A 56534-nucleotide genomic window follows, 5' to 3' on the forward strand; every position below is an offset into this window, starting at 1 on the left:
AATAGCCTTTGATGGCCAACTTTACGATAAGCTATCCTTCGATGCCACTAGCGAAAAATCCACCTTCCTACTAAAAGATGTTGTTATTGGCATAGGCTTTCATTGGGAACGTAAAGAAGACCAGCGCTTCGAAGGGAGCCTCGACTTCATTGTCGAAGATGAAAAGGTAACCGCCATAAACCGCATATCGATAGAGAGGTATCTCGTTAGCGTAATTTCGTCTGAGATGAGCGCAACGAGTTCGCTTGAACTGCTCAAGGCACATGCCGTGATCTCCCGAAGCTGGATGCTCTCACAAATTCAGAAGCGCACAACTCTCGAGAATTCATCAAAGGCCTATATCAGCGATATTCGAACTAACGAAGAATGGGTAAAATGGTGGGATAGAGAAGATCACACAAACTTCGATGTATGCGCCGACGACCATTGCCAGCGCTACCAAGGTATAACACGTGCCAGTCAATCGCTCGAAATGGTAGAGGAAGCAATTACCCAAACCTTTGGAGAAATGCTAATGAACGGCGACAGCATTTGCGACGCTCGCTTTTCTAAATGTTGCGGAGGTGCCGTTGAGGAGTTCCAAAACTGCTGGGAGCCAGAGAAACATCCATACCTCCTAAAACTCTACGACAATGCAGAAGGAGAATTACCCGATTTAACCATTGAAGCGAATGCTGACAAATGGATACGTAGCGCTCCAGCCGCATTTTGCAACACTAACGACGCTCAGGTGCTTTCGCAGGTGCTCAACAACTACGATCAGGAAACGACCAACTTCTATAGATGGAAGGTTGACTTTGAAGCGCAAGAAATGAGCGAACTCGTTAAACGTCGCATAGGAATTGACTTCGGAACTATACAAGAGTTTATTCCTGTAGAACGTGGTACGTCTGGTCGTCTCATCCGTTTAAAAGTTGTTGGTTCAAAGCAAACGCTTACCCTTGGCAAAGAACTGCTTATACGAAAGGCCTTTTCGGAATCGCACCTCTACAGCTCTGCTTTTGTTATCGACAAAACTGAAAAGGGCTTTACATTTACAGGAGCAGGCTGGGGACATGGTGTAGGACTGTGCCAAATTGGAGCAGCCGTTATGGCACATAAAGGGTATAAGTATAAGCCTATTCTTAACCACTACTTTCCAACCGCAGCAATCGAAAAGAAATACTAAACTAAAAGGTTCGCACTATTTAGCAACCACCTAAAGAGATGAAAGAACTAGAAAAGAAGAAAAATCACTGGTCGTGGATTCCCACTCTGTACTTTGCACAGGGGCTTCCCTACGTTGCAGTTATGACCATCGCTGTGATTATGTACAAGAGACTGGGACTTTCCAATACCGATATTGCCCTTTACACGTCATGGCTATATCTACCATGGGTAATAAAACCGCTATGGAGCCCGTTTGTAGATATTGTTAAGACAAAACGCTGGTGGATAATTACCATGCAGGGGCTTGTCGCTGCAGCATTTGCAAGTATTGCGTTCTTTATTCCAACAAGCAACTACGTCCAAATTACGCTTGCCTTTTTCTGGCTAATGGCCTTTTCATCGGCAACACACGATATTGCTGCTGACGGATTCTACATGTTGGCCCTAAAAACTGGCGAACAATCCTTTTTCGTAGGAATTAGAAACACATTCTACCGGCTTGCCAATATTACAGGACAAGGTCTTCTTGTTATGTTTGCAGGTGCGCTAGAAGATGGCATTATCCACCCTTCTACAAAAGGAAACATTCCGGTTGCTTGGAGTATGACATTCTACCTTCTTGCTGCACTATTTATTGGATTCACCATCTACCACTTTATTGTTCTTCCAAAACCGAAGGATGATTCTAAGGAAAATGAAACGGTAAACGCCAAAAATCTTATAAAAGAGTTCTGGCTTACATTCGTGTCCTACTTCAAAAAGAAGAATATAGGCCTTGCCCTATTTTTCCTCCTCTCGTACAGACTAGGGGAATCACAGCTTGCAAAAATAGCATCACCGTTCCTTCTTGACAAAACCTCATCAGGAGGACTAGGTCTATCAACATCAACCGTTGGACTTGCATATGGGACTATAGGAGTTGCAGCCCTTCTCCTAGGGGGTATTCTTGGGGGGCTTCTCGTAAGCAAAAATGGATTTAAGAAGTGGATAATACCAATGGCTCTTGCCATAAATATTCCTGATTTACTCTATGTCTACATGGCTCACACTCAACTTCAATCAATTCCGATGATAGTTGGAGCAGTAGCTCTTGAGCAGTTAGGATATGGTTTTGGATTTACCGCCTACATGCTTTTTCTGATTTACGTTGCAGACGGGCCTCACAAAACGGCACACTACGCCATTGGAACTGGATTTATGGCATTAGGAATGATGCTCCCAGGAATGGCTGCTGGTATAATTGAAGAATGGCTTGGCTATACCAACTTCTTCTGGTGGGTATGCGCTTGGACGCTACCTGGCATTTACGCTTCGTATCTCGTATACCGAAAGATAGAGCCTGAATTCGGCAAGAAATAGAAGTTTGAAGCCTTGCTAAAACAAAATTAACACAAGAGATTGCGCCAAAAACTGGAGCAAAACACTCTTGATTTAAAGATTACACAAATGAAAAGAATTTGCCTAACTACAATGGCTTTACTACTTAGCCTCCCTATATGGGCTATAGTAAAGCCAGGAGTGGAAGTTCTTCGAGATAGGGACTTCTCCGTACTTAAAGGAAAAAGGGTTGGACTTATAACCAACCCTACGGGGATTGATCGATCTTACAAAAGTACCATCGACATCCTTAAGGAGGCTAAAGATGTAAAGTTGGTAGCCCTCTTTTCTCCCGAACATGGCGTTCGCGGCGACATTCATGCTGGTGACAAGGTTGACACATATATAGACCCAAAAACTGGCGTTACCGTTTACTCTATTTACGGAAAAACCCAACGCCCAACAAAGGAAATGCTCGACAACGTAGATGCAATAGTCTACGACATCCAAGACATCGGTAGTAGGTCGTACACCTTTATTAGTACAATGGGGATCGTAATGGAAGAGGCTGCTAAATACGGCAAGGAATTTATCGTGCTTGACCGCCCAAACCCTGTGGGCGGCGAAAAGGTTGAAGGCAGCCTTGTTGAAGATGGCTTCTACTCGTTTGTAAGCCAATTTCGCATTCCTTACGTTTACGGTCTAACACCTGGCGAAGTGGCCCTTATGCTTAACGGAGAGGGCATGATTAAGGGGAAATGCAAGCTTACGGTAATCCCTATGAAAGGATGGAAGCGCTCTATGACATATGCAGAAACCGGACTCGATTGGGTTGCTCCTTCGCCTCACATACCAAACGCCAATGCGGCTTTGTACTATGCAACAACGGGCATACTTGGCGAATTGGGCGTTGTATCAATTGGAGTTGGCTATACCATCCCATTCCAGATGGTTGCCAGCGACTCTATATCTGCGAATCAGCTGTCCGATAGCCTTAATGCTCTAAAACTGGAAGGCGTTCATTTCCGTCCTATATACTGCAAGCCGTTCTACAGCGTTGGCAAAGGGCAAAACTACCAAGGAGTTCAAATACATATTACCAATCCAAAGACCGTCGTCCTTTCGGACATCCAATTTTGGATTATGCAGGAAATGTACAAGCTAAACCCAAGCCTCGACTTCTTTAAGCGCTGCGAGAAAAGCCGCATTACCATGTGGAATAAGGTTTGTGGTACCGACTATATCTTCAAGGAGTTTGGGAACGGCTACAACTTTGCCAAGATCCGAGAATACTGGCATAAAGACGACAAGGCCTTTAAGGAAATGTCGAATAAATACTACTTATACAAATAGAGATGGATACACCACTAACCCCATCACCTAAAAGGCTGCTGTCGCTAGATGTACTTCGCGGCATTACCATCTCAGGGATGCTACTGGTAAACAATCCCGGTTCGTGGGGCCATATATACACCCCGCTGGAGCACGCTGCTTGGCACGGACTAACGCCAACCGACTTGGTATTCCCATTTTTCATGTTCATAATGGGCGTATCCATGTACATATCGCTAAGCAAGTTCAACTTCACCTTTTCGGGTAGCTACTTTAGGAAGCTGGCGAAGCGCAGCCTCCTCATCTTCTTGGTGGGTACTGCTATTGCATGGTTTTCGTTAATGTGCTTCGGCACTTTCGACGTTAGCTCCGACCAACCTTTTTGGGAGCGCTTTACATCCTCGGTGTTCCCCTTCGATAGGATTCGAATTCTTGGAGTAATGCAGCGACTCGCGCTTAGCTCATTCTTTGCTTCGCTTTTGGTTGTGCTTATACCATCGAAGCATTGGCTAAAGGCTGCGGCAGCTATTCTTGTTGGCTACTACCTTATTCTTCTATTTGGTGATGGTTTCGAGCTAACTCCAAACAACATCATCATCCGGGTAGACACGGCTCTTTTTGGAGAGGAGCACATCTACCATGGCGAGAGTATCCCGTTTGATCCGGAAGGGCTGCTAAGCACCATACCCTGCCTTGCCCATGTAATCCTTGGGGTTTACTGCGGTAAGCTGATAAAGACAACGCCCAACCTAACCGAAAAGATCAGCAAGATATTTATATTCGGCACCATACTCCTCTTTGCCGGACTGCTGCTGAGCTACGGAATTCCGATCAACAAAAAGATTTGGTCTCCAACCTTTGTGCTGACCACCTGCGGCCTGGCTTCGCTGCTGCTGGCATTGCTCGCTTGGATTATAGATGCCAAGGATAAGAAAAGATGGAGCGTTTTCTTCGAATCGTTTGGCATCAACCCCCTATTCTTATACGTTCTAGGAGGGGTGCTATCCATCCTTCTTGGCAGCATTCGCTTCTTTCAGGGCACCGAAGCGGTAAGCATAAAAGGGTTTATCTACAACGGGATGACTGCTGCGGTTGGCAACGAGACATTTGCCTCGCTCATCTTTGCGCTGTTCTTCATCAGCATTTGCTGGGTTATTGGACACCAGCTCTACAAACGTAAAATTTACATCAAACTATGATACTTATTGCAGACAGCGGGTCAACCAAAACAGAATGGGTGGCCGTTGAAAATGGTACAACGGTAGCCGCTACCATTACGTTGGGCATTAATCCCGTTTACCAAACTGTAGAAGAAATACAAAATGACGTTGCGGAAAACGTTGCCCCTACATTTAAGGAATTTGCGATTAGCGCGCTCTACTTTTACGGAGCAGGATGCCTCCCCGAAAAAATAGAGGGGGTACGCCAAGCCCTTGCCCACTCGTTCCCCAGCGCAACCATCAGCGTTCAGAGCGATTTGGTTGGTGCTGCACTTGCGCTATGTGGCAATAGGCCCGGCATTGCCTGCATCCTAGGAACCGGATCGAATACCTGCTTTTGGGATGGCGAAAAGATAGCTAAGAACGTTTCGCCGCTGGGCTTTATCCTCGGAGACGAGGGTAGCGGCGCCGTTATGGGCAAAACTTTTGTTGCCGACGTGCTCAAAAACCAAGTATCGGCGCGTCTAGCCAAAAAGTTCATGGAGCAGATGAGCCTTACCCCTGCCGAAATCATTAATAGGGTGTACCGACAGCCGTTCCCAAACCGGTTTCTGGCAGCTTTCACCCGTTTTATGAACGAGAATCGGCACGAGAAGGAGATTAGCGACCTCATCACCCGCAACTTCACCCTCTTCTTCGAGCGCAACATTATGCAGTACGACTACAGCACCTACCCCGTGAACATCATCGGTTCCGTAGGGTTTCACTTCTGTGAGATGCTGGAGGCGGCCGCAGCCCCACTTGGCGTTAAGCTCGGCAAGGTTGAACAGAGCCCAATAAAAGGGCTAATAGAGTATCACTCCCGCTAAAGATTACACGACTATGGCTTTTAAAAAGATCACAGAGCAACCGTCACTATACAACGACCTAGAGAAGAAGAGCGTCTCGGAGCTGCTCTTCGACATCAACAGCGAGGACCAAAAGGTAGCCCTTGCCGTACGCGAAACCATTCCCCAGATTGAGAAGCTCGTGGAGGGCATCGTCGAGCGCATGAAAAAGGGAGGACGCATCTTCTACCTTGGTGCAGGGACTAGCGGCCGCTTAGGGGTGCTCGACGCATCGGAAATTCCGCCCACCTACGGGATGCCCCAGGGCAAGGTAATCGGGCTGATTGCCGGAGGCGACAAGGCTCTTCGCAACCCCATTGAAGCGGCCGAGGATAACCCCGAAAAATCGTGGGAGGAGCTTACAGCCTACAACGTAAACGAGCTCGATGTGGTTATCGGCATAGCCGCATCGGGAACCACCCCCTACGTAATTGGAGCTCTGGAGAAGGCCCGATCGCTGGGCATCCTCACCGCATCGATATCCTGCAACCCCGATGCTCCCGTTAGCAAGGCCGCCGAAATAGCCATCGAGCCAATTGTTGGCCCCGAATTCGTAACCGGATCGACCCGAATGAAATCGGGGACAGCCCAGAAGCTGGTGCTCAACATGATTACCACCTCTACCATGATTAAGCTAGGTAGGGTAAAAGGCAACCGGATGGTAAACATGCAGCTCACCAATAAGAAGCTGGTAGACCGCGGCACTCGAATGATCGTGGATGAAACCGGGCTTAACTACGAGGCAGCCAAGGCGCTGCTTTTGGAGCATGGATCGGTAAAAAAGGCGATTGATGCCCACAGGCAATCCCCCAAACGCTAGCCTACGACCAGAATCGTCATAGCCCCAACCGTAGGAAGAAAAGTGCAGCTGCGCTTTTTCTCCTACTGCCCGTGGGAACAAAAGTGCAGCTGCACTTTTTCTCCTACTGCCCGTGGGAACGAAAATGCAGCTGTACTTTTTCTCCTACTGACCGTGGGAACGGAAGTGCAGCTGCACTTTTATTGCTACCAACAGTAGGAGAAAAAGCTACTACCCAAATATTCGACCATATCTTCGTATCTCAGCTCGTTTAATCGCTACTTTTGCGAGCTAAAGTAAGAATAGCAATCGGCATAATCGTTGATGCTCTTTTCGAGCCAATACCGCTCAAAAAGCATCAGCAAAATTCGAGAACTGAACCAAATCTTCGTTCAAATGAATAAAAAAAGCATAGCCTTGCTTGCTGCCCTGCTGTCCGTAGCAACCGCTAACGCTCAGCAAACCCAGCTTGTGAAGGAACCCATCAAGGGCGATTTCCCCCTAGGTCTTTCGGGAAAGCACATCGCCATGTGGCACAGCCACGGCTTCTACTACGAATCGAAGCTCGATCGGTGGGAGTGGCAGCGCGCCCGCTGCTTCAGCAACGTAGAGGACATCGGCAACATGCCCTACGTGGTAAAGTACCTCGACCCCATGCTTAAGAATGCAGGAGCCGTGGTGCTCATTCCCCGCGAGCGTGACTTCCAGAAGCAGAAGTTTATTGTTGACAACGACCTATCCACCAAAGGAGGGATCGTACAAAAAAAGGGAAGTTGGGAAACAACTAAGGGGGGATACAAGCACAAAACAATTCTACGCCCCAACGAAAACCCGTTTAAAGGAGGAACCCATCTAGAAATTAAATCATCGGCAAAGGAAACCGCAACCCTTACGTACAAGGCTCCAGTAGCATCGAGCAAAAAGGGTGACTACGCCGTTTACGTTTCGTGGGGAAACACCCCCAACAACGTAAGCGACGTTACCTATAAGGTTTACCACACGGGTGGAGTGTCGGAGTTCGTAGTCAACCAAAAGATGTACGGCGCCACCTGGCAGTACCTCGGCACCTTTAGCTTTGACAGCGCCCACGCTTCGGTGGTAGTATCGAACAAGAGCCACGAAAAGGGGGTGGTAACCTCCGACGCCGTACGCTTTGGCGGTGGAATGGGAATGGTTGCCCGACGCCCTTCCGCTTTTGTAACCAATAACGCCAAATCCAGCTCGAATGGGGAAACCCAAGGGCATAAGCTCAGCCCCGAAGACTACGATTGGAAAACTAGCGGCGTCCCCAGCTACCTAGAAGCCTCGCGCTACTACCTACAGGCCGCAGGCATCCCCGACAGCGTGTACAGCCGCACCAAGTACCAGAACGACTACAACGACGATTACCAGAGCCGCCCCCACTGGGCAAACTTCCTAAAAAAGAATAACGTTCCGATCGACCTTACGCTCGCATTCCATACCGATGCCGGCACCACACCCAACGACTCAATTGTGGGTACCCTAGCCATATACAGCACCAAGAATGGCAACTTTACCGATGGTAGAGGCCGCCAGCTAAGCGGGATTATGAGCAACCTCATACAAACGCAGATCTGCCACGATATTCAAATGCTGCACAACTCCAAATGGACTAAGCGAGCCCTTCGAGATGCATCCTATAGCGAGGCTTCGGTTGCTGATGCCCCCACCCTACTCTTAGAGCTGCTATCGCACCAAAACTTGGCCGATATGACCTACGGACTCGACCCCCGATTCCGCTTCACCGTTGCTAGAGCCATATACAAGGGCATTGTTCGCTACCTAAACGGAGCCGAAACGCCCATTCAGCCCCTTGCCCCCAACACCCTAGCCATAGAAAAGAAGGGAGGAAAGACGATCCGCCTATCGTGGAAGAATACCGAGGATCCGCTGGAGCCCACAGCAAATGCAGCAAGGTATCGCATCTACATGCGTACCGACGACAACGGATTCTCGCCAAAATTCAAAGAGGTAACCGGCGAATCAGCCGAGATAGAGCTTCCCGAATGGGGTAGGCGCTACTCCTTTAAGGTTACAGGCGTAAACGATGGCGGCGAGAGCTTCCCCACCGAGCAGCTGTCAGCTTGCCTCTTCAACAATAGCAAAAAGCCGGCCCTTATTGTCAATGGATTTACCCGCATATCTGCTCCAAAATCTTTCGATTTAGGAGAAAAAGCAGGCTTCGAATGGTGGGAGGACGAAGGTGTTGCCGATGGTATGGAGCCAGCATTCCTCGGATATCAGCAGAACTTTAACCGCAACGAACCTTGGCTCGATGACGACAATACCGGATGGGGCTCGACTGGCGTTGAATGGTGGGGAAACACCGTGCATGGGAACACCCATGATTTCACCCACGTTCAAGGTAAAGCTTACCAAAAATGGGGCGTATCGTACGTTTCGGCAAGTCGCAAAGCCTTCGAAAAGTATCCCAAACTAGACGCATACCGATTTGTTGATGTACTCTTTGGAGAACAGCGCACCGTTAAAAACTTTAGGGAAGAACGCGATACCTTTGCCGTATTTACTCCAGGCATGATATCGGCATTGAGGAATGCTCTTGACAAAGATATCCCGATAGTTCTCTCAGGAGCCTACATCGGAACCGATATGGTGGAGCAAAAGGATTCGGTAGCCATAAAGTTTGCAGCCGAAAAGTTAGGCTTCCGATGGATGACCAATCACGCCAGCACCACGGGTTCTGTCTATTCAACCGACAACGCAAAACCATACATCAGAGGTATATGGAACTTCAACTGCGCCACCTTAAGCCCCGAAGTTCTTAACGGCAGCAGCGTTCGTATAGAGTCTCCCGATGCAATTGAGCCCACACAGAAAGCGATCCGAATAATGCGCTACCACGACACACAAACCAGTGCAGGAACACTTCTGAAATCGAATGGCAATAAGGTTGTAGTACTAGGTTTCCCTCTCGAAGCAATACCATCTACAAACCAAAAAAACGCTCTAATGAAGCAGCTATTTACCTTCTTTGGAGTAGAGTTTAAGAAATAGGACAAAGCAAGATGTAACAAATAAAAAAGGTGGCAATAGCCACCTTTTTTATTGTATGCAAATAAGCTCTGCTACATTTCCACTTTAAAAACTTCGGTCTCTGCATGGTTAATCGCATTCAACATCATCTTCTTTATGGATGCCAATTGCGCCTCTTTAATCGATAAAAGGAGCTTTTCGGCCACCTCAAAGTTTCCCTGCTCTCTTGCAACTTCTGCCTTAATCATGCGCGAGTACACATCGCTTTCGTCTAGCAGCTCCAATAGCGCATCCATATTCGCCGACCATACTACTTTTTCATCCTCTCTCTCAAACAGAGGCTTTCCTTGCCTAACCCTATCGTTAAAAGCCCATAGAAGCTCCATTCTCAAGATTTCCTCCTCGTCTGTAGTTATCGTTTGAGCGCTATCGGTTAGCATTGTCACGTACTCTTCAATGCTAAGGCTTCTCACCAATGGCAGTTCACCCTCCACAGGATTTTCCGCTACAGAAGCATCCTCTATCCAGTAAAACTCGTTGCACTTGCCACAGCGTGACACCTCCAATGCCTCATTTAGCTCTGGAGACAAGGTCTTACCGTCGGAGTACATCTCGAAAACTTTAAGCCTTTTGGCAGGCTTAACCATTCGATGCAAAGCCCCACAGTTAGGGCACTTTATCACTTGAAAATTCTGCATTTCCTTAATGTTTATATTTTACTTCCACGAATGAATAAACGCGATCATCAGCAGACCGTATATTTCGAGCCTTCCGAGCAGCATTAGAAGCGTTAGCCACCACATCGAAAAATCGGGAAGGCTTCCATAGTTACCCATCGTGCCAACAATTCCAAAACCAGGTCCTACATTGCCCATACACGCCGCCGAAGCCGAAAACGAGCTTATCATATCAAGCCCAAACATGCCAAGAACTACGGTGGATAAGAATATGATGATAACGTAAAAAACAATAAACAACAACGACGAGCTCACCACTTCATCTGCAATTATGGTTTTTCCTATACGGACAGGAATTACCGCATTGGGATGCTGGAGCCGCTTTATTTGGGTGGTAATTGTGTTCCCAAAAAGCACAACTCTATCCACCTTAATACCTCCTGAAGTCGAACCAGCACAGCCAGCCTGCATCATAAAAAGAATAAGCAGCATTATAGCAAACGGAGGCCAAAGCGAAGTATCAGCGTTATAAAAACCAGTAGATGAAGCCAACGATGCTACCTGAAAAAAGCCATGCTTAAAAGCGTTAGCCCACCCTGTATTGGTAAAGATCTGAAGCCCCAAAGAAAGCATTAGAGCCCCAATTAAGATTGATAATAAATAAAACTTTGCCACTCCAGACTTGAATACAGACACTTCTCTCCTCATAAAGGATGCAAATATGAGGCTAAAATTTAGACCCGAGATTACCATAAAGATAAAGATGATTATCTCGGCTACAGAATTGTTAAGACCTGCAACATTGCTGTTGCTCATGGCAAAACCACCCGTAGAAATGGTGCTTAAAGAATAAGCAATGGCATCAACCATCTTAAGCCCTGCAAGGTAAAGAAGTATAGATTGCAGAACAGTTAAGGTAATATACACAACCAGTATTGAACGTAATGAGCCATACACCCCTTTAGACACATTCAACTTCGATAGTGACGACATCTCAATTTTAGAGAGGTTTGCATGTACCTTCCCTAGCGAAGGAAGAACTACCAACGCAAAAAGAACAACACCACCACCACCAATCCACTGGGTAGAAGCCCTCCAAAATCGAAGGCTCAGCGGAAGGCTATCAATATTGGTTAACGAAGTAGCCCCAGTAGTAGTATACCCCGAAACGCTTTCGAACCACGCTTTTGTTATCGAAAACTCGCCCCCCCAGAGCAAGTACGGAAGCATACCTATAGCACAGCACAAAATCCAAGAAAAAGCAACAATTACGTAGCTTTCCTTCAGACTTATGTCACGATATGACGGAACAAAAAATAATGGGAAAGCCCCCATAGCCGTAGTAACTAAAAAGCTCAGGAGCAAAGGAAAAAAACCGTCATCAAAATGGTTTAAAGTCGATACGGTAGTTGCAATAAGCATGAATACAGCGTTAAGCAATAACCCCATCGATATATACCTAACGATAACAAAAGGTCGCATCAGTCGTCGATCTTATTAGATTTATTTTGAATTATGAGCTTTTCAACCGAATTCTTCAACCGCTCCAGTTCATCCTTAGAATCTACCTTCACCCTAAAGGGAATAGAATGCTTCACGTAGCTCTCCACACCTTGAGAAATTCGAACTATTGGAGTTATAAAAAAGATGTTAACAAAATAGTTGAATAGGAAAACGAAAATAATTCCTACAAATATGGCAATAAAACCAGGCATCATCGCCCTGCTTGCTCCAGTCTTCATTTGATCAACATTTTGATAAACGGCTCTTTGATTAATGCCTATCAAACTGTCGATTGCACCTGTAAGCCTATTTTGCTGGGGAACGAAGGAATCAAAGTACCAGTCCGCATTTCTAGAACTTAGCAATACACTATCTACTTGCGCCTTAAATACTACATAACAGCTATCAACAGCCTTTACATAGCGTTCTTCGCCTTCTACCGTAAGATTATTTCGAGCAATATCATAGGACTTATCGAAGAGCATTTCCCCTTCATTAACTGAGACCTTTGCCTCATCCAACCTCCCGTTTATGGCAAGAAGAACTCCCTGATTAATTTTACTTGAAGCACTAATCATCTGCTTCGAAACCTCTATTGATCGCAAGTTGTCATTTAGCAGCCCTTGCACCGAGTTGCTCATACTATTAAGTTCGAAAAGAGTTATCGCCCCGGAAAGGAACAACAACAATCCTATAACAATAAAGCCTGCTAACATCTTCGATTTAATCCCCATAACAGCACTTTAATTCGTATTAATTTAAGACGAAAATAGGGAAGAAAAAGGAAATAATCATGCACATCCATTGATAATCTATTTTTAATATATTAGCAAAGCGTTTTCAAAGCCGTAAATGTCGGACAAAGATCTTATAGAACAAATACTTAACGGAGACAATTCTCAATTTAGGCATCTGGTGGATAAATACAAGCAACAGGTGCTGCGAACGTGCTATGGGTTTACCCAATCACGTTCAGACGCTGAAGATATCGCTCAAGAAGTATTTATTGAAGTATTTGAATCGCTTAGATCGTTTCGTCACGAATCAAAGTTTAGCACATGGATTTATCGAATTGCTGTAAATAAATCTCTAAACCACTTAAGGAAACAGAAGCGAAAACAGATAATACAAAGTTTAGAAGATCTACTCATCGGTAAAGGAAAAGCAGAAGCAAGAGATTACGTGGACGACCATCGTCTCCCTGACGATTTCTCAGACCCAGACGAAAATCTGAAAAAGATGAAGAAAGCGCTAAATGAGCTGCCCAACAACCAACGAACAGCCATCACGCTTTATACCTACCAGCAGCTTTCTTACAAGCAAATTTCCGAGGTGATGAACATCTCAATATCATCTGTCGAATCGCTAATATTTCGATCAAAACGAAACCTTAGGAAAATTCTGGTAGAAAGCGCTAAAAGTTAGAAAGAAATCGCAAGTTTTCAATCAAAAGATTGTCAATAGAAAAAAGGTATACAAATGAGATGCAAACAATTTAGATCAAAGTTCATCAACATTGAGCCATCACAGTTCGATGAGGTTGCCTTTTCCCATATGGATTCTTGTGCAAACTGTAAAAAGTTGTACAAATCATCGCTGGCAGTACTTAACCAACTAGAATTAGCAGCAACACCATCCTTCAATCCTTACTTTACTGAAAAAGTAATGGGCAAGTTAGCTTGCAAAACACAACAAAATCATTCAAACAGCATCCGTTACGCCTTAGTAGTTTCTGTAGTGGTAACCTTTCTTATTGGAGGCCTTACGGTTTACATAGCGCACAGCAAAAACCAACCGCAACAATATGACATGCTAAGCCTCAACGATATTACAAAAGTTCCCATAGCTTTTGAAAAATAACCATTTAAACATGAACTTCTTCCTTAAACAAAAAAACCTTCTTTGGGTCATTGCGCTGCTTCTGATTGCCAATGTTGCCACATTTATTGGCGTTGTCATTGCCTATACAGACAAAGAATCCTCTCCAGAAAAGGATCGCAACTTGTTTTTTAAGAAGTTAGAGCTTACAGAAAGCCAGAAAAAAGTATTTATAGCCCGAAAAGCACTCTTCAGATCAATTAACGAGCCCCTTTACGATCGATATGACAGTATAATGATAAGGTTGCAGCATCAGGTTAGCATTACACCTACTGATACCGCAATTATTAGAAAGTACACTGACAGTTTAGGGTTGCTAAACGCTCAAATTCGAAGAAATTGGATTTCATACTCTATTGAAGTTCGCAGGTGCCTCAGCAAAGAACAGCAACTACGATACGATAAGCTTACGCTAGAGCATCTAAAATGCAAAATAGGAAAGTAGTATAAATATGTAGCAAAAAAAGATGCGGGTATGTCGTAAACATATCCGCATCTTTTTTGCCGCTTAACCAAAGCCATTCTGGCTATAAACAAAAAAAAGAGCCAACCCTGTGGGTTGACTCTAATTTCTTGCTTATCGTTGCAAATTACTTTACAGCAGGAGCAGCAGTATCAACAGCAGCAGTATCAACAGCAGCAGTGGTATCAGCTACAACAGCAGCAGTAGTATCAACAGCAGTAGTATCAGCTTGTTCAGCCTTGTTTCCACCGCAAGCTGCGAACATAGCAGCAACAGCAACGATAACGAGTAACTTTTTCATTGTACAGTTTTTTGTTTTGTGAAACGATTAAATTCAATTGCACTGCAAATATAATGGCAGAATCCCAATGTTGTACCCCCTTTGTGTAAAAAAAACAAAGTTTTTACACATATAATGCAAAAAGCAGGTCTATTCCCCTGAATTTCTTACAGAAGCCGCTTGACTTTAACCTCTACCAATAGTTCTAAACAAACAACCTTAACTATAAAAATATGAAATACCATTTAGTGGACTACAGAAAGTAACTTTAATCTAAGAACGAAGATCAAAACAAGAACATGCCTCAATCCACCCTAATTCTACAAGAAGTTGAGCAAAAATGTACGATCAGGAATGCTCTCTACCCCAATACAAGGCAACCCTATTCAGCACATCCCTAAAATTAGCCGTTTTTAGACGTATAAAAAGACTGCTTTACGAGACAATGAACATCCAAATCATCTTTATAAATCAGCACTTTATATATTTTTTTGAGAAAAGTTAAAAATTAATAGAAAAGACTTCTCTTTTAATCTAATATTTTCCTATAATTGCAAAGTTTTTCGGGTGCATCATGCGCAAATGGAAAACACAGCTTACAGTTCATTAAAAAACTAACTCGAAGACAGGTCAACTGTAAACTTTGAACAACGAAATGAAAAGAAACTTGCACGCTAAAAACACTTTTTCGAGCACCATTATGGTGGTTTTTAGGTATAAGATACTCAGCGACCTTCTTCGAAGTCTTTGCGTCCGCCAGATTTGATTCTACCCCGCGGACAAGCCTCCAGATATTCCCTATAAAATAGGATAACTCCCTCCAATCGGAAAGGAGTTGTTTCAATTCGACAATACGTATGGGTATAATACCCCATAAAAGGCGATATAACTTTTAGTATTAACCAATTATCTTTTTATGTGCGACGATGACAAACCTTAGCTCAACACAAGAACTACAAGGAATCGTAGTTGGAAACCGGATTCCAAAAGACTACTTCGTAACCAAGGGACACGGAGAAAGTGACATCACTGTTCACGCTGGATCTTATCACCTAGCATTAAAACAGGCAAATATCGAGACGTTTAATATTATGACTTACTCGTCGATTATGCCTAGTATAGCCACAGAGGTACCACAACCTGCCAAAATTACCCACGGCTCCGTTGTTGAATCCATTATGGCTGTTGCAACTACAGGTAAGGGAGAGCGCGCTTCTGCCGGTATCATCTACGGTTGGTTATACGACCGCAACACAAATGAACGCCATGGGGGTCTCGTGTGTGAACACAACGGCAACTATGAAGTTGAGGAAATAGAAAAGCTACTTAGACTAAGCCTTGACGAACTTTACTATAACGGATTCTCGGAAGATTTCCGTTTAGAAGACATCAGCATTAATATTGAAAGCTTTGTTCCAGAAAAGAAATACGGAACTGCACTCGTTGCAATTTGCTTTACGTCCTACCTCTACCCTGTAATCAAGGGTTAATCCGCTGAAGACATTTACGTCCGACATACAAAACAGCAACCTTGAACGAAAGGTTGCTGTTTTCATCCTTTTGTTCGCAATTACAAATTTCGGAACTCACTCCAAATGGAAAAGAAAGATCTTCTTAAACAAGTCATAAAGCACATCGACATTAAGTCGTTTGATGCTAGCCCAATCATCAACTCGATGAGAGAGATGTCATTCTCGTCGAGAGAAACTGCTAATGCAGCCGACATCTTTAACATGATGATTGCTGAAAAGGGATGTACCAACATCCTTACCATTGCAGGTTCAACTTCTGCTGCAGGATGCATGCAGGTTTACGTTGACCTTATTAAGCACAACATGATTGATGCCGTTGTTTCGACCGGAGCATCGATCGTGGATATGGACTTCTTCGAGGCGCTTGGCTACAAGCACTACCGTGGAACCCAGTTTATTGACGACAAGTTCCTTCGCGACAACTACGTTGACCGTATTTACGATACCTACATCGACGAGGAAGAGCTACAAGCTTGCGACTCTACCATTAAGATCATTGCCGATAGCTTAGAGCCTCGTCCCTACTCTTCGCGCGAGTTTATCTACGAAATGGGTAAGTACCTTTCGGAGAATTCGGTTAAGAAGGAATCGCTTATTCAAACCTGCTACGAGCATAACGTACCCATCTTCGTTCCAGCATTCTCTGACTGCTCGGCAGGATTTGGTTTAGTTATGCACCAGGTTGAGCGCATGAAGGAAGGTAAGCCTTACCTTACCATTGACTCGGTTGCCGACTTCCGCGAGCTTACCGACATTAAGATTGCAGCAAAGACGACCGGTCTATTCATGATTGGTGGTGGAGTTCCAAAGAACTTTGCTCAAGACACAGTTGTATGTGCAGAATGCCTTGGCATCGATGCATCGATGCATAAGTATGCAGTTCTTATTACCGTTGCCGATGTTCGCGATGGCGCTTGCTCGTCATCGACCCTTAAGGAAGCATCGTCGTGGGGTAAGGTTGATACCGTGTACGAGCAGATGGTTTACGCTGAAGCTACCACTGTTCTACCACTTATCGCTAGCTACGTATTTCATAAAGGTGACTGGAAAAATCGTGAACCAAAGAATTGGACCAAGATTTTTCAGAAGTAGTCATCATCGCATAAAAAGAAGAAGAAAAGCCAACCGGGAGGTTGGCTTTCTTTATTTTCATCAAAATTTGCTCTATCTACTTTATCCCTAGCTTTTGAAACTCGGGGGCGTACTTTCTATCCTCCTTTTGGATGTGGGTGCGCAGCCAGTCGCGAAGGTAGTTGGTTATGCTAAAGATGACATCGTGCCCTTTAGCAATACCCTCCTTAAACTGTTCAATCTTTTCGGAGAAGGCACGATGCTCGGCAATATGCTCTTCAGCAAACTCGTATCCAATTTGGTTGAATATTTTTTCCTCGTAACCAAAGTGGAACCTAGCGTAATCCTCAAGGTTGGCCAGCACATCGGGGGTAACCTCCTTCGAATTACGGTCTAGAATAGACTGGTAGATTTGGTTAATATACTTGATGAGCTCCTTATGCTGATCGTCGATAGTTTTAATTCCAACAGAGTAATCGGCATCGGACCACCTAATAAATATGTACAAGTCTTTGTTCATGATCTTTATAGTTGTATCGGTAAGCTAAGTTTATGAGCTTAGGGTTTTCTGTATCATTTTAAGAGATTCACCCCTGCCCCTCCCTCTTTGGCAGTGCTCAGTGACCAGAAGGGAGTAACGAACATTGAATTAAAGTCGTTGGTATTAGCAAACTTCCCTAAATTCAATGCTCGTTCATTTAATTTCGAAAGATCCCTCTTTTTCGTTTATCTTTCTTCTTTATTAAGAGAACTTACAAGCTCTTCTTTAAAACTTCGAGAACGCGCTCGGGGGTTAGCGCTCTGCGCTCGCCCATTCCGGTCCATCCGCGCTCGGTAAAGCGGTTACAAATGGTTTGGAAGCTTTCGTCGCCAATGCCGTACTCCTTAAGATGGGTTGGTACACCTAGCGATTGGAAGAACTCTTCGGTTTTAACGATTGCCGCACGAGCCTTTTCGTCGGTAGTGCCACTGGTAATGCCCCATACGCGCTCGGCATACTGAGCAAGTTTTTCCTTCTTCTCCTCGAACATCTCGTTGAGCATTGCAGGCAGAATAATTGCAAGCGTTACACCATGAGCAAGACCGTGTAGCGCGGTGAGCTCGTGCCCGATCATGTGGGTAGCCCAATCGGATGGCATGCCAACAACAATAATCCCGTTGAGCGCCATAGTTGCAGCCCACATAAGATTAGAACGAACGTCGTAATCGGTAGGATTTTCGAGCGCCTTAGGGCCTAGCTCGATGAGCGACTGAAGCAGCCCCTCCGACCAACGATCCTGCACCAATCCGGCAGCAGGATAGGTCATGTACTGCTCCATTACATGAACGAAAGCGTCGATGGTACCGTTGGCAATCTGATTTTTTGGAAGCGAGTAGGTATACTCAGGATCGAGAATGGAGAACTTAGGGAAGGTATAGGGCGACCCAAAGGCAAACTTCTCCTTTGTAGCACGCTTAGAGATTACGGCTCCGGCATTCATCTCGGAACCGGTGGCAGGAAGCGTAAGCACAGCGCCAAGAGCTACCGCCGATTTAACCTCGGCACGCTTTACAAGAATATCCCAAGGTTCTCCTTCGAACGGGATAGCGGCTGCAATAAACTTGGTGCCATCGACCACCGACCCACCGCCAACGGCAAGAAGGAAGTCTACCTTCTCCTTACGGGCAAGGTCCACCGCTTGAATCAGCGTTTCGTACGATGGATTAGGCTCGATGCCGCCAAACTCGACAACCGAAAACCCCGAAAGGGCATTAAGCACGGCCTCGTAAACACCATTCGCTTTGATGCTACCACCACCGTAGGTAACCATCACCTTAGAGCCTGCAGGGATGTGGCTGCTAAGCTTATCGACAGCCCCCTTGCCAAACTCAATCTTTACAGGATTGTAAAACTGAAAGTTGTTCATTGTATCGCGTTATTTTTGTTTTGTCTAAATTAGGAGGGAAAGATATAAAAAAACTAAAGAGAATATTAAGCGGCATGCCTAGGCTTTTCACTTAAAAAAATACAATTCTCCCCATAAATACGCCAACAAAAATGGTTCTATGGAAGGGAATTTAACGAATATTCGTACATTTATTTCCGAAATAAACACAAGCCACAGATGAAAAACATACCTCAACGGCTAAGCGATATTCGCGACTTACTAGCTCAGCATAAGCTAGAAGCCTACATTGTGCCCAGCAACGATCCTCACTTTAGCGAGTACGTTGCCGATCGATGGAAGTGCCGCGAATGGCTCAGCGGTTTCAATGGTTCGGCAGGAACTCTTCTTGTTACCACTACATCGGCAGCACTTTGGACCGACTCGCGCTACTTTATTCAGGCCGAGGAGCAGCTGAAGGGCTCGGGTATCGAGCTTATGCGCATGGGGCTACCAGGGGTGCCATCCATAGAACAATATATTAAGGATACGCTGGAATCGGGTTCGGTTGTAGGCGTTGATGGTCGCCTATTCTCGGTAAGCGAGTTCGAGCGGCTATCGGAGGCTATTGCCCCCAACAAGCTGAAGATTGCCGGAGATTTGGTTAACCCAATTTGGAGCGATCGACCCGAGATGCCGCAAAGCAAGGCGTTCCTGGTTCCCGAAAACGTAAGCGGCATGAGCACCGCCAACAAGCTACAGCAGCTGATTAAGGCAGCGCATCTGCACAAAAACCATATCATGCTGCTATCGGCTCTCGACGAGGTAGCCTGGCTATTCAACATCCGAGGGGCCGATATCGCCTACAATCCGCTTGCCCTTGCCTATGGGGCGGTTTGCTACGACAAGGCGTTCCTGTTTATCGACACCAGCAAGCTGTCGACCGAGGAAGTGAAAAACCTTGAGGCCAGCGGCGTACAGGTAAAAGCCTACACCGACTTTGAGGCCTTCGTTGAGCGAATTGACATCACCCAAAACGTGATTATCAACCCACGAAAGACCAATATCCTTATAAGACAAAAGCTGCAGCAGCGTAGCGTTAACATCGTTGAGGATAGAGACGCTAACGGAACGGCAACCTCGCTGAAGGCGGTAAAGAACGAGGTGGAGATTGCCGGATTCCGCCATGCGATGGAGCTGGACGGTGTGGCGCTGGTTCGCTTCTACATGTGGCTGGAGGAAAACCTGGGAAAAGAGCCGATCACCGAGCTGAGCATTGCCGAAAAGCAGCGGGAGCTGCGCGCCATGTCGGACGAATTTGTTGGCGAAAGCTTTGGCACCATTGCCGGCTACAAGGCCAACGGTGCGCTACCCCACTACTCGGCCACCGAAGCCTCCAACGCCGAGGTGAAAAGCGAGGGATTCCTGCTGATCGACTCGGGAGGACAGTACAAAACGGGGACTACCGACATCACCCGAACCGTACACCTGAGCACGCCAACGCAGCAGGAGAAGATCGACTACACGCTGGTGCTAAAGGGCCACATTGCGCTGGCAATGGCCGTATTCCCAGCGGGAACCCGCGGATCGCAGCTCGACATCCTGGCACGTGGACCAATGATGCAGCACTGCATTAACTACGGACACGGAACCGGACACGGTGTGGGGCACTTCCTTAACGTGCACGAGGGCCCACAGAGCATCAGAATACAGGAAAATCCGGTAACGCTGAAGCCCGGAATGGTAACCTCGAACGAACCAGCCCTCTACCGCCCCGGACAGTACGGCATCAGAACCGAGAACCTGATCCTTTGCGTACCATACGTTACCAACGAGTTCGGAGCGTTTGAAAGGTTCGAGACCATTACCCTCTGCCCTATTGACACAACGCCAGTAGAGAAGAGCATGCTCTCAACCGAAGAGGTTGCCTGGCTAAACAGCTACCACACGATGGTATTCGAGCGGCTATCGACCTACCTCAACGACAAGGAAAAGGCATGGCTAAAGGTTAAGACGCAAGCCATCTAGGCGTAGGGCATTAGCCGAAGCTAGGTAGCCGATATAAAACATAAATCCGCAGGATGCACGAGGTTGCTCCTGCGGATTTCGCGTTTAGGGGTATTCAATGCCCATCGAGAAGCTGTAAACGAGAGGTTGGTCGGCAACATTGGTTGGTTAGAAGATGTAAACGCTAGGTTAGTCGGCAACAGCGCTTGGTTAGAAATTGTAAACGTGATGCTGGCAGGCGACAGCGCTTAGTTAGAAGCCGTAAACGCGAGGTTAGTCGGCAACAGTGCTTGGTTAGAAGCCGTAAACGCGAGGTTAGTCGGCAACAGTGCTTGGTTAGAAGCTGCAGACGCGAAGTTGGCAGGCAACGGTGGTTAGCTAGAAACTGTAACCGTAAAGTTGGTCAGCAACATTGGTTGGTTAGAAACTGTAAACGTGAAGTTGGTCAGCAACATTGGTTGGTTAGAAATTGTAAACGCGAAGCTGGCAGGCAACAGCGGATGATTAGAAGACGTAAATGCGATGTTGCACAGAGGCGTTTATCACACTATCGGGTTTAACGGGGAGGTTTAACACGAAACGGGGTACATTGATGATACAACCGTAGCGACGATTAGCGGCGCTTCTACAAGCACATATTCAACAAAAAGGGTGGCATTGCTGCCACCCCTCTAGGGTCTAGGCCTAGCCATTAGCTACTTAAAACATCTAAACTCAACACCCGATATGCGCTTGTACTCTACGCTCGACGTTCCATAAACGCCCTTGACGTAGAGCTTAATCCCACGGAAAATATTGTAAAGCGAATCGTCGTTATCGTAGAACACCCTGTCGCGTACGATACGGGCCGATTCGAGAGCACCTTCGGCAGCAGCACAACGGTCGTTGGCGGCAATAAGGTCGGCAGAGTACTTGCGTACCGCCTCTTTGGTGAGCTCGGGCTCGTTGGCCGCGTACTTAGGGTTGGCCTCCACAAACGAAGCAATCTGAGCAAAGTTGCTGGTTTTGTCCTCGAATCCCAGCTGAGCAGAAGAGCGAGTATTAGGCTGCGCTTCGGCAGTAGCAGCGCCCTTTTTGGAAGCGTGCTGAGGATACATCCTACGATGAACGGCCTTTACGTTTTCCACAGACTTGGCATCGGCACCCGATATGGCGTAGATGCTGACCACGCGCTGCGAGTACTTGTCGAGATCGTCGAAGAGCGAGGCACGAGCGTCTACAGCCTCGCTGTAGGTTACCTCGGCGGCCTGCTGCTCGTTGAGCACCTTTTGACCAAGTGCAACAGACTTCTCGATGTTAACGGGCTTTAGCATTTCCTGTACAGGATTGTACTTGGCACCCAGCTCTGCGGTAATGCCGACAATCTTTTTTAGGTTGGCAAGGTTGTTGGCATGTCCCGTATTACTTGCATTTCCCATAGATTAAGAAAGTTTTTGGTAGTACAACTAGGTTAACTTATACACCGTTGAAATAGCATGCCTACGATTTGGCTGTTGGTAGAACAGGGCCCTTTGCAACGAGGTACGGTTAACAAAATTAGCATTTTTTGATAAAAAAAATATTTTTCGCTAATTTTTTGCCACCAGCAAACAAAAAACATTGGCAGCTATAAGCCTACTTTATAGTGATGTATGGCGAAAGGTGGGATATTTACCGTTAGCTGTTATGCCAGAGCCGATGCGCCATCACAACTACTCGACGTAGCCTAGCGATTGCCCCATTGGCAGCGGGAGCATGTAGGAGGTTGAAAAAATAAAGTTAAAGTCTATGGAGATATGCTAGTAATATTTAGCTATATTGGAAGCCGATATTTTTCCCTGTAATCATTTCGAATCGTATGGCTTTTATGATGGACTTCTACGGCTACCCGTTCGAGTAAATAGCAGTGGTTGCGGGAAAAAGATTATTCTACTACTTAAAAATGGATATTAGTAGAATGCGATTTACCTATTTATAACTACAATTATCAAAATGAGCTACAAACAACCTACCACTTTGAGAAACACAGCAAGCCTTATTTTACTTCTGCTATTATCATCAATTTCATATGCACAGAAATTTGATGCAGATGCAACCTATACTAATGCAATAAAAAGCTATAAGGGCAAAGACTATCAGACTGCAGCAAAGCTGTTCAGCCAAGTTATTGACAGCTGCGGAAACGACATCTCCTCATCAAGGCTATACAATGGTGCCTGCATATATGCATTAAATAAGGATACGGCTAATGCTTTAAAAACATTAAACATTCTTGCTGATAAACGATTCTACTATAACTACCAGCATATTGCCGTCGATGGCGACCTAGCATGCCTCCACTCCCTGCCAGAATGGAAATCTATACTAGAAAAAGTTAAGCTTAACGAGGTAACGCTGCCTCAACGAACCAAGGAAGAGGCCAAAGATGAGCTGCTTAAAGCAAAGGCTATTCTGGATAAGGATAACGGTAAGCTGTGGGGAGAAAATATTTGGTCGGATAAAACAATTGTTCTGGGGAATAATGGTGAAATCTACTCGCTCTACCCGCTAAAAGGGAGCAGCACCTCCGATTCTGTGCTATACTTCAAAAAAGTTGCACCCAATGAATTAAGCCAGGGTAACACTGCCCAAAAATACGAAGGTGAAATGTTTGCAACTATTATGCATAGCTACCTAAACTACAATAGCGCAACAATTATCCATGAGCTTTTCCACGTTTTACAGCATAGGCATATAAAGCTATACGGCAATCAGATTGATTACCTAGACAACTATGACGCAAGGGAGTGGCTTAGGCTAGAATATCAAGCGTTGCGAAATGCGCTCAAATCGGCAAACGAGCTCAAAGAAAAGAGCATCGTTGAAGGTTACCTGCGAGATGCCTTTATCTTTAGGAAGCTACGTCAGGATAAGTACAATTCGTTTCTGAAAGAAGAGCTGGAGATAGAAACATTGGAAGGTACAGCAAGCTATACGGGCTACATTCTATCGACTTACCCCAATAAATACCAAGAGGCAATAAACGAAATAGATAAGCGAGAAGCAGCAGATACCTACACTAGACCATTCCCCTATGCAACAGGCTTAGCTTACGGACTGCTTTTCGACCATCTAAATGTCCAATGGAGGAATGGATTAGACCAAGTTTATAATTTTCTGGAAATTTACGAGAAGCGATGCTTAGGTAAAGCCTTACATTTTACCTCAAAAGATGTGGACAATGCAAAAAATAGGAACAACTATAATGGCATTCATAAGCTAGAGACAGAAAGAAAAGAGACAAATGAGAAGAACATTGCCTACTATACCAACATATTCTTTAAAAAGCCAACGCTATCGGTATTACTAGCCGATAACAATTTCGCTCAAAGCTACGACATGAATGGAACGTTACGCCTAAAAGATAAAGGAACAGTATACTCGAGCATTAGTGGAAGGGATACGCAAGGAAAAAACTTTGGCAATTTTTCGACAATCGAGGGTAAAGCGGCACTAGGTGTTTCCGGCATTTTAATAAAACATGAGGACAAAAACACTTGGTTCATCTTCCCTCTTCCTACTGATATAAAAGGCAACACTATTGTAGGTGAACATTATACCATCGAACTTAAAGAAGGATGGACGGTGGAAAAGGTTGATAAGAAAGGTAACTTACGGATAGTAAAGGTTCAATAGGAGAAGGAACAATGAATAACGTCTGAATCACGAACTAATGGATTACTCGGATTACACGGAAAGGCTAACCTTAGTAAATGGGTAGCACAATACCGTAAGGGGTAAATCCGAGAAAACAGCGTAATCCGAAGATTCCGTGATTCGAACAATAAGGCAAAGGATACACCACCAAACAGCCAACTGTAAAAAATGAGAATAACCATCCATAGGGGCATCGACCAAGCTAGCGGTTGCATCACAGAGATTGCAACCGAGCAGGCTCGTATACTTATAGACTTGGGGCAAAATCATCCCGATGGTGATGGTAACGCACAGATTACGCTTGCCAACAGCGAGGCGCTGGCACGGTTGACGCGAGGTGCTGATGCCATATTCTACACCCACTTCCATCCCGAACTGCTAGGGCTATCCTACCTTGTCGACGACAGCGTAAAGCAGCATATCGGCTGCGTAGCCAAAAGAGTTGCCCTGTATAGGCATCAGCGGCTTGCCCGTACAAATGGAGACGAGGAGCAGCAGGCCCTAGTGCTGTCGAAGTTGGAAAGGATGGTGGTGTACAAGCCCAAGCAGCCAATCGTCATTGCCGACATAAAGGTTACGCCATACTTTGTGAGCCACTCGGCCTACGACTCGTACATGTTTCTGGTAGAGGCACAGGGCAAGAGGATACTGCATACGGGCGATTTTCGCGGTCATGGCTACATTGGAAAAGGTCTGCTATCGACAGTTGAGAAGCATGTACTACGAAAGGGGAAGGTAGATTTCCTAATAACCGAGGCAACGATGCCATCGTGCTCCAACGAGAGCGTATCGCACGAGCATGGTCTAGGGCGGCGAGCTTTAGAGCTGATGAGGCAGTACAGGAACGTGTTCGTAATGTGCTCGTCGACCGATATGGAACGTCTTGCAACATTTTATGGAGCAAACCGGGAAATGGGCGGTCGACCGTTTATATGCGACGACTACCAAAAGTGCATCCTGGATATCTTTACCGAAACTGCAGGGAGAAGATCTCCCCTATTCGTGTTCGACAGCGCGCACACCTTTTGGAAGGGGAACGAGCAGCTGGCAGCCCAAATGCAGGAGACGGGGTTCTGCATGCTGGTTAGGGCCACCGAAAAGTTTGATGAATACTTAGAGGCTATCATTCCCCGACTGGATATGGACAGCACCGTGCTCATCTACTCGATGTGGAAGGATTACGTAAACCCCAACAGCAAGCATGCCGTTAAGCGCTACCTCGACTTTGTTGCGAGGTTCCCTGTTGTAAAGAGCATGCACTCCAGCGGCCATGCCTCGGCAGATTGCCTTGCTAGGCTCTGCAATCTGGTAAACCCAAGAAGCGGCATAGTGCCCATGCACGCCGAGCAATCGACCGACGACCAAAAGCTACCCCTAAAAGATGAGCTGAGGGCTAAAGTTGTCACATCATCGCAAACGAAGGATGATGTAGAAGTTGAAATTCGTACCACCAGCCAATATCCCGACATACCATGAAAACGATAAGCCTAAGCGTTGCAATGCTCGCCTGCATACTGTGCACCACATCGTGCAACAATGACGAAAGCTATCCCCAGACGCTTCAAAAAGCAAGCTTTGTGGAAGGAACGACCCGCATGTTTACAAACAAAGGAGAAGTTTTTGACACCTCAATAATAAATGGCTACATACGAAGGTTTCAGGACGATATTTACATGATCTTTAAGGAACGACCTTCTCTAGATGACAATATTATGGAGTATAACAGCTGCAGCTATACGATTACAATTGTTTCAAAATCGCAGGCAACAATATTATATAACGATGGAAAAAAACAGACCTATAAGCTACAACGGCAAAATGGGGCTCTGTATTTCGTAAAAGATACGCTGGAAACGACCTCATTCCTTTTCGACAAAGAGTGGCTAAAGTTTAAGCCTATTGTTGTAAAAACGGAACCTGCAATTCTAGGATCAACAAAAACTTCATTTAATCCTACAGTATTTGCCTACGAAACCAATGGAGAAATACAGTTCCCTATTGTAAGCTGCATTGTAAAAAACATTCCAACCATCAATTTATCACAAGGCTTTTCGGGCTGGTACTTAAGACAGAACAACTCGATAAGCGAGGAATATTTGGCAAAAATTGCATCTCGAACCACAGCCGTTGATACGATTGCGTTTAAAGAGAGCCGAATCGTTTTTAGGGAAATCGAAAACAAGTAGAGGTTTCGGCATCAAGCAAAAAACAGTAGCTAAAGGCAAGCATAAACATATAAGCAGCCCATGCACTCCTTTTGGGTTTTGAGTGATTTGGAGATGAATAGAGGGGATACTAGCAGCAGCCTTACGAATTCTAGAAGATTACAGCTGTTGCATAGGTAGGAGTAGCAGGTATGGCACAAAGGCATAGGTACTCACAAAACAAAACCACTATATGACCTATCTTCTTAAAAACACAGGATTCGTGCTACTACTACTTTTAGGAGCAGCAGCATACGGCCAAACGAACCAAGAAAAAGCGCTTGAGCTAGGCCTAAAAGCAATAAAGCAAATGGATAACGGGCAGGTAGCCGAATCTGTTAAGCTGCTACAAGAGGCACAGCTGCTCGATCCGACCAATATTGCCTACCCCTACGAGATTGCCTACGCCTGCTACCTTCAGCACGACTACACGGGGGCTGTTAGAATACTAAGTAAGCTAGAGGACCATAAGGATGCATCGGATAGGGTTTTCCAGCTGCTAGGCAACAGCTACGATGGCCTCGGGAAATCGGATAAAGCGTTAAAAATATACGAGAAAGGATTGAAAAAGTTCCCTAATACGGGTTTCCTTTATCTAGAAATGGGCATTGTGTACATGAACGGGAATAGCATAGACAAGGCGCTCTCCTACTTCGAACAAGGCATTTGCGCTGATCCTTCGTTCTCCTCTAACTACTACTGGGCATCTAAGCTCTACTGCAAAACAACCGAAGAGATGTGGGGCGTACTCTACGGCGAAATCTTTATGAACCTGGAACGAAACAGCAAAAGAACCGCAGAAATTAGCAAGCTACTCTACAATACCTACAAGAGCGAAATCCGTATTACATCGGATACAACAATGAGCGTAAGCTTTAGCCGGAATGTAGTAATCCCAAGCAGCAGCGTTGCATTAGATGGAGCAAAACTCCCCTACTCGCTGATATTCGAGCCAACGCTAATGCTCTCTATTGTAAACGAGAGAGAAATAGATATAAACTCGTTGGATAGAATCCGCACAAACTTCCTAGCGAACTACTACAAGCAGGAGCTCAACAAGAACTACCCCAATGCGCTCTTCGAATACATGAAGAAGGTTCAGGAAGCCGGACACATGGAGGCCTACAACCATTGGATTTTGATGAAAGGCGAAGAGAACAACTTCGAGGAATGGGTTTCGCTTAACAGGGGAAAGTGGAACAGCTTTATCAGCTGGTTTAGCAATAACAAGCTTCAGCTAGACAGCAACAACAAATTTTACAGGGGACAGTTCCAGTAGAAGAATAGCCATATCCCTATAAAAGGAGTAAAACAACAAATAGTAAGCGCATATGATCGAATACCACGACATTGGTCCGTCGCAAATAGAGCGTATTAAGCATCTTTGGATAAGGAACAGAGAGTACCACGAACAATCAGAACCTGTATTTAAGGAGCAGTATGCCAATCTGGTTTTTGAAGACCGAATGAGTGCTATACTAGATGGGGATAAAGAGCTGAAGATTACGATTGCCGAAGAAGATGAAAACGTTTACGGCTACTGCATATCCACAGTATCGGGGCACACGGGCGAAGTTGTTTCGCTTCATGTGCTGCACAGCCAAAGAAGAAAAGGAATTGGCAGACAGCTAATGCGCTTGCATATCGAATGGCTAAAAGACAAACGCTGCAAGGAGATTGGCTTATACGTATCTTCGTGCAACGAAAACTCAATAACCTTTTACAAAGAGCTGGGATTCTACCCCAACCTGTTATACATGCAGGTAAAAGAATAGCATATTGAGATTTATTGCCACTACTAAATCTCACCCTCTAAAACAAAAAAAGGGCGACCTTCAACAGGCAGCCCTTTTTAAATTTTAACTACTATTATTCAAACACTACCAAGCAAAAAGTGGTAGATCTTTCATCATCTTATTAACCTCTGCACGAACAGAAGCAATCTTAGCCTCGTTCTCGATGTTAGCAATAACCGTGTCGATATACTCAACGATTAGCGGCATCTGATCTTCCTTAAGACCACGGGTTGTAATGGCAGGAGCGCCAACACGAATACCCGAAGTGGTAAATGGAGAACGAGAATCGTAAGGAACCATATTCTTGTTAATGGTGATATCTGCCTTAACCAGCGTATTCTCCACCTGCTTTCCGGTGATGTTTGGATACTTGGTTCGGAGGTCTATCAGCATAAGATGATTGTCAGTACCATTAGATATAACCTTGTAGCCCATGTCAACAAAAGTTTGTGCAAGAACTGCAGCATTCTTCTTAACCTGAGTTTGGTATACCTTGTATTCTGGAGTTAATGCTTCGCCAAAGGCAACAGCCTTAGAGGCGATAACATGCTCAAGTGGTCCTCCCTGTATTCCTGGGAATACAGAACTGTTAAGCACTGCCGACATCATTTTCACTTCGCCCTTTGGAGTCTTTAGTCCAAAAGGATTTTCGAAGTCTTTACCCATAAGGATAATACCACCACGAGGACCACGAAGCGTTTTGTGGGTGGTAGATGTTACGATGTGCGCATACTTAACTGGATTCTCAAGCAAACCAGCAGCAATAAGACCTGCAGGGTGAGCCATATCCACCATAAAGATTGCGCCAATCTTGTCGGCAATTTCGCGCATGCGCTTGTAATCCCACTCACGAGAGTAGGCCGAAGCACCACCAACGATAAGCTTAGGCTTATGCTCGATGGCCATTTGCTCCATTATATCGTAGTTAACGCGTCCATCCTCTTCGTTGACCTTATACCCAATAGGGTTATAAAGCGTACCCGACATGTTTACTGGTGAACCATGAGAAAGGTGACCACCATGCGCAAGGTCGAGCCCCATGAAGGTATCGCCTGGCTTTAGGCAAGCCATAAAAACGGCCATGTTTGCCTGAGCGCCCGAGTGTGGTTGCACGTTAGCGTATTCTGCACCGTAAAGTTCCTTTAGACGATCGATAGCGAGCTGCTCAACGATGTCTACCACCTGGCAACCGCCATAGTAACGTGCACCAGGATAGCCTTCGGCATATTTATTAGTAAGTACAGAACCCATTGCCTGCATTACCTGTTCTGAAACGAAATTTTCTGACGCGATAAGCTCAATACCATGAGTTTGACGCTCTCGCTCCTTAGCAATAAGATCAAAGATCTGTGTATCGCGGACCATAATACGTTTTTTTAAATTGTGGGGATAAAGGTAAGTAAATCTCGGTATCAAAAAATAATTTAACGAAATGATTTCGCTAAAATAACTGTGTATGCTAGAACCACAACCCCATCAACGTGAAAAATCGATGTAAAACAATAAAATATCATATTCGTACAAGTAGATGTCAGTGCTTTAAAGGTGTTCTTATCTATTATAAATGAGCCATGCAACAAATTGCAACAAAATGGTTAGCAGCAGCAGTTCTTGTAGCAACCATAGTGGCGTACCCAGCTAAAGCGGCAATCGGCCAACGCAACTTTTTGCTTACTGGAGGCTTTGGGATGCCAGAAATGAGCAATGTAGGTATTCGATACCTTCAAGGACAAGTGCAGGTGGGCGCATCGTACGGTTGGTTCCAAGCCTTTGGTAGCCAGTTTCAATCGGTGTCAATAACAGGACAGGTTCATCTATTTGGAAGTTCAGAAATGTCGGCACAGAGGCCTTGGTTTACACGAGCTGGCTTATGCTTCTTGAACGAAGACACACAGGAAGAAGAGGAGCTGCACTCGTTGTTGAACCTGCAGCTGGGACGCGCCTTGAACCTCTCACAGCGATGGGGAGTTGAAGTATACCTCGGATATTCCATACAGGTAGGCAGCGACAAACGAATAAAAGACACCTCCTACTGGGGTATAACCTCCAATCTAGAAAAATCGTCGTTCCCAAACTTGGGATTCAACTTTTACTACCGACTATAGTCTACAATCTCCCCCAAGGCTTGCAGAACCGATGAAAGAAAGAGACTGTTATTCGTTAGAGAGGTCAACCAGCTTTTCCCTATAGATGGAAAGTATCCGCGATCGAGAAACAAAACCAACGTATACGCCAAGTTCGTCAACAACCGGCAAATTCCAAGCTCCAGAGCCTTCAAATTTAGAGAAAACCTCTTCCATCGAATTACCATACACTATTTGCTCGGGAGGTAAAACCATAAGATCGCTCACTTTTACCACATCGTAATTGGAACTTTCGAACATTATATGACGAATGTCGTCGAGCAGGACAACCCCTTTTAAAGAGCGATTCTGGTCGATAACGGGGAAAATATTTCGCTTAGACTTTGCAACAGCCTTAACCAGTTCGCCAAACGAAGCATCGTATAGCACAGGAACAAAGTCTCTTTCGACAACCTCATCAAGCGACATTATGGTTATAGCAGCCTTATCCTTATGGTGCGTAATCAAATCGCCCGACTGTGCCAAGCGCAACGTATAAAGCGAATGACGGTTTTGGCTAAATACCGTAATGTATGAAAGAACGGACACCAACATCAACGGAATAAAAAGCTGGTACCCTCCGGTTATTTCGGCAATAAGAAAAATCCCCGTAAGTGGCGCATGCATTACACCCGCCAATACACCACCCATACCGACCAAGGTGAAATTTCCGACAGGGAGGGTTGTCCCAAAAAGAACATTAATGGATGTTGAAACAAAAAATCCGACCATTCCTCCTATAAAAAGGCTAGGCGCAAAAATTCCCCCTACCCCCCCAGCACCAAAAGTACACGCCATAGCAGGTACTTTAAATAGTATAATAAGTAAAGGGATTAAAAGCAGCGCCCAAGTATTATCTCTTAAGCCATAGTATAAGGTATGCTCAAAAAGAACATTATTCTTTAACGACAGCAACTTTCCAATAGCCTCATACCCCTCGCCATAAAGTGATGGGAAGAGCATTATTAGTAGCCCTAGCAGCACTCCTCCTACAAGAAACCTTACGATCCAGCTTTTTTGCTTCCTAAAATAACCTTCTATAGAAATGGATGCCCACGTAAAGTAAAGCGAAGCAGCACCACAGGCTATACCAAGAACTACATAAAAAGGAATGTTGTAAACCGAAAAATCTAGAATATATCTTTCGGGAAATATTATTGAAGACCCAACAAAGAGATAGGTGACGCTTACCGCACAAACCGTAGACAACAAAAGAGGAACCACTGCAGACATGGTAAGATCGAGCATAAGAACCTCCAGTGTAAAAATAAGCCCAGCAAGAGGAGCTCCAAATGCACCAGCAATAGCACCAGACGCACCGGCTCCCAATAGCAACGTAATAGTGCGCGCATCAACTCTGAAAAATTGACCAATATTAGAACCAATGGCCGAACCGGTCATTACAATAGGACCTTCGGCACCAACCGAGCCTCCAAGACCAATAGTCAGCGAAGTTGCAACCATAGATGTGTACATGTTATGCGCTTTTAGCCTCGACTCCTTACGAGAAATAGCATAAAGCACCTTAGTAACGCCATGGCTTATATCGTCTCTAACAAATAGACGAAGAAATAGGATGGTGAGTAAAACCCCAACCATAGGATAAACGAATAGAAGAACGCTTCCACTATCGGCAGGTAGCCAACCTGTTAGATTAACCTTAACAAAATGAATAAGCCACTTAATGGTTATTGCTGCAAACCCGCAAAAAACACCAGTAAGAACGCTAAACAAAAGCATTAAATGCCGCTTTGGCAACCTTTTTACTTTCTGAATCAGCAATCTCAGATACGATGAAAAAAACATTTCTCCTATTTTTAACGAGAATAGTTGCTAAGGTAAAATAATCTAAACTGCCAACAAAATTAATAGAGCTAATAGCAACAAGCAAAAAAGCCATCAGCATAACCGATGGCTTTAGTACTATTTACTTAATACAGTTTAAAAGTTTAATCCTTCAACAGCAACATTAAGTTTTCCTCGAGCAATACCAAGTACCTTAAACGACTTGTCTGCAAGATAAATATTATCTATATCGATTTGATCTACAACTCCGTTGATGGCAATATTCTGAACCGATCTATTATTCTTAAGGCTAGCATTAGCAGTACTCTTAGCTGTATTCAGATAGCTACTGATTGGGAATACCATGTTTTCCTTAATTGCATCCTTTATGGTGCTCTTAAATAGCCATGCAGCACTCTTGTAAAGAATATTCTTTGTTTGCATCTCGAAATCAAAATCGGCAACCTCAACCGCGTGCTTTTCCTTGTTGTAAACAGGAACACCCGCAAAATAAACCGTTCCATTAAAGCTACCCGACAGATTTGCTCCAACAATAATCTTCCCGTTGCTGCCGTAGATTTGTAGGCTATTTACAGTGACGTTTTTACTTCCTGAGCTAAACATTTTCCCCTTTACCTCCTTAATTGCAATCTGTTCTGCTTCAGCGTAGGGAATATCTGTCCATATATTAAAGTTAAACTGCCCATCAGACTTTTGAATTAGTCGAAAGTTTGGAAGCTTTGCAACAGGCGTAACAACAGGGGCCTTTGTAGAAACAAGCACCTCTGTTTGAGACTTAACCCCAATGGCTGTGCTAACAATTCCATTACGAGAGGTGAATGGTGTAGCCGTAATTTCCGAAGGAGTTAACTTAAGCCAAAGGTTGTAGTCCTTATTGAGCAACATTGGCTGCTGAACCTGCTTCCAAGCGGTAGCCATTTGGTTTTTAATATCAAACTGAGTCTTTATCTGATTGTCAATCTCGGCACATACACGACCTTGCATTCCTCCTACAATTTTATCGGCCACGTACTTAACTGGAACCTTGAATCCTACAAGGCTAACCTCAGGGTTGGTTATCCACTCAAAACCTGACGAAACGGTTTTTGACGATACAGACCAATCGGGAGCAATACCAAACGTGGTATGATATTTCAGTGCAATCTGGAGTTCCACCTCCTTAGCAACCGTTATACCAAGTTTAGTCATACCTCCTTTAAGCCAAATCTTTAACGGAATTCGATAGTCGATGCTCATTCCATTAATTTGAACAGCAATGGGCTGAACTTTCCAAACTTTGAGCATAACATTGTCATCGGTCATATTCTTATCCTCAAAAAGCAGCCCATTAATTTCAGCATTAATCTTGCTGTTGAGCATCTTTTCGCTAAGAGAAACAGGAACATTTACCACTGAAGAGGTAGGTTTGTATTCAAAGCTGGTATAGCCTTCGTTAGGCTTGGGAATTTTAGATGTAGAAGAACACCCCTGAATAAAAAGAGCAGCAGATAAGCCAACCAAAAGCTTATAAAAACTTTTTACTCGCATGGTTTAAATATTTTTGATTTGTTAAGGCACAAAGTTAACGAAACGGGATTTAAGCAAATTCTTAATCTTCTTAAAAGGCGTTAATAAAGAAGCGGCCATCAAATGATGGCCGCTTCTTTATTAAAATGAGAACTTTTTGCTAATTGCTTTATGACTTTTCGTTAAGCATGCTTAATGCCATATCCAGAATTGTAGTATCATCGAGTTCTACGACACCCCCATCTGGACCCTTTTCAATGTGAATTCCAACAGTTTGACCGAACTTGTAGTTAGCACCGCCAAAGTAGTTGCGAACAGTTTCATCAGACACTTGCAACGACTCTGCGATGCGATGAATACTTCCCTCTGGAAGACTGTCTTTGATTTTTCGAAGTTCATTAAATGTTATAGTTCTCATAACCCTGAATGTTTAGTTTGGGAATTAAGATTCTTAACTGCTTTCCAATTTATACATTTTTTTCAATGAAAAAAAACATTTATCCTAATATTGCGTTTATTTTAATTACAATTAACCATCTAATTTTATTCCAACAAGTTACAACCAACAATTAAGTTGACTACCTTTGTCGAAAACACAAAAAGCATGTTTTCTAACCCCGTTAAACGAGTTGCAGCAGTACACGACATGTCTGGTTTTGGGCGTGTATCATTAACGGTTATTATCCCAATACTTTCGTCGATGGGAATACAAGTTTGCCCATTGCCTACAGCCATACTTTCGACCCACAGCCAGTACGACGGATTCGAATTTGTAGACCTGACGGCAAATATGCAACCTATAATCGACCATTGGAAGCGGCTAAAACTTCGGTTTGATGCAGTATACAGCGGGTTTCTTGGTTCCGCAGCACAAATAAGCATCGTCGCAAAGTTTATCGACGACTTTAGAGACAACAACATGATGGTTGTGATAGATCCAGTTATGGGCGACAATGGGAAAAGATACACCTCCATTAGCCAAGAGATGGTTACAGAAATGCGCATGCTCGTAAAGAAGGCAGATATCATCACACCAAACCTTACAGAGGTTTTTCTGCTTCTAAACGAGCCATACCAGCCAAAGATAACAGAACAACAGGCGCGCAACTACCTACTTCGCCTTGCAGATATGGGACCTAAGATCGTAATGATTACCAGCATTCCCACTACTGATGAGCAGCATACCTCTGTAATTGCATACAATAGCGAAGACGGTCGCTTTTGGAAGGTATCGTGCAGCTACTTACCAGCAGCATTTCCTGGAACAGGTGATACGTTTGCAAGCGTCATTGTAGGATCTATACTTCAAGGAGATAGTCTTCCTATTGCTTTAGACAGAGCCGTAAGCTTTGCTTCCCTTGGAGTTCGAGCAACATTTGGTTATCCAGGAAAACCATTGGAAGGCATAATGCTCGAACGTATTCTTCCATCATTAAGCCAAGCCGTACAACCGACCAGCTACCAAATACTCGATTGGAAGAACCACTAATCGCATTTTTGGCAGTTTTCTGTATCGAATTCCACCTCTATGGTAACATGGTCAATGTCAAAATCGTCCATAAGTTTGCAAATGTTCTGTTTCAGACTAACTTGTTCGTCGTTGCTTAACCCATATCGAACAACAACGTGAATTGTAGCTACATGGTAGCTACCATCCATAGTCCAAAGATGGACATCGTGAACACCTACAACTTGAGGATCTTTCTTTATCTTTCTAAGAATTTCATTCTCATCAATACCATCTGGAGCCGATTGCATGAATATCTTAAAAATCGAGCGAAGGTTTTTGAACACGTTGAACAGAATAAACATTGTTATTCCTAACGACATAATTGGGTCTACAATAGTCCAGCCTGTAAGCTTAATGATAATACTTCCCAGAAGAACAGCCAACCAGCCCAAAACATCTTCCAAAAGATGAAGCAAAACAGCCTTCTTTGACACTGATGAGGTTTCTTTCTTTAATCGAACAACAGCAATTCCATTGAAAATCAGCCCCAAAATTGCCAACAATATCATCCCAGAAGAATTTAGTGGTTGAGGATCTAACAATCGTGGTACTGCCTGAAAAAGAACAACAGTAGAACCGACAAGAAGAATAAGCGTATTTATGAGTGCCGCCAATGGAGAGTAACGCTTATAGCCATAGGTATATTTTTTATCGCGCTGCTTACGGGATATTTTTTCAAAGTAAATGGCCGTACCAATTGCAGCCGCATCTCCTAAATCATGAATGGCATCGCTTAAAATTGCCGTAGAGTTAGTAAGTATCCCCCCTATAAATTCTATAATGGCAAAACCACCATTAAGGAAAAGGGCGATCTTTAATGCTCCATTTGGATGATGGGGGCTATGGGTCGAATGATCGTGCATTTTTTTCGGAAAGGTAGAAAACGCTCAAATTTTAACCGCACTCCAATGCTGATTTATATCAAATTTAGGAACAGCATTTGCGGTGTTTTGTTTTTCAATGCATAACACAAGAAGATATGTTTTACAACGCTTATACTGCATTAACCATGTTCGCTACAAATTGAGCAAACAGACTGCTGTCGTTCAAGCAAGGAACATAGGTAAAAGCGTCACCACCCGCATCCATAAATATTTTACGAGCCTCTACATTTATATCCTTGAGCGTTTCAAGGTTGTCCGCAACAAAAGCGGGGCTCATGACAAGTACTCTTTTAATCCCCATAGCAGGTAAGCTCCCTAATACATCGCCAGTTGAAGGACCAAGCCACCTATCCCCAATCGCTGACTGAAATGAGACATCATACCTATCTATCATACCTACCTTTTCGGCAACCAGCTTAGAAGTCTGCTCTACCTGATACTGATAGTTTACTCCAAAAGATTGATCGGACATTACCTTTTTAAGCGACTTTTCCTGCTGCCTAATAGGAATGCTGTGATATGAAAACAGCAATCTGTCGTACGAAGAAAGGTTAAGCGAAGCAAATTGGCCAACCAAAGAATCGATATACTGAGGATGATTGTAAAAAGGTTCTACAACCCTAATTGTGATTGACGAAGATAGTTGTTGCAACATCGCTTCAGCATGTACAGCTACAGTTTCGTAGGAAGACATTGCATAATGAGGAAACAATGGAACCACAACCACTTCCGAAAGATCCGAAACTCTTGCATTTAACCTTGTAAATGCATTTTTGACGGTTTCGCGACCATACCTCATTGCAACCTCAACGGCTATACCTGTTAAAGCCTCAACCTTTTGAGCCAACTTAACTGAGTTTACCAATAAGGGAGCACCATCATTAGTCCAAATGGTGCTGTACGACTTCGCAGACTTATACTTCCGAAATGGGACAATAACTCCACGCACTAGCAAAAATCGAGGGATGAACGGAATATCAATTACCCGTTCATCCATTAAAAACTCAGAAAGGTAAGAACCGACATCCCTAATCGAAGGAGAGGCAGGACTACCTGTATTTATTAGAATTACACCCTTCATCGGTTAGAGAAAACTGTAGAGCAAGGCTATTTCTTGAGCCCATAACTCTTCATTAGGGGTTTCTAGTATCAATGGGATTCCATCGAATCGAGGATCCTTGGCAATAAACCTAAAAGCATCTGTAGAGAGAAACCCTACTCCAATATTTTCATGTCTATCGACCTTGCTGCCCAGCGCTTTCTTAGTATCATTAAGATGCATTCCCTTTAAGTAGCCAAATCCTACAATGGCATCAAAATCCATAAATGTCTTATCAAATGCGTCTTGAGTTGCCAAATCGTACCCCGCAGAAAAAGCATGGCAAGTGTCGATGCATACGCCAACGCGACTTTTATCCTCGACATGATCGATGATGTACCGAAGATGTTCAAACTTAAATCCAAGATTTGTACCCTGCCCTGCTGTATTTTCTATAACTGCAGTAACACCAGAGGTCTTTTCTAGGGCTAGATTTATCGATTCTGCAATTTTACGCAGGCAAGTCTCTTCATCAACTTTACCCAGATGGCTTCCCGGATGAAAGTTAAGCCTATCGAGTCCTAACTGCTCACAGCGCATCATTTCATCTAAAAATGCCTCACGCGACTTAGCCAACCCCTCATCCTCGGGATGCCCAAGGTTAATAAGATAGCTATCATGAGGAAGAATCTGCGAAGGAGAAAAACCGTACTTCTCGCAGTTAGCCCTGAATGCACTAATTGAGGCTGATGATAGGGGCGCAGATTTCCACTGCCGCTGGTTTTTAGTAAAAAGAGCAAATGCCTTTGCTCCTATTCTATGTGCATTGATAGGGGCATTCTCTACCCCACCCGATGCGCTAACATGTGCTCCAAAATATTTCATCAAAATAAATTTACGTCTACGACCTGATGGAATGCCCATTATACACGTTTTATTCATTTGTACTTACGTACAAAACATGGATATTCCAGTGTAACTATTCCCCGAATTTAATATTAAAGTTAAAAATGGGGGATAAAAAAACAGAACTTTCCGACAAATTCACCTTACATACTATCTTTGATTGTCTAAAAAAAGAATATGAAATTTTTTATAGCGATAGGAGCCTACTATTCGGCACTACTTTTTCTCTCCTCTTGCAATACCTCCGGCAACAGCACTATAAGCAATGCTGGCGACACCATTATCTACAAGTACAAGGCTGCTCATTACTTGCAAAATAACGACAAGATAAAAGATACTTCGCTGCTATTTCGAGCAAGCATCTATTATCCCGAGTTTGATGAAAAGCAGAATAAAAATTTAGCGGATAGCCTTTACGCACATATACAATACTCTGCTTTTAAGGGATGTAAGACTGCTGAGGAAGCCACTAAAGCATTTGTAGATGAGTGTATCAAGCAAACAAAGGAAGAGTTTGGCTTGTCAATGCTCGGATGGGAAAGCATCGATAGCGTAACTGTAGTATCCAACACTCCAAATACTATTTCGTTACGAAGAATGCACTACTCTTATACCGGTGGAGCACACGGCAATCCATCCGAAACATACACCTCTTTTAAATCAAGCAATGGGAAACGCCTTAAACTAGACGACATCATTCAAACAGGTAAAATACTTGAATTTAAAGCAATCAATATTGCACATCTCAAGAAGAGCAGAAACATTAAGGAACAATCGACACTCGAAGACGTAGGCCTATTTGTTTCGGAAGACGACCTTCCGTTACCCTCCTCGTTTGCGCTTACCCGCCAAGGGCTGCTCTTGGCATACGACTACTACGAGATAGCAAGCTACGCTGATGGGGTCATTTCGTACACAATTCCTTTTAGCATGCTCAAGGGGGTTCTGAAGTCAGAATACATCATTACAGAATAAAAGAAACGAGGTCTTGACGACCTCGTTTCTTTTATTTTAAAGCTTAAATACCACTCGATGCCTAGCGTTGAGCCTAAAAACATCGCTACGCAAATCTAGATCTACACCAAGCTCTACAAAACGCTCATCGGCAAGGTCAACATCTACAGCAATACGGGGAGGCTCTGGCTCTGCTATCCAACGCCCATATGAGTTATATACGTAAACATCCCTATAATTATCCCAGTACATATTGTATCGGGGAAAGTAAACCCATCGACGCTCAAAATTACGACGAGGATGCCACTTCGGATGGTAAAACTTTTTCCCCCGAGGATGGTGCACCTCTTGAACTTCGACAACACGACAATGTCCATGTCCCTTCTTGTAGAATTTATCCTCACGGTGTGGATTTTTAGACTCCTTCCAGTGTTTTTTCTCCTTATGGTTCTTTTCGTGGCCATCAGCAAAAGCTGCTGATGAAAAGAGCACTCCTACAACCGATAGTGCAAAAAATAAAACTCTTAACTTATTCATAGTATTCCCTTTTTAGAATAATTATGCAGATTTTATGCCAGAGCACTACTATTCCATTTTTAGAAGGCATAACCCAACGAGAAGCTTGAGTAAAGCCTATTCATTTCTGGAGAGTATGAAAAAGAAAGATGTATGGGCCATTTAGAGATAAAGTAACCAACTGAGGCACCAACACCCCACATGTGTTGAGATTTAAGATCAAAAGTTAGCGTCTTATTCTCAACAAAATCGTAAACTCCATAGTTTACCTTCCCCTGTAAATAGAGGTTGTTAAATATATTTGCCTGTACCCCCCAATGGATCGATGCTAAAGAGCTTGTTATTATCTGGGCATCCTTCAATCCGGCAAAATTCATATGGTTTTGGAATAGAGATTGATCTCCACCTAGAAAATACTCGCTGAAGTAAAGGCCACTAAAGTTAAATTGGGCTCCCAACTGAGCTTCCCAGAACATCGACACCTTCGAACTAATCGGCGTATAAAGCGTTGCTTCGTAGGATAACTTGTAGTATGGTCTACTTTTCATGGTTAATAAAATAGAATCATAAGTAGTCATACTTTTTGAAAGATGCTTATATATATCGCGACCAAAAACGTAGCCCAACTCAAGCTTCGAGATTAAGCCTTTTGTGGGGAAATAGCGCCGATCGAGTGTATTTGTATACTGATTTATATGCCCATAAAAATGGCTTTCACCTCCACGATACCGAATATCGGCAGCAATATCCGGAGAATAGTTCATGTAGTTAAACGCAACGCCGCCACCAACGCTGGCCGTATTTGTCATATACCAAGTGTACGACAGATCAAACTTATTATACGAGGTATTATAAACGTAAAGCCTTTTTGTTCCACTGTACAAAGGCAAGTCGATATTGGTTAAACGCAGCTCAGCCTGCACCTGATTCTTATTTTTCTGGCCAAACAAAAGCCTACTTTGAAAAAGCCCATCGAAGCTGTCCCCGATGGATATCTTAGCCATTGTTCGGCTATTCGTATTACGGAAATTACGAATAGTATAGTTCATGTTGACAGCAGTACCTAAGAAACTATTGTAAAACAGCCCCACCTTTATCCATGTAGAGCTGTACTCTTCCGCTACAATTCGAATTTTGGCATGATTAGCTACACTTGTTGGATGCAACTCGTAGTATATGTACTTGTAGTCGAGCGAGGCGTAGGCCCGCTTCAAAGCATCCGAGAGTTTATGGGCCGAGTAGGACTTTCCTACTTTCAGCGCCATATTATCGAGAAGCTGCTTACGGGTTGTTTGACCGATCCCAACCACCTCTATCTCGTCCAAAACGACGGACGGTTCGGGTCTGAGTCTAGTGTAAGGATCGTAATCTATATGCTGTATACTATTCAGCGAATCGGCGAGATGCTTAAACTTAGGGTACATCATCTCCCCCACCTCGTTGCCAAGTCTGAGAATCTCCTTATAGTCGCTAAAGCTAGCGGCATTGTAGTCGCCTATTGGCGGCATTATCAGAAGATCGCACATACTCTTCTGCTTAACCTCATCTTCAGCATCAACATAGCTGGTTATTTGATCCATCACATTAAGCGCCGACTTAAATTGATCGCGCTTTAGCAACCCAGAGTAAAGGCTAACTCCGATAACATAGTCGGCCCCCATCTTTTTTGCCTGGCTAACCGGAAAGTTCTGTACCAAGCCCCCGTCTACCAAAACTCTATCCTGATAGGCAATAGGGGTAAACACCGAAGGTATTGCCATGCTGCTCCTAATAGCCTGAACTATTTCACCCGTACTAAGCACAACAGGCTTCCCAGTTTCAAGGTCGGTAGCGATACACTCGAATGGAATATCCAACTTATGAAAGTTCTTAATCCGATAAACCGGATATAGCACCTTAAGGAATTCGATCCATACACCTTCAGGATCCATCAATCCCGAGTTTAATGCAGGCTTAAAGCCCTTGATTGGAACTTCAAGGAGATAGCTTCCAAATTCATCCTTTTCTCGCAAAGCGACATCGCTATACTGAGGATTATTCGTAAAAAGCGTATTCCAGTCTATTTCGTTAGCAATCTTCTCGATCGCCTTACCAGAATAACCAGCAGCATACAACGAACCGACAACAGCGCCCATGCTGGTACCTGTAATATAGTCGACTTTCAAACCAGCACTATCGATTGCCTTCAGAATACCGATATGCGCCAACCCCTTAGCACCACCTCCCGAAAGGGTTAACCCTATTTTTGGCCGCTGTGCATACGATAATGGAATGATATGAAATACAGCAATTGCTATAATGCTGCAACAAATAAGAGCTGAGCGCTTCACCATAAATAGCGTTTTGGCGTAAAATGTTACGATTAGTAGAGTTATCATTTACCGAGCATTTACAAATATACGTATCAACATTCAGATCTAGCCTAGACTATTATACCTATTATATACGGTAAGCGCAAAAAAGTGACACTAATCAAAGGGGAAAGTAGTGAATTCAACATATACAGGCTGCTGCTACCCTTTCAATAATTCACACCATGTAAACAACCGCAATAATCAAACAGCAAAACAGACATACAGAAGAGCACATAACCAGCATTAATACAGTGCTATAAAAAATCATTACCAAAAATATGTTTTACAAACTATTAACAGATGGTCGAGGGCAATTGGCAAACGACCAGTTTGACTCATTGCATTTTTTCCTATATTTGCCCGTCACAGCAAAAATTACCCTTGAATATATGACAAAAAAAGGTTTAAAGATTGTTGTTCTCGCAAAGCAAGTACCCGATACCCGCAACGTGGGCAAGGATGCCATGAAGGCCGACGGCACCGTAAACCGTGCAGCGCTTCCTGCGATCTTCAATCCAGAGGATTTAAATGCCTTAGAGCAGGCTCTTAGACTAAAAGACAGATATCCTGGCACAACTGTAACCATTCTTACAATGGGTCCTGGTCGTGCTGCAGATATTATTCGCGAAGGCATGTACCGTGGTGCAGACTGCGGAGTACTGCTTACCGACCGTAAGTTTGCGGGATCGGACACGCTAGCAACCTCTTACGCGCTTTCGCAAGCCGTTAAGAAAATTCAACCTGATCTTGTTATAGCTGGTCGTCAGGCTATCGATGGCGATACCGCACAGGTAGGCCCTCAAGTTGCCGAGAAGCTAGGCTGGCCTCAGGTAACCTATGCCGAAAGCATCCTATCGTTCGAAAACGAGGAGATGACCATCAAGCGTCGCCTTGAGCACGGCATCGAGGTTGTTGCAGGAAAACTTCCTATGGTTATTACCGTTACCGCATCGGCACCTGAAGCTCGCCCACGTAACGCTAAGCACCTGATGAAGTTTAAGCATGCCCGTACCGTTACCGAACTCCAAGAGCAAACATCGGACTACTACATGGAGCTGCAAAGCCGCGAATACCTTCGCATTCCAGAGTGGGGTGTTGCTGATGTTGATGCCGATGTAGAGCAGCTGGGTCTTTCGGGATCGCCTACCAAGGTTAAGAAAATCGACAACGTGGTGTTTGCCGCTAAGGAGGCTAAGCGCCTATCATCGGAAGATACAGATATCGAATGGTTGATTAAGGAGCTTATGGCTAATCACACCATCGGTTAATCCTAATAATTTTCTAAACTTAAAAAGACTTTTACCGTGAACAACATTTTTGTTTACTGCGAAATAGAAAATGGTAAGGTTGCCGATGTGAGCCTTGAACTGCTTACCAAAGGCCGTAACCTTGCCGACCAGCTAGGCTGCCAGCTAGAGGCACTAGCCATCGGTCATAACCTTAAAGGTATTGAGGCAGAACTCGGGCAGTACGGTGCCGACGTGGTACACGTTGCCGACGATGCTCGCCTTGCTCCATACCGCACCCTTCCTCACACCACCCTTATTAAGGCCGTGTTCGAGGTAGAGAAGCCACAGATTGCGCTCTTTGGTGCATCATCTGTTGGTCGCGACTTGGGTCCCCGCGTTTCATCGCTTCTTCATAGCGGTTTGACTGCCGATTGTACCTCGCTTGAGATCGGTTCGCACACCGAAAATAAAACCGGAAAGGTTTACGATAAGCTTCTATACCAAATCCGCCCAGCATTTGGTGGTAACATCATCGCTACCATCATTAACCCCGACCACCGCCCACAGATGGCAACCGTTCGCGAGGGTGTAATGAAGAAGGAGGTTATTGCCAACGCTAAGCCTGCACAGGTAAAGACGATTGACGTTAACAAGTTCCTTACCGATGCCGACGAGGCTATCCGTATTATCGAGCGCGAGATAGAAGAGCGCAAGATCGACATTAAGGGTGCCCCAATCATCGTAGCCGGTGGTTACGGTGTGGGATCGAAGGAAAACTTCGCCCTACTACACGAGCTTGCTCAGGTTCTTGGTGGCGAGGTTGGCGCATCGCGCGCTGCCGTTGACGCTGGCTTTGCCGAGCATGCCCGCCAGATTGGTCAAACCGGCGTTACCGTTCGTCCTAAGCTATACATCGCTTGCGGTATCTCAGGGCAAATCCAGCACACCGCAGGTATGGAGCAATCGGCTATGATCATCTCGATCAACAACGACCCTGCTGCCCCTATCAACCAAATTGCCGACTACGCAATTACCGGTGATGTATCTGAAATCATCCCTAAATTGATTAAGTACTACAAGAAGAACTCGAAGTAGTGCGTAAGTAGGACGATTTAAAACCAAGAACAATGGCAAATTTTTACTCAGATAACGAAGATTTGAAATTCCACCTAGGGCACCCACTGATGAAGAAGATCGTGGAGCTCAAGGAAAGGGGATTTGTAGATAAGGAAACCTACGACTACGCACCTATCGACTTTGAGGATGCTCTTGATAGCTACGATAAGACGCTGGAGATTGTAGGTGATATTTGCGGTAACATCCTTGACCCTAACGCCGAGTCGGTTGATGCCGAAGGTCCAGAGGTAATTAACGACCGCGTTAAGTACGCTCGTGGCACCCAAGAAAACCACGATGCGCTAACCCAAGCAGGTCTTTACGGTATGTCGCTTCCACGCGAGTACGGCGGATTGAACTTCGCTATGGTTCCATACGTGGTTGCTGCCGAGCTGGTATCGCGTGCCGATGCTGGTTTTGCCAACATCTGGGGATTGCAGGACTGTGCTGAAACTATCCACGAATTCGGATCAAAAGAAATAAAGGACGAGTTCCTTCCACGTATCCACCAAGGCCAAACTGCTGCTATGGACCTTACCGAGCCTGATGCAGGATCGGACCTACAGGCTGTACAGCTAAAGGCAACTTGGGATGAGAAGAAGGGCACTTGGTTGTTGAACGGCGTAAAGCGCTTTATCACCAACGGTGATGCTGAGATCTCGCTAGTTCTTGCCCGCTCGGAAGATGGCACCAACGACGCTCGTGGTCTGTCGCTTTTCGTGTACGACAAGAAGGACAACGCCATGAAGGTTCGCCGTATCGAGCATAAGCTGGGTATCATTGGCTCGCCAACCTGCGAGCTGGTATTCACCAACGCACCTGCAGTACTAGTTGGCGACCGCAAGATGGGCCTTATCAAGTACGTAATGTCGTTGATGAACGGTGCGCGTCTTGGTGTAGGTGCTCAATCGGTAGGTCTATCGGAGGCTGCATACCGCGAGGCTGTTAAGTACGCCAACGAGCGTATGCAGTTTGGCAAGGCCATCATCCAGTTCCCAGCCGTATACGAGCTGCTTACCAACATGAAGGCTAAGCTTCAGGCATCGCGTGCGCTGCTTTACGAAACATCTCGTTTTGTTGATGTGTACAAGGCATACTACCACATCAGCCAAGACCGTAAGCTCGAGAAGAACGAGCGCGAAGAGCAAAAGGAGTTCAACAAGCTAGCAGACTGCTACACTCCACTACTTAAGCTATTCGCTTCGGAGTACAGCAACCAAATTGCGTACGACTCGCTACAAATCCACGGTGGATCGGGCTTCATGAAGGATTACCCAATCGAGCGCATCATCCGCGACGCACGTATCACCACCATCTACGAAGGAACCTCGCAGCTACAGGTTGTTGCCGCCATTAAGGGCGTAACCACCGGCGTATTCCTACAGCAGATGAAGGCTTACGCGGCTACCCCAGTTCATACCGACATGGAGTACATGAAAAAGACTCTTGCCGACATGACCGAGGAGTACGTGAAGGCATACGAGCTGGTGCATGCCGTTGGCGACAACGAATACCTAGACTTCCACGCTCGCCGCTTGGTAGAGATGGCTGGCCACATCATCATGGGCTACCTGCTCCTACTCGACGCTCAGCGCGACGCCCGCTTCACCAACTCGGCTGATGTTTACATCAAGCTTGGTGCAGCATGGAACAAGGATCGCTATAACTACATTGCCAAAAGCCATATTGACGATCTTGGCATCTACAAGATGGTTCAGGAAGAGGTTATCAAGCAAGCATAATTGCATAATACGCTATAGAAAGCCCCGAGAGATCGGGGCTTTTTTCGTTTATAACCCTTTCGAAGCTCGTGCTTATTCTCCATAAAATGCATACCAACCACCTCCAGCATGGGGATAACCTATTTGGAATAGGTTGTTAAGCTGTTCCAGATAGGTTAGTAACCTGTTCCGAGCAGGTTATAAGCTGCTCCGAATAGGTTAATAACCTGTTCCGAATAGGTTATAAGCTGTTCCAAATAGGTTACTAACCTGTTCTGAATAGGTTATAAGCTGCCCCGAATAGGTTACTAACCTGTTCCAAGCAGGTTATAAGCTGCTCGAAGGTGGTTATTAACTAGTTTAAAGGAGGTATCATCCATTCCAGCCCACCTTTTACCCCAATTTGCAGCAATAGTTAGCCAACTTTTCTATCTTTGCTTTTATCGATAACCATTCAATACACCCATGAAGATAGTTATAGTTGGTTCGGGGGCTGTTGCCATAAACCTAGCATACGGATTTGCCACTACCACCAACTTTCAGGTTGACATTGCTGCCCGTAATCCTCAAAAGGCAAAGGATATTGCCGATGGGCTCGACCTAAAGGTTTACATCTCGTCCATCGAGAAATGCGATACCAATGCCGATTTGTACATCATCGCCGTTTCCGACCGTGCCATCGAGGAGGTTTACCAGCAGCTTATCCAGCATGTAGATCAAGATTCCTGCATCGTGCACACATCCGGAACAACCTCTATTGAGGTCTTTGGATCGGAAGCCCGCTCCGTAGGAGTGCTCTACCCTCTTCAAACCTTTACGCGCAACCGCATCATCGACCTGCGCGATGTGCCCTTCTACCTCGAGGCCAAGGACGAGCACCTTAAGCGCGTTCTTGTAATGGTGGTTGAAGAGCTGGAAGCCAAATGGGACTGGCTGGAGTCGGACAAGCGTAAGGCCATCCACGTTGCGGCCGTGTTTGCCTGCAACTTTACCAACTACATGCTGGCCTGCGCCAACCAGGTGCTGCACGAGGAGGGGTTAAATATCTCCGTTCTGCAGCCGCTCATCGAGGAGACCATCTCCAAGGCGCTCGAATCGGAGAACCCTATTGCCGTGCAAACCGGTCCGGCCCGCAGGAACGACAGCCGAACTATCTACATGCACGAGGCCTACCTCAAGAACACCCCCGAGCTGAAGGAACTCTACTCCATCATATCCGAAAAGATAATGAAGAAGTTCGAGTAGACTAAGCTTCTTACGAGAATACATAGGTAGAGCTGTTGCATGCAACGGCTCTTTTATTTTGCGTTCGTTCGAATATTTGAAATGAATCTTAAAAGGCTAGCATAAGGTAAAATCAGTGCGACTCCCCTCCTTTTTAAGGAGGGGTCGGCGTAGCCGGGGGTGGTTGTCGTCAAAAAAAATATGACAGAGACATTCCTATTTGGACTTGAACCACCCCGCCCTTCGGGCACCCCTCCTTAAAAAGGAGGGGAATAAGCCTTGTGCATCCTTTACCCATAATATCAAACTGACATTATTAAAACCTAACAGGTTTTGAAAACCTGTCAGGTTTACTTCATAGGTTTCCTTCCTTTTGCCGCACTTTGAAACAGTTTTTATGCAAAAAGCCGTTGAGGGTAAGCATCTATTCCCTATTTTTACGACTTAATTGTAACGAGAAAAATTTATCACATGAATATCTCCTATAGCTGGTTGAAGGACTACCTGAAAACCGACCTTACACCCGAACAGATTTCTGAGATACTAACGTCGATTGGCCTAGAGGTGGACTCTCTCGAAAAGGAAGAGGCCATTAAGGGCGGATTGGAAGGCGTTGTTGTGGGCTACGTTGTAGAATGCGAGCGCCACCCCGATGCCGATAAGCTAAGCGTTACAAAAGTTGATGTTGGCGGTCCCGAGCTGCTACAAATCGTTTGCGGTGCGCCAAACGTTGCTGCCGGACAAAAGGTTCCTGTTGCTACTGTAGGTACTACCCTCTACTCGGGCGACGATGAGTTCAAGATCAAGAAGTCGAAGATACGTGGGCTAGAATCATTCGGTATGATTTGCGCTGAAGATGAGCTGGGCCTTGGCCACTCGCACGACGGCATCATGGTGCTTGATCCTGAAACACCAGTAGGAACACCTGCAAAGGAGTACTTCAAGCTAGAAGACGAGTACGTATTCGAAATAGGGCTTACCCCCAACCGTGTTGATGCGGCATCGCACTACGGCATTGCCCGCGATGTGGCGGCCTACCTTAAGGTAAACAACATACCTGTATCGCTCGAGAAGCCATCGGTGGATGAGTTTAAGGTAGATAATACCGCTAACGTTATCCCTGTAGAGGTTATAAACCCAGAGGCTTGCCCACGCTATGCAGGCATCACCGTATCGAACGTAAAGGTTGGCCCATCGCCCGAATGGCTGCAGAAGAAGCTGCGCGCCATCGGCATCAACCCAAAGAATAATGTGGTAGATATTACCAACTTCATCCTACATGAGCTGGGTCAGCCGCTACACGCGTTTGATGCTGCCAAGATTGCAGGAGGTAAGATTGTGGTGCGCACCGCCCCAGAGGGAACGCCATTCACCACCCTCGATGGCGTAGAGCGCAAGCTTAACGAGGCCGACCTAATGATCTGCAACGCCAACGAGCCAATGTGCATCGCAGGTGTTTTTGGCGGATTGGACTCGGGCGTTACCGAGGAAACCACCAGCATCTTCATCGAGAGCGCTTACTTCAACCCCGTATCGGTGCGCAAGACTGCCCGCCGTCACGGACTGAATACCGATTCGTCGTTCCGCTTCGAGCGTGGAATTGACCCACACCAAACCATCTACGCGCTTAAGCGTGCCGCCCTTCTGGTGAAGGAGCTGGCAGGTGGCGAAATCTCATCCGAAGTAATCGACATCTACCCTACGCCTATCGAGAATTTCAGCGTAGAGGTATCGCTAGATAAGATGCGCAAGCTAATCGGTAAGGAGATCGAAACCGAGACTATCATGAATATACTCGGTGCGCTAGATATAGCCATCGTTGAAGATAAGGGCGACGTACTGCTACTAAGCGTTCCTGCCTACCGTGTGGACGTTCAGCGCGAGGCCGACGTTGTGGAAGAGGTGCTCCGCATCTACGGATACAACAACATCGAGATGCCGCTACAGGTACGCTCGACGCTATCGTTCGAGCCACGTCCCGAAAAGGATAAGATCGTTAACACCGCATCGGATCTGCTTTCGAGCAACGGTTTCAACGAAATCATGTCGAACTCGCTTACCAAGGCGGCCTACTACCAAGGGCTAACCGCCTACCCAGAAGAGAAGTCGGTTCGCATCATCAACCCGCTTAGCGGCGACCTTAGCGTAATGCGCCAAACCCTATTCTTCAACGGAATGGAGGCCATTGGCCTTAACACCAGCCACCGTAACGCCGACCTGAAGCTGTACGAGTTTGGTAACGTGTACGCCTACAACGCCGAAAAGGCAACCGAGGAGAACCACCTCCGCGCCTACAACGAGAATTACCACGTTGCGCTGTTCGTAACCGGAAACAGCAACACCGAAAGCTGGAACACCAAGATAGTTCCAAGCGACTACTTTACGCTCCGCGCATCGGTTGAGCAGCTGCTATCGCGCTTCGGCATCAGCCTGTTCGACCTAAAGGTGGAGGAGAACAGCCTCGACTTTATCAGCGATGGCGTAACCTACCTGCTAAACGGCAAGAAGTTCATCGAAATGGGCGCAGTTGCCAAGAAGTTCCGCAACATGTTCGACGTGAAGAACGAGGTGTTCTTTGCCGAGATCCGCTTCGACCTACTGATTAACTTCGTTCGCAAGAGCAAAACTACCTTCAAGGAAATATCTAAGTTCCAAGAGGTACGCCGCGACCTAGCCCTGCTGCTCGACAAGAAGGTAACCTTCGCACAGCTACGCGAGACTGCCCTTCAAACCGAGAAGAAGCTGCTTAAGAAGGTTGGCCTCTTCGACGTATACGAGGGCAAGAACCTCCCTGAAGGCAAGAAGTCGTACGCGCTTAGCTTCATCCTACAGGACGAGACCAAGACGCTTACCGACCAGCAGATCGACCGTATCATGGACAACCTGGTGAAGGCGTTTGAGCGCAGCTACGGGGCTCAGCTACGATAGTCTTTTGTAAAGAAGTTAAACGGAAGTTATACCGAAGGTAAACGGAAGAATTTAGAAGTCCAGCCTTTTCTTTAGCCTTGAGGCTTTGAGATAACGAAACTCCACGAGACCTAACAGGATTTATCCCCCTGTTAGGTCTTTTTCGTTTGCGACTAGGCCTCATCACCCCTAAAGCAGGGGTCGCGAGGCCTAACCTAGGGGTCGTACCCCCTCATCGAGGCCTCGTGACCCCTACTTTAGGGCTAATTACCCCTCGCCGAGGCCATGCGAGGCCTGCAAAAGGGGTCGCGACCCCTAGGGTAAGGGTTGCAACCCCTACAGCTAGGGGGCGTGACCCCTAAGTTAGGCCTCGCGAGCCCTCCCATAGGCTCCAATACCCCTATTCTTGGCAGGGGAAAGCCCAACACAGGCCATATACAGGGTTATCGGCAGCGAAGAGGCTCCATTCTCCCTATCAGCATACGGATGCGAAGCAGGAAGAGCAGCGAGCAAATACCCAAACCGATGGGAAAGCCAAACCAAATGCCGACCTCGCCAAATCCGAAGCGGAATGCAGCAAGGTAACTCGTTGGAATGGCAATCAGATAGTACGATATAACGGTGAGCATGCTAGGAATCTTGGCGTCGGCTAGCCCCCGGAGGATACCCGAGAAGACGATCTGTGTCGCATCGAACACCTGAAACACGACGAATACAATGATAAGCTTAGAAGCAACATGCGCTACCTCGTCGCTAGATGTAAAGAGGTAGGGAATTTGCCTATGAAAGATTAGGAAGATAGCGCTTACCACCATAACCATAGCCGTTACGATTTGCGACGAGGATACGGATGCCCGCTTGATGAGCGAGGGCATCTCCAGCGCCGATAGCTGGCTGATGCGGATAGTGGTGCTGAACCCGATGGCCTGGTAGAGCATGAACCCTAGTCCCGATAGGCTGATTACGATTTGGTGGGCCGCCAAGCCAACCTCTCCCAACCAGCCCATCATTATACCGGCAAAGATGAAGGCCGATGCCTCGGAGAAGACGTGAATCCCCATTGGAACGCCCAGCCACACCAGCTCGCGGACGACTGCAATCCGGAGCCTCAGCAGCTTCGAAAGCTGCAACGCATGACGAATAATTGGCTTCCTAAATACCAGCACCAGCATGGCTGTCGCCATAAATATTCGGGACAGCAGCGTAGAAATACCCGCCCCTTCGACGCCCAATGCAGGTAAGCCCAGCTTGCCAAAAATGAGCGCGTAGTTGCTGCCAATATGCAGAATATTGCCGACAATGGTAACAAGCATAGCCGACTTGGTATCCGCCATCCCTTCGCACAGCTGCTTCCCCATCAGGAATAGCATCGTAGGAAACATGGAAAGGGCAATATAGATAAAGTACGACTGCGCAATCCCAAGAATCGAACCGGGCTGATGCATAAGCGGCATCATAAGGTATAGCCCACCACATACAGCAACGAGCAGTAGTCCCACTAGCGCGTTGGAGAGGAGCCCGTGGCGAAAGTACGATCCTATTGCTGTCATATCGTTTGCACCATAAGCCTTGCCTACAAGAGGAGTGAGGGATAAGGCAAATCCCATCCCAAAGAAAAGGGGAAGTGAAACCAGCATGTTGGCAAAGGCAGCAGCAGCCAGTTCAGTGGTTCCCAAGCGGCCTACCATCATATTATCGGCAAGGCCAACGGTAATCTGCCCAAGTTGAGAAATCATAACAGGAAGGCTCAGGCGCATCGTATCGCGGTAGTGAAGCCTGTGCAAGCGCCAAAAACGTTTCATTTCGAAAAGCATTTAAGATGATTGTACGAAAGCGATACCTTTCCCCCGTCAAGCAAACCTAGGCTGCGCTTGTCATTGCCGGGCGGCAATGGGCTTCAAGGTGGGAAGCTACAGCCTACGATAGATAAATGTGCTTGGCGAGTCGCCGAAAACGGGGCAAAGGTAGCACCTACAGCTAAGCGATCAAAGCTAAGAAAGGGTAATGCACAGAAGTCAGGAGGGTCTACTCGTTTCAGTAAGGTATAATGATATACGACATACTCATCACGAAAATCGAAAATACTTTGTTTGTGTGGTTGAATACAATTGGAGATTATCTCGTGATACTTGATACGTGAGTCGTGATACCATAAGTGCTAACCGTATTTAACGCACTACAGCAACTGCCATTTAAGCTCCATTCTGCTATCTTTACGCTAAATTTCAGAAAGGGTGAGTGCCATTTTGCTAAATAGAATTGCTGAAGGAGAAGGGCTGCATCTCGACTTTAAGTATGCCGTTACCGACTCGAAGAAGATAGCCCGCTCGCTGGCCGCCTTTGCCAACACCTCGGGCGGCTCGCTGCTGCTCGGCGTTAAGGATAACGGCAGGATTGCAGGGGTAAACTCCGACGAGGAGTACTACATGATCGAAACCGCCGCCCAGCTCTACTGCAAGCCCGAAGTTCCGTTTAGCGTTATCCGCTGGGATGTGGGTGGAAAGGTGGTGCTCGAAATCCTCATCGAGGAGAGCCGAAAGAAGCCCCACACCGCCCCCGATAAGGATATGAAGCCCACCACCTACATCCGCGTAGCCGACGAGAACATGAAGGTAGGCCGGCTGCACTCGCTCTACTTAAAACAATCGTGCGGAAAGCTGCGCCCCGTAAACCTCGGGGATCGACATCAAAAGGTGATAGATTTCCTTACCGAGAATGGACCATCGTCGTTCACCCGCATCTGGAAGAAGCTGCTCCTATCAACAAAAGAGGCCGAGCGCATTGTGCTCGACCTGCTCGCTATCGATACGCTTACCATAAAATCGACTCACGATGGATCGCTGATTTCTATCAACAGCGATGAGGGCCAGTAACGCTCACTAATCCTCCATCTTTTTCATCCGAACAACCCTTACAATGGAAAAGTAGGTTAGCCCCAAGTAAAATGCTACGAGGGTGACAAAATGGATAACCGAGGCTTGCAGCGTACGCTCGAATCCGTAGTAATCAAACACTACCCTGCTATAAACTAAGGCTAGGATAAAAGTTGCAGCAATAATTGCTACTCGTATATAAATAACATTATCCGTTTTTGGTACTAAATGGGTATGACAGCGTTCGCATACGTATCGCTTTCCATCAGAAATACGAAGGGCGTAGCTAAAAGGCAGTTTCGCGCCACACACTGGGCATGAGAATTTTTTATTTCCAGACATTTCTTCAGTATTTGCTTTGCAAAGCAGCAAAACGCCACTCGTCTTTTTGTTAATTTTGACTATCAGACTTCAAATTATTTCTCCTTCGCTGAATCACTAAGAAATCCAGCCCATATGTAATTGCCGATATAGCGAGAAGGAAAATCCAAGCAATGCTATTCTCCTTGCTAAAGCTCATATCGGTAAATACGATCAAGTAAAGAAGGGCAAGAATACTAATCCCTACTAAGATCTTTCGAACGTGCTTCATTGTAGGCTACATTAATGCACCGCAAAGTAAGCAAAAACTACTAAATATACCTTTGAAATAGAGAATGCTAAAAAAAGCCAAAAGAATAAAACGAGAAGTTCAACACTCCGTATTTTAGATAACTTGGGATGAATTATAATCTCAGAGTGTCATAACTAATAGTAGAGAGCATGCAACAACAAAAAAAGGAAATTATTCTTCTCAACATTTCGGGCGAAGACAAAGCAGGATTAACGGCCTCTCTAACCCAAATTCTCAGCCTATACAACGTTCAGATTCTAGACATAGGACAGGCAACCATCCACGACGATCTTGCGCTAGGCATTCTATTCGAAGTACCGCAGGAATCCGAGTCATCGCCTATCCTTAAGGATTTACTTTTTAAGAGCTATGAGATGGGCGTCAACGTGAAGTTTACCCCCATTTCTGAGGAGCGCTACAACGGTTGGGTAAACCATCAAGGGAAAGACCGTTATATCCTTACACTTTTGGCCCGAAAACTCACTGCTGAACATCTAGCCCAAACGACCAGCATTATTGCCGAGCAGGGGCTCAATATCGACCTCATAACTCGTCTAACGGGCCGTACACCGCTAGATGGCGACGTCAACAAATCGAAGGCCGTAGTAGAACTATCCGTTCGTGGTACTCCTAAGGATATTGATAAAATGAAAAGCGATTTTGTAAAGATATCTGGCGATACAGGGGTGGATATTGCTTTTCAGGTCGACAATATTTTCCGACGCAACCGCCGTCTGGTATGCTTCGATATGGACTCGACCCTTATCCAAACCGAAGTGATCGACGAATTGGCCGAACGCGCCGGCGTAGGCAATGAGGTTAGAGCCATTACTGAAGATGCAATGCAGGGTAAACTCGATTTTAAGGAAAGTTTTATTAAGAGAGTTTCTCTTTTAAAAGGCTTGGACGAAAGCGTGATGAAAGAGATCGCAGAAAACCTGCCTCTGACCGAAGGAGCAGAAAGGCTAATGAAAACGTTGAACCGCTACGGCTACCGAACGGCCATTCTCTCTGGAGGGTTTACCTATTTCGGCAACTACCTTAAGGGTAAACTGGGCGTAGACTATGTTTTTGCCAACGATCTGGAAATAAAAGATGGAAAACTTACAGGAAGGCATCTTGGCGAGATTGTTGATGGACAAAAGAAAGCTGAACTCCTAAAGCTATTAGCCTTTAAGGAGGACCTTCACCTCGATCAGGTTATTGCAGTAGGCGATGGATCAAACGATCTGCCGATGCTTCAGTTAGCAGGCTTGGGAATAGCCTTCCATGCCAAACCAAAGGTAAAGGAGAAAGCCAGACATGCCATTTCCACCATAGGACTCGACGGCATCCTTTACCTACTCGGCTTTAGGGATAGAGAGATGATGGTAGATTAAAGCAATAAAAAAGGAGTGGTAAAAACACTCCTTTTAATTTTACGATAAAATTAGGGCAGATTCAGCTTGTGAATATGCTCGTTCAGAAAAACTTTTAAGCAAGTCAAGAACTTTTCTCAATGCTCTATCAGCATTTATCTTGAATTCTAAAGCGACATTGGCATCTCCATACTCTTCTAAAAGTTGATGAACCATCTGAACATCATGCCACTCCCCTATAGCTTCTTGTACGCTTTGAAGGTAGTCTATATTCACCCCTAATTTCTTTACCCTTTGCTTTGGTAAGACTTCACTTACATACATCAATGTCTTTACCTTCTTTCGACAATCGTGCAGATGTTTTTCACTTATTGCTTCACTTGCAGCAATACTGCCTATATATTCTATTGATGTTTTATAGAAAAGTTCAACACGCCGCCATTGAAACTCTTTTATGCATTTTTCTGCATACAGGCACGCAGTTGATATACTTTTTAGACGAAATTTTTTGCTCCGTTCTAATCTTCCCATTGCACCTTTCTGTACTTGCTTTTGTTGTTCCAATAAACTCGGACAATCAATCTGATATCTCTCGGCAAGTTCCAATGTAACATGTGCATTTCGAATAGCACCACCTATCGAAAAAAGTTTTTGAACTCGTCGAATGCATCTTGGAGTACGATTATCAAGCGATAGTTCAAACAGAGCCCTTATTCGCTTTATTTGAATACGCATTTTATGCAATTCTTCAGGATTACCACCCTTCAAAAATGCCTTATAATGCTTAAGCATCGATCCCCAAGCATTATGCAAATACTCGCGCTGATGACTTCGACTTAGCATTTATATCAAGATTCACGGACAGATTACGCGAAAAGACAAAGCCCCCTTTTCTATGCCCAATTTATGAAAAATAAAAGGACCATTGTACAGGTACAAAAAAAGAGGGTCTGCCTTATTCAGACAAACCCTCTTTTTTTGTGGAGGATAACGGATTCGAACCGTTGACCCCCTGCGTGCAAGGCAGGTGCTCTAGCCAGCTGAGCTAATCCCCCCAGTGGTAGTCTCGCGCGGATTTGAACCGCGGACCCCTACATTATCAGTGTAGTGCTCTAACCAACTGAGCTACGAGACTATATAGTCAATTAGTTTTCTTTTAAAAGTTCCGAAGCACTTGGCTTCGGAACCTGTAGGTTTGGCGGCCACCTACTCTCCCGCTTGGTGTAGCAGTACCATCGGCGCTGGCGGGCTTAACGGCCCTGTTCGGAATGGGAAGGGGTGGAGC

At 45.3% G+C, this 56534-nt stretch carries 48 protein-coding genes, 2 tRNA genes and 1 rRNA gene (1 of these 51 running past the window's edge); 28 read left to right on the top strand and 23 right to left on the bottom strand.

The window, feature by feature from the left end; translation table 11 throughout:
* From CLV25_RS08075 to CLV25_RS08105, 7 genes are all read left to right on the top strand, one after another.
* Positions 1 to 1168, top strand: partial view of a SpoIID/LytB domain-containing protein gene (locus CLV25_RS08075; protein WP_131839133.1) — the 3' portion only. The gene continues 128 nt to the left of window position 1, outside the view; only the last 1168 of its 1296 coding nucleotides appear in the window; its start codon lies off the left edge, out of view; it ends in the stop codon at positions 1166 to 1168.
* Between the two features lie 38 nt (positions 1169 to 1206).
* Complete coding sequence (locus CLV25_RS08080) at positions 1207 to 2508, top strand: MFS transporter (RefSeq protein WP_131839134.1); 1302 nt, start codon at positions 1207 to 1209, stop codon at positions 2506 to 2508.
* Between the two features lie 87 nt (positions 2509 to 2595).
* Positions 2596 to 3819, top strand: a complete 1224-nt coding sequence (locus CLV25_RS08085; protein WP_131839135.1) for an exo-beta-N-acetylmuramidase NamZ family protein — start codon at positions 2596 to 2598, stop codon at positions 3817 to 3819.
* Between the two features lie 2 nt (positions 3820 to 3821).
* Positions 3822 to 4997 (top strand): acyltransferase family protein, encoded by a 1176-nt coding sequence (locus CLV25_RS08090; RefSeq protein ID WP_131839136.1) that lies wholly within the window; start codon positions 3822 to 3824, stop codon positions 4995 to 4997.
* Positions 4994 to 5827 (top strand): ATPase, encoded by an 834-nt coding sequence (locus CLV25_RS08095; RefSeq protein ID WP_131839137.1) that lies wholly within the window; start codon positions 4994 to 4996, stop codon positions 5825 to 5827. Before CLV25_RS08090 ends, CLV25_RS08095 begins: the two co-directional genes overlap by 4 nt.
* A gap of 13 nt (positions 5828 to 5840) precedes the next feature.
* Entirely contained in the window at positions 5841 to 6665 is an 825-nt protein-coding gene (gene murQ / locus CLV25_RS08100; RefSeq protein ID WP_131839138.1) for an N-acetylmuramic acid 6-phosphate etherase, read from the top strand.
* A 375-nt stretch (positions 6666 to 7040) separates the two neighbouring features.
* On the top strand, positions 7041 to 9680 hold the full coding sequence (locus CLV25_RS08105) for a golvesin C-terminal-like domain-containing protein (RefSeq protein ID WP_165877032.1): 2640 nt from the start codon (positions 7041 to 7043) through the stop codon (positions 9678 to 9680).
* Between the two features lie 71 nt (positions 9681 to 9751).
* Here CLV25_RS08105 and CLV25_RS08110 read toward each other — a convergent pair whose 3' ends face one another.
* From CLV25_RS08110 to CLV25_RS08120, 3 genes are read right to left on the bottom strand one after another with little or no spacing between them, the layout of a single operon-like run.
* Positions 9752 to 10357: a hypothetical protein gene (locus CLV25_RS08110; RefSeq protein WP_131839140.1), complete on the bottom strand. Its 606-nt coding sequence runs from the start codon at positions 10355 to 10357 to the stop codon at positions 9752 to 9754.
* Positions 10358 to 10375: 18 nt separating this feature from the next.
* Entirely contained in the window at positions 10376 to 11818 is a 1443-nt protein-coding gene (locus CLV25_RS08115) for a TrkH family potassium uptake protein (protein ID WP_131839141.1), read from the bottom strand.
* Positions 11818 to 12480 (bottom strand): hypothetical protein, encoded by a 663-nt coding sequence (locus CLV25_RS08120; protein WP_131839142.1) that lies wholly within the window; start codon positions 12478 to 12480, stop codon positions 11818 to 11820. Before CLV25_RS08120 ends, CLV25_RS08115 begins: the two co-directional genes overlap by 1 nt.
* Before the next feature lie 211 nt (positions 12481 to 12691).
* Here CLV25_RS08120 and CLV25_RS08125 point away from each other — a divergent pair, with 211 nt between their 5' ends.
* Genes CLV25_RS08125 through CLV25_RS08135 form a run of 3 tightly spaced genes read left to right on the top strand, consistent with a single transcriptional unit; the run spans position 12692 to position 14162 of the window.
* Positions 12692 to 13264 carry an RNA polymerase sigma factor gene (locus tag CLV25_RS08125; RefSeq protein WP_131839143.1) on the top strand — a complete coding sequence of 191 codons (573 nt, stop codon included), beginning with the start codon at positions 12692 to 12694 and terminating at the stop codon, positions 13262 to 13264.
* Positions 13265 to 13318: 54 nt separating this feature from the next.
* Positions 13319 to 13699, top strand: a complete 381-nt coding sequence (locus tag CLV25_RS08130; protein ID WP_131839144.1) for a hypothetical protein — start codon at positions 13319 to 13321, stop codon at positions 13697 to 13699.
* Positions 13689 to 14162: a hypothetical protein gene (locus CLV25_RS08135; protein WP_165877033.1), complete on the top strand. Its 474-nt coding sequence runs from the start codon at positions 13689 to 13691 to the stop codon at positions 14160 to 14162. The genes CLV25_RS08130 and CLV25_RS08135 overlap by 11 nt, the downstream gene beginning before the upstream one ends.
* 145 nt (positions 14163 to 14307) lie before the next feature.
* Here the strand turns inward: CLV25_RS08135 and CLV25_RS15930 are convergent, their stop codons facing one another.
* Complete coding sequence (locus CLV25_RS15930) at positions 14308 to 14481, bottom strand: hypothetical protein (protein ID WP_165877034.1); 174 nt, start codon at positions 14479 to 14481, stop codon at positions 14308 to 14310.
* Positions 14482 to 15386: 905 nt separating this feature from the next.
* Here CLV25_RS15930 and CLV25_RS08140 point away from each other — a divergent pair.
* Complete coding sequence (locus tag CLV25_RS08140) at positions 15387 to 15950, top strand: pyruvoyl-dependent arginine decarboxylase (protein ID WP_131839146.1); 564 nt, start codon at positions 15387 to 15389, stop codon at positions 15948 to 15950.
* Positions 15951 to 16055: 105 nt separating this feature from the next.
* The gene (locus tag CLV25_RS08145; protein WP_131839147.1) at positions 16056 to 17084 is read left to right on the top strand and encodes a 1,9-bis(guanidino)-5-aza-nonane synthase; all 1029 of its coding nucleotides are present in this window, start codon (positions 16056 to 16058) and stop codon (positions 17082 to 17084) included.
* 76 nt (positions 17085 to 17160) lie between these two features.
* Here the strand turns inward: CLV25_RS08145 and CLV25_RS08150 are convergent, their stop codons facing one another.
* Both CLV25_RS08150 and CLV25_RS08155 read right to left on the bottom strand, forming a co-directional pair.
* A complete protein-coding gene (locus CLV25_RS08150; RefSeq protein ID WP_131839148.1) occupies positions 17161 to 17583 on the bottom strand; it encodes a bacteriohemerythrin in 423 nt (140 codons plus the stop codon).
* Between the two features lie 232 nt (positions 17584 to 17815).
* Positions 17816 to 18970: an iron-containing alcohol dehydrogenase gene (locus CLV25_RS08155; protein WP_131839149.1), complete on the bottom strand. Its 1155-nt coding sequence runs from the start codon at positions 18968 to 18970 to the stop codon at positions 17816 to 17818.
* A 198-nt stretch (positions 18971 to 19168) separates the two neighbouring features.
* Between CLV25_RS08155 and CLV25_RS08160 the strand changes: the two genes are divergently transcribed.
* On the top strand, positions 19169 to 20956 hold the full coding sequence (locus tag CLV25_RS08160; protein WP_131839150.1) for an aminopeptidase P family protein: 1788 nt from the start codon (positions 19169 to 19171) through the stop codon (positions 20954 to 20956).
* Between the two features lie 674 nt (positions 20957 to 21630).
* Here CLV25_RS08160 and CLV25_RS08165 read toward each other — a convergent pair.
* Positions 21631 to 22353, bottom strand: a complete 723-nt coding sequence (locus CLV25_RS08165) for a hypothetical protein (RefSeq protein WP_131839151.1) — start codon at positions 22351 to 22353, stop codon at positions 21631 to 21633.
* A 577-nt stretch (positions 22354 to 22930) separates the two neighbouring features.
* On the opposite strand from CLV25_RS08165, the gene CLV25_RS08170 reads away from it, so the two are divergent.
* The 5 genes from CLV25_RS08170 (at position 22931) to CLV25_RS08190 (ending at position 28589) form a co-directional block, all read left to right on the top strand.
* Entirely contained in the window at positions 22931 to 24589 is a 1659-nt protein-coding gene (locus CLV25_RS08170; RefSeq protein WP_131839152.1) for a hypothetical protein, read from the top strand.
* A 189-nt stretch (positions 24590 to 24778) separates the two neighbouring features.
* Positions 24779 to 26086 carry an MBL fold metallo-hydrolase RNA specificity domain-containing protein gene (locus CLV25_RS08175; RefSeq protein WP_131839153.1) on the top strand — a complete coding sequence of 436 codons (1308 nt, stop codon included), beginning with the start codon at positions 24779 to 24781 and terminating at the stop codon, positions 26084 to 26086.
* The gene (locus tag CLV25_RS08180; protein WP_131839154.1) at positions 26083 to 26796 is read left to right on the top strand and encodes a hypothetical protein; all 714 of its coding nucleotides are present in this window, start codon (positions 26083 to 26085) and stop codon (positions 26794 to 26796) included. The genes CLV25_RS08175 and CLV25_RS08180 overlap by 4 nt, the downstream gene beginning before the upstream one ends.
* A gap of 211 nt (positions 26797 to 27007) precedes the next feature.
* A complete protein-coding gene (locus CLV25_RS08185) occupies positions 27008 to 28093 on the top strand; it encodes a tetratricopeptide repeat protein (protein ID WP_131839155.1) in 1086 nt (361 codons plus the stop codon).
* Positions 28094 to 28145: 52 nt separating this feature from the next.
* Positions 28146 to 28589 (top strand): GNAT family N-acetyltransferase, encoded by a 444-nt coding sequence (locus CLV25_RS08190; RefSeq protein WP_131839156.1) that lies wholly within the window; start codon positions 28146 to 28148, stop codon positions 28587 to 28589.
* Between the two features lie 105 nt (positions 28590 to 28694).
* On the opposite strand, the gene glyA is transcribed toward CLV25_RS08190, so the two are convergent.
* Positions 28695 to 29975, bottom strand: coding sequence for a serine hydroxymethyltransferase (glyA, locus tag CLV25_RS08195; protein WP_131839157.1), 1281 nt, complete (start codon positions 29973 to 29975; stop codon positions 28695 to 28697).
* 206 nt (positions 29976 to 30181) lie between these two features.
* On the opposite strand from glyA, the gene CLV25_RS08200 reads away from it, so the two are divergent.
* On the top strand, positions 30182 to 30715 hold the full coding sequence (locus CLV25_RS08200; RefSeq protein ID WP_131839158.1) for a hypothetical protein: 534 nt from the start codon (positions 30182 to 30184) through the stop codon (positions 30713 to 30715).
* 48 nt (positions 30716 to 30763) lie between these two features.
* Here the strand turns inward: CLV25_RS08200 and CLV25_RS08205 are convergent, their stop codons facing one another.
* The 4 genes from CLV25_RS08205 to CLV25_RS08215 all read right to left on the bottom strand — a co-directional run bounded on the left by CLV25_RS08205 (position 30764) and on the right by CLV25_RS08215 (position 34463).
* Positions 30764 to 32473 (bottom strand): chloride channel protein, encoded by a 1710-nt coding sequence (locus CLV25_RS08205; protein ID WP_243649608.1) that lies wholly within the window; start codon positions 32471 to 32473, stop codon positions 30764 to 30766.
* Positions 32460 to 32639 carry a hypothetical protein gene (locus tag CLV25_RS15935; protein ID WP_165877026.1) on the bottom strand — a complete coding sequence of 60 codons (180 nt, stop codon included), beginning with the start codon at positions 32637 to 32639 and terminating at the stop codon, positions 32460 to 32462. The genes CLV25_RS08205 and CLV25_RS15935 overlap by 14 nt, the downstream gene beginning before the upstream one ends.
* A gap of 35 nt (positions 32640 to 32674) precedes the next feature.
* Positions 32675 to 34066 carry a DUF4403 family protein gene (locus CLV25_RS08210; protein WP_131839160.1) on the bottom strand — a complete coding sequence of 464 codons (1392 nt, stop codon included), beginning with the start codon at positions 34064 to 34066 and terminating at the stop codon, positions 32675 to 32677.
* Positions 34067 to 34214: 148 nt separating this feature from the next.
* Positions 34215 to 34463, bottom strand: a complete 249-nt coding sequence (locus CLV25_RS08215) for a DNA-binding protein (protein WP_131839161.1) — start codon at positions 34461 to 34463, stop codon at positions 34215 to 34217.
* A gap of 186 nt (positions 34464 to 34649) precedes the next feature.
* Between CLV25_RS08215 and CLV25_RS08220 the strand changes: the two genes are divergently transcribed.
* The gene (locus tag CLV25_RS08220; RefSeq protein WP_131839162.1) at positions 34650 to 35534 is read left to right on the top strand and encodes a pyridoxamine kinase; all 885 of its coding nucleotides are present in this window, start codon (positions 34650 to 34652) and stop codon (positions 35532 to 35534) included.
* Here the strand turns inward: CLV25_RS08220 and CLV25_RS08225 are convergent.
* From CLV25_RS08225 to nfo, 3 genes are all read right to left on the bottom strand, one after another.
* Positions 35531 to 36418 carry a cation diffusion facilitator family transporter gene (locus CLV25_RS08225; protein ID WP_131839163.1) on the bottom strand — a complete coding sequence of 296 codons (888 nt, stop codon included), beginning with the start codon at positions 36416 to 36418 and terminating at the stop codon, positions 35531 to 35533. The two genes, CLV25_RS08220 and CLV25_RS08225, sit on opposite strands and share 4 nt — an antisense overlap.
* A 130-nt stretch (positions 36419 to 36548) precedes the next feature.
* The gene (gene hemH, locus CLV25_RS08230; RefSeq protein WP_131839164.1) at positions 36549 to 37520 is read right to left on the bottom strand and encodes a ferrochelatase; all 972 of its coding nucleotides are present in this window, start codon (positions 37518 to 37520) and stop codon (positions 36549 to 36551) included.
* A 3-nt stretch (positions 37521 to 37523) separates the two neighbouring features.
* Positions 37524 to 38363, bottom strand: a complete 840-nt coding sequence (gene nfo, locus CLV25_RS08235; protein ID WP_131839165.1) for a deoxyribonuclease IV — start codon at positions 38361 to 38363, stop codon at positions 37524 to 37526.
* A 198-nt stretch (positions 38364 to 38561) separates the two neighbouring features.
* Here nfo and CLV25_RS08240 point away from each other — a divergent pair, with 198 nt between their 5' ends.
* Positions 38562 to 39359 (top strand): DUF3298 and DUF4163 domain-containing protein, encoded by a 798-nt coding sequence (locus CLV25_RS08240; RefSeq protein ID WP_131839166.1) that lies wholly within the window; start codon positions 38562 to 38564, stop codon positions 39357 to 39359.
* 36 nt (positions 39360 to 39395) lie between these two features.
* On the opposite strand, the gene CLV25_RS08245 is transcribed toward CLV25_RS08240, so the two are convergent.
* Both CLV25_RS08245 and CLV25_RS08250 read right to left on the bottom strand, forming a co-directional pair.
* Positions 39396 to 39875 carry a hypothetical protein gene (locus CLV25_RS08245; RefSeq protein ID WP_131839167.1) on the bottom strand — a complete coding sequence of 160 codons (480 nt, stop codon included), beginning with the start codon at positions 39873 to 39875 and terminating at the stop codon, positions 39396 to 39398.
* Positions 39876 to 39934: 59 nt separating this feature from the next.
* Complete coding sequence (locus CLV25_RS08250; protein WP_131839168.1) at positions 39935 to 42232, bottom strand: patatin-like phospholipase family protein; 2298 nt, start codon at positions 42230 to 42232, stop codon at positions 39935 to 39937.
* Positions 42233 to 42597: 365 nt separating this feature from the next.
* Between CLV25_RS08250 and CLV25_RS08255 the strand changes: the two genes are divergently transcribed.
* From CLV25_RS08255 to pheT, 5 genes are all read left to right on the top strand, one after another.
* Positions 42598 to 43476, top strand: a complete 879-nt coding sequence (locus CLV25_RS08255) for an electron transfer flavoprotein subunit beta/FixA family protein (RefSeq protein ID WP_131839169.1) — start codon at positions 42598 to 42600, stop codon at positions 43474 to 43476.
* A 36-nt stretch (positions 43477 to 43512) separates the two neighbouring features.
* Positions 43513 to 44532: an electron transfer flavoprotein subunit alpha/FixB family protein gene (locus CLV25_RS08260; protein ID WP_131839170.1), complete on the top strand. Its 1020-nt coding sequence runs from the start codon at positions 43513 to 43515 to the stop codon at positions 44530 to 44532.
* A gap of 32 nt (positions 44533 to 44564) precedes the next feature.
* Complete coding sequence (locus tag CLV25_RS08265; RefSeq protein ID WP_131839171.1) at positions 44565 to 46295, top strand: acyl-CoA dehydrogenase family protein; 1731 nt, start codon at positions 44565 to 44567, stop codon at positions 46293 to 46295.
* A 444-nt stretch (positions 46296 to 46739) separates the two neighbouring features.
* Positions 46740 to 47519, top strand: coding sequence for a Rossmann-like and DUF2520 domain-containing protein (locus tag CLV25_RS08270; protein ID WP_131839172.1), 780 nt, complete (start codon positions 46740 to 46742; stop codon positions 47517 to 47519).
* Positions 47520 to 47969: 450 nt separating this feature from the next.
* On the top strand, positions 47970 to 50426 hold the full coding sequence (gene pheT / locus CLV25_RS08275) for a phenylalanine--tRNA ligase subunit beta (protein WP_131839173.1): 2457 nt from the start codon (positions 47970 to 47972) through the stop codon (positions 50424 to 50426).
* A gap of 422 nt (positions 50427 to 50848) precedes the next feature.
* Here pheT and CLV25_RS08280 read toward each other — a convergent pair whose 3' ends face one another.
* The gene (locus tag CLV25_RS08280; protein WP_165877035.1) at positions 50849 to 52207 is read right to left on the bottom strand and encodes an MATE family efflux transporter; all 1359 of its coding nucleotides are present in this window, start codon (positions 52205 to 52207) and stop codon (positions 50849 to 50851) included.
* 432 nt (positions 52208 to 52639) lie between these two features.
* Here CLV25_RS08280 and CLV25_RS08285 point away from each other — a divergent pair, with 432 nt between their 5' ends.
* Positions 52640 to 53278 carry an AlbA family DNA-binding domain-containing protein gene (locus tag CLV25_RS08285; RefSeq protein ID WP_131839175.1) on the top strand — a complete coding sequence of 213 codons (639 nt, stop codon included), beginning with the start codon at positions 52640 to 52642 and terminating at the stop codon, positions 53276 to 53278.
* A gap of 6 nt (positions 53279 to 53284) precedes the next feature.
* Here CLV25_RS08285 and CLV25_RS08290 read toward each other — a convergent pair whose 3' ends face one another.
* Complete coding sequence (locus tag CLV25_RS08290; RefSeq protein WP_131839176.1) at positions 53285 to 53620, bottom strand: TFIIB-type zinc finger domain-containing protein; 336 nt, start codon at positions 53618 to 53620, stop codon at positions 53285 to 53287.
* Between the two features lie 420 nt (positions 53621 to 54040).
* Here CLV25_RS08290 and serB point away from each other — a divergent pair, with 420 nt between their 5' ends.
* A complete protein-coding gene (gene serB, locus CLV25_RS08295) occupies positions 54041 to 55270 on the top strand; it encodes a phosphoserine phosphatase SerB (RefSeq protein ID WP_131839177.1) in 1230 nt (409 codons plus the stop codon).
* Between the two features lie 39 nt (positions 55271 to 55309).
* Here serB and CLV25_RS08300 read toward each other — a convergent pair whose 3' ends face one another.
* The 4 genes from CLV25_RS08300 to rrf all read right to left on the bottom strand — a co-directional run.
* Complete coding sequence (locus CLV25_RS08300; RefSeq protein ID WP_131839178.1) at positions 55310 to 56092, bottom strand: CHAD domain-containing protein; 783 nt, start codon at positions 56090 to 56092, stop codon at positions 55310 to 55312.
* Between the two features lie 138 nt (positions 56093 to 56230).
* Positions 56231 to 56304: transfer RNA gene (locus CLV25_RS08305), tRNA-Ala, on the bottom strand.
* A 3-nt stretch (positions 56305 to 56307) separates the two neighbouring features.
* Positions 56308 to 56384, bottom strand: a tRNA-Ile gene (locus CLV25_RS08310).
* 58 nt (positions 56385 to 56442) lie between these two features.
* Positions 56443 to 56534, bottom strand: a 5S ribosomal RNA gene (gene rrf, locus CLV25_RS08315); the annotation flags it as partial.

Source organism: Acetobacteroides hydrogenigenes (assembly GCF_004340205.1).
In the GTDB taxonomy this organism is placed as follows: domain Bacteria; phylum Bacteroidota; class Bacteroidia; order Bacteroidales; family ZOR0009; genus Acetobacteroides; species Acetobacteroides hydrogenigenes.

What these genes read in the sequence shown, in the direction of transcription:
- CLV25_RS08240 (WP_131839166.1), top strand. Translation starts at nt 38,562, where the DNA reads ATGAAATTTTTTATAGCGATAGGAGCCTACTATTCGGCACTACTTTTT.
- CLV25_RS08110 (WP_131839140.1), bottom strand. Translation starts at nt 10,357, where the DNA reads ATGCAGAATTTTCAAGTGATAAAGTGCCCTAACTGTGGGGCTTTGCAT.
- CLV25_RS08200 (WP_131839158.1), top strand. Translation starts at nt 30,182, where the DNA reads ATGCAACAAATTGCAACAAAATGGTTAGCAGCAGCAGTTCTTGTAGCA.
- CLV25_RS08215 (WP_131839161.1), bottom strand. Translation starts at nt 34,463, where the DNA reads ATGAGAACTATAACATTTAATGAACTTCGAAAAATCAAAGACAGTCTT.
- CLV25_RS08140 (WP_131839146.1), top strand. Translation starts at nt 15,387, where the DNA reads ATGACAAACCTTAGCTCAACACAAGAACTACAAGGAATCGTAGTTGGA.
- CLV25_RS08205 (WP_243649608.1), bottom strand. Translation starts at nt 32,473, where the DNA reads ATGCTTTTGTTTAGCGTTCTTACTGGTGTTTTTTGCGGGTTTGCAGCA.
- CLV25_RS08265 (WP_131839171.1), top strand. Translation starts at nt 44,565, where the DNA reads ATGGCAAATTTTTACTCAGATAACGAAGATTTGAAATTCCACCTAGGG.
- CLV25_RS15935 (WP_165877026.1), bottom strand. Translation starts at nt 32,639, where the DNA reads ATGCTGATGGCTTTTTTGCTTGTTGCTATTAGCTCTATTAATTTTGTT.
- CLV25_RS08190 (WP_131839156.1), top strand. Translation starts at nt 28,146, where the DNA reads ATGATCGAATACCACGACATTGGTCCGTCGCAAATAGAGCGTATTAAG.
- CLV25_RS08185 (WP_131839155.1), top strand. Translation starts at nt 27,008, where the DNA reads ATGACCTATCTTCTTAAAAACACAGGATTCGTGCTACTACTACTTTTA.
- CLV25_RS08270 (WP_131839172.1), top strand. Translation starts at nt 46,740, where the DNA reads ATGAAGATAGTTATAGTTGGTTCGGGGGCTGTTGCCATAAACCTAGCA.
- CLV25_RS08250 (WP_131839168.1), bottom strand. Translation starts at nt 42,232, where the DNA reads ATGATAACTCTACTAATCGTAACATTTTACGCCAAAACGCTATTTATG.
- CLV25_RS08155 (WP_131839149.1), bottom strand. Translation starts at nt 18,970, where the DNA reads ATGAACAACTTTCAGTTTTACAATCCTGTAAAGATTGAGTTTGGCAAG.
- CLV25_RS08125 (WP_131839143.1), top strand. Translation starts at nt 12,692, where the DNA reads ATGTCGGACAAAGATCTTATAGAACAAATACTTAACGGAGACAATTCT.
- CLV25_RS08225 (WP_131839163.1), bottom strand. Translation starts at nt 36,418, where the DNA reads ATGCACGATCATTCGACCCATAGCCCCCATCATCCAAATGGAGCATTA.
- CLV25_RS08130 (WP_131839144.1), top strand. Translation starts at nt 13,319, where the DNA reads ATGAGATGCAAACAATTTAGATCAAAGTTCATCAACATTGAGCCATCA.
- CLV25_RS08180 (WP_131839154.1), top strand. Translation starts at nt 26,083, where the DNA reads ATGAAAACGATAAGCCTAAGCGTTGCAATGCTCGCCTGCATACTGTGC.
- CLV25_RS08150 (WP_131839148.1), bottom strand. Translation starts at nt 17,583, where the DNA reads ATGAACAAAGACTTGTACATATTTATTAGGTGGTCCGATGCCGATTAC.
- CLV25_RS08095 (WP_131839137.1), top strand. Translation starts at nt 4,994, where the DNA reads ATGATACTTATTGCAGACAGCGGGTCAACCAAAACAGAATGGGTGGCC.
- CLV25_RS08105 (WP_165877032.1), top strand. Translation starts at nt 7,041, where the DNA reads ATGAATAAAAAAAGCATAGCCTTGCTTGCTGCCCTGCTGTCCGTAGCA.
- CLV25_RS08160 (WP_131839150.1), top strand. Translation starts at nt 19,169, where the DNA reads ATGAAAAACATACCTCAACGGCTAAGCGATATTCGCGACTTACTAGCT.
- CLV25_RS08080 (WP_131839134.1), top strand. Translation starts at nt 1,207, where the DNA reads ATGAAAGAACTAGAAAAGAAGAAAAATCACTGGTCGTGGATTCCCACT.
- CLV25_RS08300 (WP_131839178.1), bottom strand. Translation starts at nt 56,092, where the DNA reads ATGCTAAGTCGAAGTCATCAGCGCGAGTATTTGCATAATGCTTGGGGA.
- murQ (WP_131839138.1), top strand. Translation starts at nt 5,841, where the DNA reads ATGGCTTTTAAAAAGATCACAGAGCAACCGTCACTATACAACGACCTA.
- CLV25_RS08175 (WP_131839153.1), top strand. Translation starts at nt 24,779, where the DNA reads ATGAGAATAACCATCCATAGGGGCATCGACCAAGCTAGCGGTTGCATC.
- CLV25_RS08255 (WP_131839169.1), top strand. Translation starts at nt 42,598, where the DNA reads ATGACAAAAAAAGGTTTAAAGATTGTTGTTCTCGCAAAGCAAGTACCC.
- glyA (WP_131839157.1), bottom strand. Translation starts at nt 29,975, where the DNA reads ATGGTCCGCGATACACAGATCTTTGATCTTATTGCTAAGGAGCGAGAG.
- CLV25_RS08120 (WP_131839142.1), bottom strand. Translation starts at nt 12,480, where the DNA reads ATGAGCAACTCGGTGCAAGGGCTGCTAAATGACAACTTGCGATCAATA.
- CLV25_RS08165 (WP_131839151.1), bottom strand. Translation starts at nt 22,353, where the DNA reads ATGGGAAATGCAAGTAATACGGGACATGCCAACAACCTTGCCAACCTA.
- CLV25_RS08115 (WP_131839141.1), bottom strand. Translation starts at nt 11,818, where the DNA reads ATGCGACCTTTTGTTATCGTTAGGTATATATCGATGGGGTTATTGCTT.
- CLV25_RS08220 (WP_131839162.1), top strand. Translation starts at nt 34,650, where the DNA reads ATGTTTTCTAACCCCGTTAAACGAGTTGCAGCAGTACACGACATGTCT.
- nfo (WP_131839165.1), bottom strand. Translation starts at nt 38,363, where the DNA reads ATGAAATATTTTGGAGCACATGTTAGCGCATCGGGTGGGGTAGAGAAT.
- serB (WP_131839177.1), top strand. Translation starts at nt 54,041, where the DNA reads ATGCAACAACAAAAAAAGGAAATTATTCTTCTCAACATTTCGGGCGAA.
- CLV25_RS08280 (WP_165877035.1), bottom strand. Translation starts at nt 52,207, where the DNA reads ATGAAACGTTTTTGGCGCTTGCACAGGCTTCACTACCGCGATACGATG.
- CLV25_RS08085 (WP_131839135.1), top strand. Translation starts at nt 2,596, where the DNA reads ATGAAAAGAATTTGCCTAACTACAATGGCTTTACTACTTAGCCTCCCT.
- hemH (WP_131839164.1), bottom strand. Translation starts at nt 37,520, where the DNA reads ATGAAGGGTGTAATTCTAATAAATACAGGTAGTCCTGCCTCTCCTTCG.
- CLV25_RS08290 (WP_131839176.1), bottom strand. Translation starts at nt 53,620, where the DNA reads ATGTCTGGAAATAAAAAATTCTCATGCCCAGTGTGTGGCGCGAAACTG.
- CLV25_RS08210 (WP_131839160.1), bottom strand. Translation starts at nt 34,066, where the DNA reads ATGCGAGTAAAAAGTTTTTATAAGCTTTTGGTTGGCTTATCTGCTGCT.
- CLV25_RS08145 (WP_131839147.1), top strand. Translation starts at nt 16,056, where the DNA reads ATGGAAAAGAAAGATCTTCTTAAACAAGTCATAAAGCACATCGACATT.
- pheT (WP_131839173.1), top strand. Translation starts at nt 47,970, where the DNA reads ATGAATATCTCCTATAGCTGGTTGAAGGACTACCTGAAAACCGACCTT.
- CLV25_RS08245 (WP_131839167.1), bottom strand. Translation starts at nt 39,875, where the DNA reads ATGAATAAGTTAAGAGTTTTATTTTTTGCACTATCGGTTGTAGGAGTG.
- CLV25_RS08090 (WP_131839136.1), top strand. Translation starts at nt 3,822, where the DNA reads ATGGATACACCACTAACCCCATCACCTAAAAGGCTGCTGTCGCTAGAT.
- CLV25_RS15930 (WP_165877034.1), bottom strand. Translation starts at nt 14,481, where the DNA reads ATGAAAAAGTTACTCGTTATCGTTGCTGTTGCTGCTATGTTCGCAGCT.